Annotated in this window: 43 protein-coding genes and 3 pseudogenes (1 of these 46 running past the window's edge); 25 read left to right on the top strand and 21 right to left on the bottom strand. The window is 60.2% G+C overall.

Going from position 1 to position 57,671, the window contains the following annotated elements; translation table 11 throughout:
- Positions 1-500: the final stretch of an acetaldehyde dehydrogenase ExaC gene (gene exaC, locus ED655_RS12660; RefSeq protein ID WP_122050520.1), read on the top strand. It extends 1,006 nt beyond the left edge of the window; the window shows 500 of its 1,506 coding nt (coding positions 1,007-1,506); its start codon lies off the left edge, out of view; its stop codon occupies positions 498-500.
- A gap of 67 nt (positions 501-567) precedes the next feature.
- Here the strand turns inward: exaC and ED655_RS12655 are convergent, their stop codons facing one another.
- On the bottom strand, positions 568-2,067 hold the full coding sequence (locus tag ED655_RS12655) for a S10 family peptidase (protein WP_122050462.1): 1,500 nt from the start codon (positions 2,065-2,067) through the stop codon (positions 568-570).
- A gap of 466 nt (positions 2,068-2,533) precedes the next feature.
- Between ED655_RS12655 and ED655_RS12650 the strand changes: the two genes are divergently transcribed.
- Positions 2,534-4,981: an SIR2 family protein gene (locus ED655_RS12650; RefSeq protein ID WP_122050461.1), complete on the top strand. Its 2,448-nt coding sequence runs from the start codon at positions 2,534-2,536 to the stop codon at positions 4,979-4,981.
- A gap of 296 nt (positions 4,982-5,277) precedes the next feature.
- On the opposite strand, the gene ED655_RS12645 is transcribed toward ED655_RS12650, so the two are convergent.
- The 4 genes from ED655_RS12645 to ED655_RS12630 all read right to left on the bottom strand — a co-directional run bounded on the left by ED655_RS12645 (position 5,278) and on the right by ED655_RS12630 (position 11,089).
- Entirely contained in the window at positions 5,278-6,681 is a 1,404-nt protein-coding gene (locus ED655_RS12645; protein ID WP_122050460.1) for a class II fumarate hydratase, read from the bottom strand.
- 1 nt (position 6,682) lies between these two features.
- Positions 6,683-8,335 (bottom strand): NAD-dependent malic enzyme, encoded by a 1,653-nt coding sequence (locus ED655_RS12640; RefSeq protein WP_122050519.1) that lies wholly within the window; start codon positions 8,333-8,335, stop codon positions 6,683-6,685.
- A 220-nt stretch (positions 8,336-8,555) separates the two neighbouring features.
- Entirely contained in the window at positions 8,556-9,662 is a 1,107-nt protein-coding gene (locus tag ED655_RS12635; protein ID WP_122050459.1) for a P1 family peptidase, read from the bottom strand.
- Positions 9,663-9,955: 293 nt separating this feature from the next.
- Complete coding sequence (locus ED655_RS12630) at positions 9,956-11,089, bottom strand: type III PLP-dependent enzyme (RefSeq protein ID WP_023979557.1); 1,134 nt, start codon at positions 11,087-11,089, stop codon at positions 9,956-9,958.
- 622 nt (positions 11,090-11,711) lie between these two features.
- Here ED655_RS12630 and ED655_RS12625 point away from each other — a divergent pair.
- Entirely contained in the window at positions 11,712-12,680 is a 969-nt protein-coding gene (locus ED655_RS12625) for a YihY/virulence factor BrkB family protein (RefSeq protein ID WP_122050518.1), read from the top strand.
- 131 nt (positions 12,681-12,811) lie between these two features.
- On the opposite strand, the gene ED655_RS12620 is transcribed toward ED655_RS12625, so the two are convergent.
- Positions 12,812-13,456, bottom strand: a complete 645-nt coding sequence (locus ED655_RS12620; RefSeq protein WP_122050458.1) for a septal ring lytic transglycosylase RlpA family protein — start codon at positions 13,454-13,456, stop codon at positions 12,812-12,814.
- A 325-nt stretch (positions 13,457-13,781) separates the two neighbouring features.
- Between ED655_RS12620 and aroQ the strand changes: the two genes are divergently transcribed.
- The 4 genes from aroQ to ED655_RS12600 are packed head-to-tail and all read left to right on the top strand — an operon-like array spanning position 13,782 to position 16,653.
- Positions 13,782-14,237 carry a type II 3-dehydroquinate dehydratase gene (aroQ, locus tag ED655_RS12615; RefSeq protein WP_023979560.1) on the top strand — a complete coding sequence of 152 codons (456 nt, stop codon included), beginning with the start codon at positions 13,782-13,784 and terminating at the stop codon, positions 14,235-14,237.
- Positions 14,234-14,689 carry an acetyl-CoA carboxylase biotin carboxyl carrier protein gene (locus tag ED655_RS12610; RefSeq protein WP_122050457.1) on the top strand — a complete coding sequence of 152 codons (456 nt, stop codon included), beginning with the start codon at positions 14,234-14,236 and terminating at the stop codon, positions 14,687-14,689. Before aroQ ends, ED655_RS12610 begins: the two co-directional genes overlap by 4 nt.
- Positions 14,690-14,715: 26 nt before the next feature.
- The gene (gene accC / locus ED655_RS12605) at positions 14,716-16,062 is read left to right on the top strand and encodes an acetyl-CoA carboxylase biotin carboxylase subunit (RefSeq protein ID WP_062165080.1); all 1,347 of its coding nucleotides are present in this window, start codon (positions 14,716-14,718) and stop codon (positions 16,060-16,062) included.
- Between the two features lie 21 nt (positions 16,063-16,083).
- Positions 16,084-16,653 (top strand): NIPSNAP family protein, encoded by a 570-nt coding sequence (locus tag ED655_RS12600; protein WP_122050456.1) that lies wholly within the window; start codon positions 16,084-16,086, stop codon positions 16,651-16,653.
- A gap of 351 nt (positions 16,654-17,004) precedes the next feature.
- Here ED655_RS12600 and ED655_RS12595 read toward each other — a convergent pair whose 3' ends face one another.
- The 3 genes from ED655_RS12595 to ccmA all read right to left on the bottom strand — a co-directional run bounded on the left by ED655_RS12595 (position 17,005) and on the right by ccmA (position 21,834).
- Positions 17,005-20,310, bottom strand: a complete 3,306-nt coding sequence (locus tag ED655_RS12595) for a S41 family peptidase (protein WP_122050455.1) — start codon at positions 20,308-20,310, stop codon at positions 17,005-17,007.
- A 172-nt stretch (positions 20,311-20,482) separates the two neighbouring features.
- On the bottom strand, positions 20,483-21,154 hold the full coding sequence (gene ccmB, locus ED655_RS12590; protein WP_122050454.1) for a heme exporter protein CcmB: 672 nt from the start codon (positions 21,152-21,154) through the stop codon (positions 20,483-20,485).
- A complete protein-coding gene (ccmA, locus tag ED655_RS12585; protein WP_122050453.1) occupies positions 21,145-21,834 on the bottom strand; it encodes a heme ABC exporter ATP-binding protein CcmA in 690 nt (229 codons plus the stop codon). The genes ccmB and ccmA overlap by 10 nt, the downstream gene beginning before the upstream one ends.
- Positions 21,835-21,950: 116 nt before the next feature.
- Here ccmA and acnA point away from each other — a divergent pair, with 116 nt between their 5' ends.
- The 3 genes from acnA (at position 21,951) to ED655_RS12570 (ending at position 26,975) form a co-directional block, all read left to right on the top strand.
- A complete protein-coding gene (gene acnA, locus ED655_RS12580; RefSeq protein ID WP_122050452.1) occupies positions 21,951-24,644 on the top strand; it encodes an aconitate hydratase AcnA in 2,694 nt (897 codons plus the stop codon).
- A gap of 70 nt (positions 24,645-24,714) precedes the next feature.
- Complete coding sequence (locus ED655_RS12575; RefSeq protein ID WP_122050451.1) at positions 24,715-25,407, top strand: amino acid ABC transporter ATP-binding protein; 693 nt, start codon at positions 24,715-24,717, stop codon at positions 25,405-25,407.
- Between the two features lie 50 nt (positions 25,408-25,457).
- Positions 25,458-26,975, top strand: coding sequence for an ABC transporter substrate-binding protein/permease (locus ED655_RS12570; RefSeq protein WP_408735679.1), 1,518 nt, complete (start codon positions 25,458-25,460; stop codon positions 26,973-26,975).
- Between the two features lie 525 nt (positions 26,976-27,500).
- On the opposite strand, the gene ED655_RS12565 is transcribed toward ED655_RS12570, so the two are convergent.
- Genes ED655_RS12565 through ED655_RS12555 form a run of 3 tightly spaced genes read right to left on the bottom strand, consistent with a single transcriptional unit; the run spans position 27,501 to position 30,391 of the window.
- Positions 27,501-28,466 (bottom strand): hypothetical protein, encoded by a 966-nt coding sequence (locus ED655_RS12565; protein ID WP_122050450.1) that lies wholly within the window; start codon positions 28,464-28,466, stop codon positions 27,501-27,503.
- 21 nt (positions 28,467-28,487) lie between these two features.
- Positions 28,488-29,756: an AAA family ATPase gene (locus ED655_RS12560; RefSeq protein WP_122050449.1), complete on the bottom strand. Its 1,269-nt coding sequence runs from the start codon at positions 29,754-29,756 to the stop codon at positions 28,488-28,490.
- Positions 29,753-30,391 (bottom strand): hypothetical protein, encoded by a 639-nt coding sequence (locus tag ED655_RS12555; protein ID WP_122050448.1) that lies wholly within the window; start codon positions 30,389-30,391, stop codon positions 29,753-29,755. Before ED655_RS12555 ends, ED655_RS12560 begins: the two co-directional genes overlap by 4 nt.
- A gap of 198 nt (positions 30,392-30,589) precedes the next feature.
- Here ED655_RS12555 and rimP point away from each other — a divergent pair, with 198 nt between their 5' ends.
- The 11 genes and pseudogenes from rimP to ED655_RS12505 all read left to right on the top strand — a co-directional run bounded on the left by rimP (position 30,590) and on the right by ED655_RS12505 (position 43,941).
- Entirely contained in the window at positions 30,590-31,216 is a 627-nt protein-coding gene (gene rimP, locus ED655_RS12550) for a ribosome maturation factor RimP (RefSeq protein ID WP_122039726.1), read from the top strand.
- An 83-nt stretch (positions 31,217-31,299) separates the two neighbouring features.
- Positions 31,300-32,844: a transcription termination factor NusA gene (gene nusA / locus ED655_RS12545; protein ID WP_122050447.1), complete on the top strand. Its 1,545-nt coding sequence runs from the start codon at positions 31,300-31,302 to the stop codon at positions 32,842-32,844.
- A gap of 37 nt (positions 32,845-32,881) precedes the next feature.
- Entirely contained in the window at positions 32,882-33,526 is a 645-nt protein-coding gene (locus ED655_RS12540) for an RNA-binding protein (protein WP_408735678.1), read from the top strand.
- A pseudogene (locus tag ED655_RS16135) lies at positions 33,523-33,961 on the top strand (translation initiation factor IF-2 associated domain-containing protein); the annotation flags it as partial. The gene ED655_RS12540 and the pseudogene ED655_RS16135, both read left to right, overlap by 4 nt.
- Positions 33,962-34,167: 206 nt before the next feature.
- Positions 34,168-36,330 (top strand): annotated as a pseudogene (gene infB, locus ED655_RS12535) (translation initiation factor IF-2); the annotation flags it as partial.
- Positions 36,327-36,752 (top strand): 30S ribosome-binding factor RbfA, encoded by a 426-nt coding sequence (rbfA, locus tag ED655_RS12530; RefSeq protein WP_122039729.1) that lies wholly within the window; start codon positions 36,327-36,329, stop codon positions 36,750-36,752. The pseudogene infB and the gene rbfA, both read left to right, overlap by 4 nt.
- A 15-nt stretch (positions 36,753-36,767) precedes the next feature.
- The gene (gene truB / locus ED655_RS12525) at positions 36,768-37,721 is read left to right on the top strand and encodes a tRNA pseudouridine(55) synthase TruB (protein WP_122050444.1); all 954 of its coding nucleotides are present in this window, start codon (positions 36,768-36,770) and stop codon (positions 37,719-37,721) included.
- Positions 37,705-37,974, top strand: a complete 270-nt coding sequence (gene rpsO, locus ED655_RS12520; RefSeq protein WP_023979579.1) for a 30S ribosomal protein S15 — start codon at positions 37,705-37,707, stop codon at positions 37,972-37,974. Before truB ends, rpsO begins: the two co-directional genes overlap by 17 nt.
- Positions 37,975-38,222: 248 nt before the next feature.
- Positions 38,223-40,376, top strand: a complete 2,154-nt coding sequence (gene pnp, locus ED655_RS12515) for a polyribonucleotide nucleotidyltransferase (RefSeq protein WP_062165066.1) — start codon at positions 38,223-38,225, stop codon at positions 40,374-40,376.
- 60 nt (positions 40,377-40,436) lie between these two features.
- Complete coding sequence (locus tag ED655_RS12510; RefSeq protein ID WP_122050443.1) at positions 40,437-41,867, top strand: NAD(P)H-dependent flavin oxidoreductase; 1,431 nt, start codon at positions 40,437-40,439, stop codon at positions 41,865-41,867.
- 31 nt (positions 41,868-41,898) lie between these two features.
- Entirely contained in the window at positions 41,899-43,941 is a 2,043-nt protein-coding gene (locus tag ED655_RS12505) for an FUSC family protein (RefSeq protein ID WP_162993512.1), read from the top strand.
- Between the two features lie 39 nt (positions 43,942-43,980).
- Here ED655_RS12505 and ED655_RS12500 read toward each other — a convergent pair whose 3' ends face one another.
- The 5 genes from ED655_RS12500 to ED655_RS12480 form a co-directional block, all read right to left on the bottom strand.
- Positions 43,981-44,403, bottom strand: coding sequence for a DUF1489 family protein (locus ED655_RS12500; protein ID WP_122050441.1), 423 nt, complete (start codon positions 44,401-44,403; stop codon positions 43,981-43,983).
- Between the two features lie 3 nt (positions 44,404-44,406).
- Complete coding sequence (locus ED655_RS12495; RefSeq protein ID WP_122050440.1) at positions 44,407-45,492, bottom strand: nucleoside hydrolase; 1,086 nt, start codon at positions 45,490-45,492, stop codon at positions 44,407-44,409.
- Between the two features lie 159 nt (positions 45,493-45,651).
- Positions 45,652-46,809, bottom strand: coding sequence for a radical SAM family heme chaperone HemW (gene hemW / locus ED655_RS12490; protein ID WP_122050439.1), 1,158 nt, complete (start codon positions 46,807-46,809; stop codon positions 45,652-45,654).
- Positions 46,806-48,794 carry a potassium transporter Kup gene (locus ED655_RS12485; protein ID WP_122050438.1) on the bottom strand — a complete coding sequence of 663 codons (1,989 nt, stop codon included), beginning with the start codon at positions 48,792-48,794 and terminating at the stop codon, positions 46,806-46,808. The genes hemW and ED655_RS12485 overlap by 4 nt, the downstream gene beginning before the upstream one ends.
- A 140-nt stretch (positions 48,795-48,934) precedes the next feature.
- Positions 48,935-49,618 (bottom strand): YggS family pyridoxal phosphate-dependent enzyme, encoded by a 684-nt coding sequence (locus ED655_RS12480; protein WP_122050437.1) that lies wholly within the window; start codon positions 49,616-49,618, stop codon positions 48,935-48,937.
- A gap of 72 nt (positions 49,619-49,690) precedes the next feature.
- On the opposite strand from ED655_RS12480, the gene ED655_RS12475 reads away from it, so the two are divergent.
- The 4 genes from ED655_RS12475 to ED655_RS12460 all read left to right on the top strand — a co-directional run bounded on the left by ED655_RS12475 (position 49,691) and on the right by ED655_RS12460 (position 54,731).
- Positions 49,691-50,953 carry an RsmB/NOP family class I SAM-dependent RNA methyltransferase gene (locus tag ED655_RS12475; protein ID WP_122050436.1) on the top strand — a complete coding sequence of 421 codons (1,263 nt, stop codon included), beginning with the start codon at positions 49,691-49,693 and terminating at the stop codon, positions 50,951-50,953.
- Positions 50,954-51,042: 89 nt separating this feature from the next.
- Entirely contained in the window at positions 51,043-51,717 is a 675-nt protein-coding gene (rpe, locus tag ED655_RS12470; RefSeq protein WP_122050435.1) for a ribulose-phosphate 3-epimerase, read from the top strand.
- Between the two features lie 27 nt (positions 51,718-51,744).
- Positions 51,745-53,577 carry a heparinase II/III family protein gene (locus tag ED655_RS12465; protein WP_122050434.1) on the top strand — a complete coding sequence of 611 codons (1,833 nt, stop codon included), beginning with the start codon at positions 51,745-51,747 and terminating at the stop codon, positions 53,575-53,577.
- Between the two features lie 47 nt (positions 53,578-53,624).
- Positions 53,625-54,731 (top strand): glycosyltransferase family 4 protein, encoded by a 1,107-nt coding sequence (locus ED655_RS12460; RefSeq protein ID WP_122050516.1) that lies wholly within the window; start codon positions 53,625-53,627, stop codon positions 54,729-54,731.
- Here ED655_RS12460 and ED655_RS12455 read toward each other — a convergent pair whose 3' ends face one another.
- From ED655_RS12455 to ED655_RS12435, 4 genes and pseudogenes are all read right to left on the bottom strand, one after another.
- Complete coding sequence (locus tag ED655_RS12455) at positions 54,732-55,346, bottom strand: response regulator transcription factor (protein WP_122050433.1); 615 nt, start codon at positions 55,344-55,346, stop codon at positions 54,732-54,734. It abuts the gene before it with no gap.
- A gap of 71 nt (positions 55,347-55,417) precedes the next feature.
- A complete protein-coding gene (locus ED655_RS12450) occupies positions 55,418-56,437 on the bottom strand; it encodes a sensor histidine kinase (RefSeq protein WP_122050432.1) in 1,020 nt (339 codons plus the stop codon).
- A 40-nt stretch (positions 56,438-56,477) separates the two neighbouring features.
- Positions 56,478-57,041: a hypothetical protein gene (locus tag ED655_RS12445; RefSeq protein ID WP_122050431.1), complete on the bottom strand. Its 564-nt coding sequence runs from the start codon at positions 57,039-57,041 to the stop codon at positions 56,478-56,480.
- Positions 57,042-57,476: 435 nt separating this feature from the next.
- Positions 57,477-57,671, bottom strand: a pseudogene (locus ED655_RS12435) (IS6 family transposase); the annotation flags it as partial.

Raw genomic sequence — 57,671 nt, 5'->3', positions numbered from 1 at the left:
GGGCCCAGAACTCGCAGATGCAGCAGGACAAGATCCTGTCCTATATCGCTATCGGCAAGGAAGAAGGGGCCGAGCTTCTGACGGGCGGCAAGGCGGCAAAACTTGGCGGAACGCTGGATGACGGCTTTTACATCGAGCCGACTGTGTTCCGTGGCAATAACAAGATGCGTATTTTCCAGGAGGAGATCTTCGGCCCTGTTCTGGCAGTAACGACCTTCAAGACCGAGGAAGAAGCCCTGGCCATTGCCAATGACACTGAGTTCGGTCTGGGTGCGGGTGTATGGAGCCGCGACGCGAATACCTGCTACCGCATGGGGCGTGGGCTACAGGCCGGGCGCGTATGGGTGAATTGCTACCACGCCTATCCCGCCCACGCGGCCTTCGGTGGCTACAAGAAATCCGGTATTGGTCGCGAAACGCACAAGATGCTGCTCGACCACTACCAGCAAACCAAGAACCTGCTGGTGAGCTATAGCGAGACGAAGCTTGGTTTCTTCTGAGACGGGAGGGGAGAGGGCCGTTGCCCCTCTCCGTGGCACGGGGCGATCAACCCCGTGCCTGACCGTTTTACTTGGACGTGTCGTTATAAAATGCCGAGACGTCACGCGTGAGCGCGGCGCGGCTGGCAGGGCGGGTGTAGAGCATATGCCCGCCTTCATAGAGATGCAGCGCGATACGTTCGGCCCCGACTGGGATGTGGTCCTTGGTCCAGCGCGTAGTGCCGAACGGGCAGGCCATGTCGAAATAGCCATTGGCGATGAAGATATGCAGGCTGGGGTCGAGCGCCAGCATCTTGCGCAGGATGCCGACCTGATCGGTCAGTTGTGAGCCGGAGCTGGTGAATTTCCAGGCGCCGTTCACTTCCATGCTCAGCAAATCATAGGTGAGGTCGGTCTTGTAGCCGAGCTCATTGGCCAGATAGCCGCTATAGGCATTGCCATAAGCGCGACCGAAGCCGGACAGCGTCATTTCCGGGCTCTGGCCGTTTTCGATGCCATCGGCATACGGGTCAGGGATCGACTGGGTGAAGTCGTAAATGCCGTACAGGCGGCCATCGCGGCTGCGCACGTCATGCGCAAACGGGTTGGGCTCGCCCATTTCCTTGGTAATGACATCCACCGGCAGGCCGGTGCGGGCGGCTAGATCGGTATAGAATTTCTTCGCGTCATCGCCTTTGGGCGGGGCATTGGCGATGGTGGTCAGATACGGCCCGAGCGCATAGTGATAGGCCTCATCCACCGCCTGCGGCGTCAGCTTGCCGGTTTGCGACAGATGCGAGGCGATGAACGTCGGCAGCGCCATGGCCGAGGCCATCGGGTTGTTCGTGTTGTCCAGAAACTGCATCTGGATAGCGGGCGAGATCATCACGATGCCATTGACGATGAGGTTCTGCTGCTGCTGCAACGCATCAGCTACTTGTGCCGAGCGGATGCCGCCATAGCTCTCGCCCACCAGATAATGCGGCGAGGCCTGACGCCCGTTTTCACCCACCCAGAGCGCAATGGCCTTGGCGAAAGCCTCACCATCCTTGGTGACGCTGTAGAACTGCTCGGCAGCCTTTTTCGGGTCGGTCGGCTGCGAATAACCCGTACCCACGGCATCGATGAACACCATGTCGGTGGCGGGCAGCCAGCTATCCGGGTTGTCGGCCAGATGGGCGCGCGCGCCATCTTCCGGATGATCCGCCGGGAACTGCAGCACGCGCGGGCCAGCCGCACCGAGATTCAGATAGGCCGTGCCTGCGCCGGGGCCGCCATTGAAGAAGAACGACACCGGGCGCGTGTGGGCATTCGCCCCGTCCTTCGTATAGGCCACGTAGAAGACCTTGGCGGAGGGCTTGCCCTCCTTGTCACGCAGCGTGACCGTGCCCGCATGGGCAGTATAGGCAATGCTCTGCCCGCCTGCGGTCAGATGATGCTTGGTGATGGAATCCGCAGGCAGCAGCGCCGCCAATCCCTCCTTCGGCGCCTCGCTCTTGGCAGGCTCAGCTGCGTGGGCGGCGGGGAGGAGGGGCAGGGCGAAGCAGGCCGAAGCCAGCAACGCCGCAACAAGAGTCTTGCGCGACATGCAAAGTCCTTTCGAGTTTGGAACAGTATAACAATCTCGGAAGGGGGTGCAATGCGGGGAGGAGAGGATTAGGGCGCTGCCCCGAAGCCCGCCAAAGGGCCGTCATCCTTTGGAAATCCGTTACGGAGTGTTGGTTCCCGAGTGGCAGCTTTAGCCAGCATCTTAGGTATAGCTGCTTGGTAAAGCTCTCCGGACAGCAGGTATAAGCGCCACAATCTCTTGGTTGCCGAGTGGCGCAATAAGAATGAAGATATTTTCCGGATGTGTGGCCGCAAAAAAAACGGATATTAACATGCAGAAATGTTGGGATCCGACCTCTGATAAGGTCCTTTTCCTTGGGCCACTCACGCATATTGAAGCCATCTGGACTAACTCGCCCAAAGTGTCCCGACGTTTCTGTGAGACAGTGTAGATAAGAAAATGTAGTGTTCTTCGGAAACAACATTAAGCTCAGGGGTGGCGATTCGTGGAACGGAATACGTTGGATGAGTTGGCGCGGCGTCTGGACCTAGCTCGCAAGGGAGGTGGTATTCTGTTTTGCGGCGCCGGGTTTTCCGCGGATTGTCTAAATTTCAAGCCTGATGAAACGCTCGGCGCGGGTGCACAACTACTAGACATCTTTAACACTGCACTTAATCAGATCCCCCCATATAAAAACCTACAAAACGCTGCCGATGCACTTCATGGGAAGATTGCCGACAATGGCATGATGACGCTCCTGAAAGAACAATTCACGGTTTCGAACTCGACCGGCGATATGACCGATCTGTTGCGCTATCCCTGGCAAGTCGTCTACACGACAAATTACGATAATGCGCTCGAGATTGCGGCGCAGGCTGCACGCAGACAGGTCGATTCCCTCAACAACACCGATGACCCCAAAACGGCTACAGCAAATCTCGAGATTATCCATCTGCACGGCTATGTGTCGAAATGGGACATACATAACTTTCGCGAAAGCTGCGTACTTGGTGCCGAAAGTTACTCGAAGCTCACCCATGTAAAGAGCTGGCTTGAACGCTTCCGACGTGACATCGACCAAGCCCAAATAGTGGTTTTTGTCGGGTTCAATGCTGGCGATTTCCACCTCAACCAGGCGATCAACGATCTGACGGGTTTACGCGCCAAAGCCTTTTTCATCAATCGCCCGACCGCCAACGCCGACCCTGATATTGCAGCAGCTCAAATGCGGCTTGGCACCCCACTCTTCATTGGGAGGAGCGGGTTTGCCACCATCATCAAGCAGCTTTTAGCCAAGGAAGCACCGAGAGAGCCACACCTTGCCAGCTTCGTGAAGTATACACCGCCGAATCCCGCCACAACGGTTCCTACACAAGCAGAGATCGAGGACTTGTTTCTCTATGGTAAGATCGAGCCGTCACAACTTGCGCGGGACGCCTCCAACGATGTATCAGAGTACCACATACAACGCAGCGCCGTCCAACATACGCTTGACGCAATCGCAGGTGATATCCGCATCATACTCTATGATGGTTACGCTTGTGATGGCAAATCTATAGTTACAACCGATGTTGCTTATCACCTCTCGGGCGCGAGGCCTGTCTACTTACTGCGGCAGGCTTATGAGAATATACTTAACGAAGTTGCAGAAATTCTGAGCTATGTACCGAACGCCGCACTGATCATTGAGAACTGCTTTGATCTGCCGAGGGAACGGCTCGTGAGCATCGCACGTCAGTTTGATGGCCAGGGCGGCGTTCTGATATTAACAAGCCGGGCAGTTGCGCTAGATGCTAGCTCTGATAGCCTCAGGTCTCTCCTCAATTTCCGGAGTTTTCAAAAAATTACTCTGGCCACACTCTCTCAGGGTGAAGCGCGTGATCTGAGCGAACTGGTCGATCAAATCGCTGGATGGCGTGATTTTCATAAGCTTGATCAAGATGCACGGCTTCGTTTCATTAACGATACATGTCAGGCAAGCCTACCGCATTTTCTTTTGAAGTTACTTCGCTCGGATTACGTTGCTGGACGTTATCGGGAGGAGTTCAGTAAGCTATCTCTCAATAAAGATGAACGAGATGCGGTTATTGCTGCGCTGTATATAACTAATATTGGGGAAAATGTACCGCTCACTTTTCTGTCTAACATGATGGAAATAGACTATGGCGCGCTGATTGACAGGATAAATGTGAGGGCCGGTGATGGCGCTTTTCGCCTTCTCCGCCGAAACGCCGGAATTGTAGAAACCATACCCTCAATCGGGGCTCAGAATATTCTTCAGAATCTGTTCGACGACAAAGAAATAGTTGACACCATAGTATTTGTTCTTAAAAATCTTGCCTCAGTCAACCGAAATCATTTCGAGCAGCGTATGTTCGAGCAACTGATGCGTTTTTCTATTCTTTCTAAGGTCGTCGCTGATAGCGATGCGATTGAAAATTTCTTCGAACATAACAAGCAAAAATTGCAAATCCGACGAAGGCCACTTTTCTGGCTTCAGTGGCACATGGCCAAATGCGAGGTCGGCTCCTTTAATGACGCAGAAAAGTTTCTCAACCAGGGATATACGGAAGCCTCTGAAATCGAGCGCCGCACCAAGGGGACTTACGACCGTCGTCAACTCAACGACCGGCGCGCAAAATTCCTAATGATGCGAGCGGCACAAACCACTCGTGCAACAGCCGACCTGTTTAGAGATTTCAGAGAAGCAATTCTTCTTAATGATAAGGTTCTGCGCCAAAACGACCCGCAGCACTATCCTTTTGAAACTCTAGCAGAGATCGTGCGAACGTATAATCTGGTAAGTGTCCGCTTAGACAGTGGGCATAAAATCCAGATCAAAAGCTGGTTAGAGCCACTCGTGAACTATGGCCGTGAGCGAATTGGCGTGCTGCTACCCGGATATCAAAAGGGCAGGGCTCAATCGGCGATTAATAAGGCTGTCATACAATAGTGAGAGATCGAATAAAATATGGAGAAAGCATTTCGTCTGATTCTTCGAATAGAGACCGTTATAGATCATTTTCACTTGGTTGAATTCATGCGTTCGAACGGAATCTGCTCTCGAGTGATCTGAGATTTCCGTTGAGGGGTTCTTCTAAATAATTGCCACAACATGATAAGAACGCCCGCCTGGTCCAAGGCGGAGGGGATGCTTTCCCCCAAGCGGATGCAACGATATACTGCATTTATCGGGATGAAAGGGGCTTCTGCCCCTTTCCGGGGGGCGGGGCAGAGCCCCGCTTTCCTTTACTTTCCCTTTAAATTCGGTGCCAGCATGGTGCGCGGGTCAACCAGTCGGTCGAAATCGGCTTCGCTGACGGCGTTTAGGGCCAGGGCAGCCTCTTTCAGCGTGCAATCATGGTCCATGGCGTGATGCGCGACTTTTGAGGCCGTGTCGTAGCCGATGGTGGGGGCGAGGGCCGTCACCAGCATGACGGACTCCGCCACATAGCGCTCAATGCGGGCGAGATTCGGCTTGGTGCCTTCAATCAGGAAGGTGCGGAAATTCTCGCTGCCGTCATGCAGCAGGGTGATGCTCTGCATGATGTTCTGGATGATGAGTGGCTTATAGACGTTCATTTCCAGCAGGCCACCGGCGCCACCGAACCCAACCGCCACGTCATTGGCCATCACCTGCACGGCCAGCATGGCCAGCGCTTCGACCTGGGTCGGGTTAACCTTGCCGGGCATGATGGACGAGCCGGGCTCGTTCTCGGGCAGATGCAGCTCGGCAAAACCGGCGCGCGGGCCGCAGGAGAGCAGGCGGATATCGTTCGCGATTTTATAAAGCGCGCCTGCCGTGGTGCGCAGCGCGCCAGAGAAATGCACGAGTGCATCATGCGCGCCTTGCAGGGCGAATTTGTTTTCGCCGCTGATAAAGGCGGCATCGCTCAGGCGGGCAATTTCGGCGCAGGCACGACCGGCAAAGGGGGCATCGGTGTTGATGCCGGTGCCAAGTGCTGTGCCGCCAAGGGCGAGGGGGTAGAGACCCTTTTCGGCTTCCTGAAGGCGGGCGATGTTCTCGCGCAACATTCCGGCATAGCCGTGGAATTCCTGACCCAGCGTGACCGGCACGGCATCCTGCATATGGGTGCGGCCAATCTTGACGATGTCCTTCCATTCCTCGGCCTTGGCCTCGATGGATTCCGCCAGACGGGTCAGGGCCGGGATCAACCTGCGACGGCTGCCCAGCACGACGGCCACATGCATGGCGGTGGGGAAGTTGTCGTTGGAGGACTGCGACATGTTGACGTGGTCATTGGGATGAACCGGGCGCTTGCTGCCCAGAGCCTCGCCGGAAAGCTGGCAGGCGCGGTTCGAGATGACCTCGTTGATGTTCATGTTGAACTGGGTGCCAGAGCCGGTCATCCAGACATGAAGCGGGAACATGTCGGCGTGCTGACCGGTCAGGATTTCATCGCAGACTGTGGTGATCAGATTGTACTGCGTCTCACCCAGACGGCCGCTCTGATGGTTGGCGCTCGCACAGGCGCGCTTGACGATGGCATAGGCCTCGATCATCTCGCGCGGCATCAACTCGCGGCCGATGCTGAAATAATGAAGCGAGCGCTGCGTTTGCGCCCCCCAGAGCTTGTCGGCCTGGATTTCGATTTCGCCGAGGCCGTCGCTTTCAATGCGTGTATCGGTCATGTCAGATCTTCTCATAAGCACAATATTCGGGCGTCCAGACCAGAGACTGGATGCGTTCAAGCAATTCGTCATCGCTGAAAGAGGGGCAAACGCCATCTTCACGCGCCTGACGGGCGGCGGCTTCGGCCACGGCCAGAGCCACCTTGCGCAGCTGCGTGACGGGCGGCAGCAGATTGCCATCGGGGTTGCTGCGCAGCGGTGAAAGCGAAGCAAGCCCGCGGGCTGCGGCCATGAACATGGAATCCGTCACGCGGGTCGCGCCGGTGGCCAGCAGGCAGAGCCCGAGACCGGGGAAGATATAGGCGTTGTTGGTCTGGTCCACGCGATGGGTGCGGCCATGCAGGTCGAGCGGCGGAAAGGGGCTGCCCGTGCTGACCAGTGCGCGCTCATCCGACCAGGCCATGATGTCCTCGGGGGTCGCTTCGGAATGGGAGGTCGGGTTGGATAGGGGGAAGATGATCGGGCGTTTGCAGGTCTTGCTCATCTCGCGCACGATGGTCTCGGTAAACAGCCCCTTCACGCCGGACACGCCAATCAGGATGCTGGCCTTGCACTCGCGCATGACACTTTCGAAATCGGTGGGGCGGTCTTTCCAGTCCTTGCGGGCAAAAAGCGCCTGACCGTCGGTCAGCCCTTCGCGCCCGTCCAGCAACAGCCCGTCCTGATCGAGCATGTAGAAGCGGGCCAGCGCGTTTTCCTCGCTCGCGCCCTCGTCGAGCATGACCTGAAGCAGCAGCTTGGCAATGCCCACACCCGCCGAGCCCGCGCCCAGCATGACGATGGTCTCGTCCTTGAGCTTGCCGTCATGGGCCGCATTGGCGCTTAGAATGGCGGCAGTGGTGACGGCCGCCGTGCCCTGGATGTCATCATTGAAGGTGCAGAGCCGGTCGCGATAGCGCTCAAGAATGGGGGCCGCATTGGCGCCGCTGAAATCTTCCCAGTGCAGGGCCACATGGGGCCAGCGTGTCTGCACGGCGGTCACGAAACGCTCGATGAAGGCGTCATATTCTGCGCCGCGTACGCGCTCGTGACGCCAGCCGATATAGGCCGGGTTCTGCAGCAGATCCTGATTATTGGTGCCGGTATCGAGCACGATCGGCAGAGTCTGGTCAGGCGAGATACCCGCGCAGGTGGTGTAGAGCGACAGCTTGCCAATGGGGATACCCATGCCGCCTGCGCCCTGATCGCCCAGGCCAAGGATACGCTCACCGTCTGTGACGACAATCACACGCACATCGTCATAGGCCGGGTTGTCGAGGATATCTTCCATCGACTCGCGCTCGGGGTAGCTCAGGAACAGGCCGCGCGGACGACGCCAGATCTCGGAGAAACGCTGACAGGCTTCACCTACGGTGGGGGTATAGACCAGCGGCAGCATGGCATCGATCTTGCGGGTCAGCAGCGCGTAGAACAGCGTTTCGTTCGTATCCTGCAATTCGCGCAGATGCACATGGCGTGCAAAAGGCGAGGGCAGGGCATCGAGGAATTTCAGCGCCGCCTCAACCTGCTGGTCCAGCGTCTGGACGGCTTTGGGCAGGAGGCCATGCAGCTCGAAAGCGTCACGCTCCTCGCTGGAAAAGGCGAGGCCCTTGTTGAGGAAGGGATGGTTGAGCAGATCCTGCCCCGAGAGCGCAACAGACAGCGTTCTGGTCATGGGCTTGTCTCCGGAAAAAATGGTCGGGGCGGTTTCGCCAGAAATCGCGGGCAGGAAGAAAAACATATGCTGAGTCATGTGGCGAGCCCTGATAGAGCTAACGTGATCGCAGCGTTATTATCCCGGCATTGTTTTCCTGCCCCGCCCTCTGTGTTGTCGGTCCAATAGGGTGGCTGTTGCGCCGGGGTGGAATTACCGGTGCGTGATTAAGGGTGCGTGATTACTGGCGCGACGGTATGTCCGACCACAGGTCGACTTTCATGCCCGGTGGGCGCGTTGCGGTGTAAACCCCTCTCGCGACGGCGCGGGCCAGCACATCGGCGGCGATACTGCCCAGACGAGCCACCATCAGAGCCCGCCCTTCGTCCTTTATCGTGCGGCGCTGCGTTGAGAGTGCGAAGATCGTATCGCCATCGAAAGGCGAGTGGACGGGGTGAATGGCCCGGGCGAGCCCATCCTGTGCCATCATGGCAATGCGCTTGAGGTCGTCCTGGTCGAGGGTCGCATCCGTGGCGATGCTGGCCAGAGTCGTGTTGGCACGTGGGGCGGGGTCGAGTTTCGTGCCGGTCCAGTCATCGGGGGCGACGTTGGCGGAGGAGATTCCAAGGCCGCCAAACTCCTGCCCCTGCTCGAAAGGGGCGGCCCAGAACTGACGCTGGTGCGGAGGTGTCACGGCACCAAGGCTGTTGACGGCAACAAGGGCTGCAACTGTGATTCCATCGGCCGTGACCCAGGAGGCTGAACCAATACCCCCCTTGAGCCGGCCCGATGTCGCACCGTATCCCGCGCCAATTGTGCCAAGTTTGAGGTTGGGCTGCGCATCGCGCACGGCCTGCATACCGAGGGCCCGATAGGGTGGGGTTTCGCCCCAGTTCTTGTCTCCGCCATTATCAAGGTCATACAGGATGGCCGCTGGAACGATGGGTGAGACGGGCACACCCGCAACACGGCGCATGGCAAAGCCACGCCCCTGCGCGCCGAGCCATGCGGCCACCCCATCGGCAGCGGCCAGGCCGTAAACCGACCCGCCCGAGAGGGTGAGGGCATCGATGCGATGGACGAGATTCCAGCCATTCAGCGCGTCGGTTTCACGCGTGCCGGGACCGCCGCCGCGCACATCGACAGCACAGGGTACGGGCTGGTCCGGCAGAATGACGGTCACACCAGTGCGGCGCACGCTGTCCTGCGCCTGCCCGATCTTGAGGCCCGCAACATCGGCGAGTGTGTTGGATTGCCCCACATGGCCGTGTGACGCAGCGCGGGTCTTGCGTGTGCTCGCAAGCGCTGTCGCTGCCAGGCTGGCAAGGCAGAAAGCACGGCGTTTCATGGCGGGGGTCCTTCGGGCACATGCGGGTTCGGGCGGGCCAAACTAGAGCGATTACGCGCAAGGGAGCAATGAAGGACCTGCACTGGCCCGCAGTGAGTTAGCCAGCACCACAAGGCGGTGCGGCTTCCGGAGGAAACATCATCCAGCCTAAAAGAAAAAAGCGCCTTCGGTCCCGTAGGGGAGCGAGAGGCGCTTTCTCCGTTTCGCAACAGACCGGGTCCTGAAGGCTTCAGACAGGAAGCTGGTGGTGGTCAGCGTTCATGACCGCCGCCAGCCAAGGCCTGATTAAGCGCTCAGATGTAATGCTCGCTCAGCGGGGCAAAGCCGTTGAAGCCGGTGGAGCAGTAGGTGGTGACATAAGCGCCGGTGGTCAGCAGCTCGATACGGTCCCCCGAGTTCAGGGCGTGTGGCAGCTGAACGCGGTTCTTCTCATACATGATATCGACGCCATCGCAGCTCGGGCCGGCAACGACCGTCTCACCCGTGGGCAGACCGTCATGCGGGGTGCGGAAACGATAGCGGATGGCCTCGCCTTCGGTCTCGGCCAGACCGCCGAAACGACCGATATCGAGATAGACCCAGCGCGGATCGCTCTCCTTGCCACCACGACGGCTGACAAGCACGACTTCGGTCGAGACGACCCCGGCTTCAGCTACCATGAAGCGGCCGGGTTCAATCAGCATCTGCGGCAGGGCGTTGCCGAAATGCTCGGTCATGGCGCGACCAATGGCCAGACCGAACTGTTCGATCTCGGGAATGTCGTCGCGGTAACGCACGGGGAAGCCGCCACCGAGATTGACCATCTTGAGGTCGATGCCAGCCGCCGAGAGATCGGTGAACAGCATGGCAACCTTGGCAATCGCCGCCTCATAGGCAGCCGTGCTGGTCTGCTGGCTACCCACATGGAAGGATAGGCCATAGGGCTCGAGGCCGAGCTCGACCGACTTCAGCAGCAGATCCCTGGCGTGGTTGACCGTGGTGCCGAACTTGCGCGACAGCGGCCAGTCAGCGCCTTCATTTTCGACGGCAAGGCGGCAGAAAACGCGCGAGCCGGGGGCGTGTTCAGCCAGCTTCGCCAGCTCTTCCTCGCTGTCGAAAACGAACAGGTCGACGCCAAGACCGAACGCCTCGCGAATGGACGAGACCTTCTTGACGGTGTTGCCAAACGAAATCTGGCTGGGCTGTGCGCCAGCGGTAAGGCACTGGTGGATTTCACCAATGGAGGCCGCGTCGAAAGAGGAGCCCAGACGCACGAGGCGCTCAAGGATCGGGGCAGCCGGGTTGGCTTTGACGGCGTAATAGATCTGCGCAAGCGGCAGGGCATCACGCAGGGCATGATAGCGTGCCTCGACATGATCGACATCGACCACGAGGCAGGGGGTTGCCGGCTGCTGCTCGGCAAGATAGCGGACGATTTTCGGAGTCATGAGTCACTCCTCCCGAAATCCGCCCGGAACTGCACGGGCGGAATTGTTGCGAAACGGTCGAACGGACCGGCGATCAGGACGAGGCTGAGTGCTCATGAAAGTGAGCAGGATCAGCCCGATTGCCAGAACGCTTGACGTCGTTGCGTAACCTACAGAGGGCCAGTGGCACGTGCGTTGCTGCGTGCGGCGCATATGGGACCAAAGCCCCCCTGTTGCAACTAAAAAATGGGCCGGACTTGTATTTTTCACATGGGGGCCGCAGTTGTCGCGTTTCAACGTCGGTGGGCCTGCAACGTTTCTCGTGCCGGGGCGTCATTCCGACAGTAAATCTGTGCCGTGCGTCGGGTGACATATGCTGTGTTCATCAGGCGGAACGGGGCCGCATTGATAGAAGGAAGTATTAGTGGACGAGTCACCGACCCAGAAAACTCAGTTGTCGCGAGCTGCTGCAGAATCGGGCGGTGCCCTTGGGGAAGCACGTCCGACCGAGCTTGATACGACTGCAACGCACATTGCAGTCTCGGCCGGGCCCGCAGAGAATGCCTCGGCTGCGCAGGATGACGTTTCGGATGAGGCGCTTGGCCGCGAAGCACCTGGCACGGGTGCGCGTAGCCCTATCCATATGCCGCTGGGTGGATGGAAGCTGGTCATGCGCCAGACATTCAGCAATCTGGGTTCCAGCCAGACCAGTCTCTCGGCCGCAGGTTGCGCCTTCTACGCCACGCTCTCCCTGTTTCCGGCGATCTCGTCCCTGATTTCGGTCTATGGGCTGATCTTTGATCTGCAGACGGTCGAGCCGCAATTGAATGTGTTGCGCAATCTGCTTCCGCCGACCGCGTTTGACCTGATTGCTTCGCAGATTCACACACTTATCGCCCAGCCCCATTCGTCACTGACTGTCGGTCTGATATTTTCCACGGCCATAGCGTTATGGTCCGCATCAGCCAGCACCAAATCTGTGCTGTCGGCGCTCAATCTTGCCTATGATGTTCTGGAGACACGCGGTTTTTTCAGGTTTCAGTTTCTGGCCCTGGGCGTGACGTTTGGCGCCGTTGTCGGCGCGTGCATGACGCTCGCACTCATGGTGGCTTTCCCGGCGCTGATTGATTACCTGCCCGATCTGCTCAACCGGTTTGGTTTGCGCAACCTCCCGCCGGAAATCCTGTATCTCACTGATTATCTGATGAGCTACAGCACGCGTTATATCGTGCATTTTGGCGCACCGGCCCTGATGCTCCTGTTTGTCTTCATCGCCGTATCGCTGCTGTTCCGGTATGGGCCCTGCCGCGACAAGCCTGACTGGCGCTGGATTGTTCCTGGCTCGCTGATCGCCACTTTCCTGTGGGTACTGACGTCTCTGGCCTTCTCTTATTATGTCAGTCATTTTGCGAGTTATGGCTCGACCTATGGCCCCCTTGGTGCGGTGGCTGCCATCATGATGTGGTTCTTCGTGGGCACCTATGTCGTGTTGTTCGGGGCGGAGCTCAACGCAGGGCTTGAGGACCGGATGAAAGGTTTCAACCCCAAAGTCCCTGGCATCACCCGTGTACAGGAAGAAACGGAACCTGCAACGGCGCAAACCGAAGCCTGAGTGCAAGGCTCTGGTTCTGGCGGTACGAAAAAAGGCGTCAGGGATTCCTGACGCCTTCGCTGTTTCGATCTGTCGCCCTGCGGTGTAGAGCCGGCAGAGACCGGCCAGTTTTTCCCGGGGGTGATACGGACTTATTTGTGGTGGTGCCGAACGTGGTGCGGTGTGGCTGCCTTGGCTTCATGATGCGTCATGACAGGCGTTACGGCGTCCAGTGCCTGTGCATTGGTGTCGTCAGCTTCGGCTTCGGCGACTTCGATAGGTTCATCTTCCTTGATTGGAGATCCGGCAGGGATCGGTGCAATCTTCACATGTGCCGTGCCACTGCCCAGCATGCCAATTTCTGCGGCCGCTGCATGAGAGAGGTCGATGATGCGGCTATTGAAAGGGCCCCGATCATTGACCGTGACGATGACTGATCGCCCTGTATCCTCATTCTGTACAAGAACCTTTGACCCCATGGGCAGGGTCGGATGGGCTGCGGTCAGGGCATGACTGTCAAGGCGCTCACCGCTGCTGGTGCGGTGGCCGGCCAGACGTCGACCATACCAGCTTGCAACCCCGTGTTCCGACCAGGCCAGAACATTATGGCTCGCTAAGGCAATACGATGGGCGCGCTTGGCGAGGGCCAGGCGTACCGAGGAAGCCCAGGGCGCGTGATCCGGGGTGCCTTGGATAAGTTGTTCGGGCTGTGCATTTGCGGCGGCATGGGCTGCATGTTTCGGTGCGAGCACTGTGCAAAGCAGAGCGATACCGCCGATTCGGGCGCGGAGACGCATCTTGCAGCGTTCCGTGGAACTGAAAGCGAGTTTTCTGCTTTTGATTGATGTCACGACAGCGTACAGCCTTTTGCCCAGTTACTCCGAACGAACGATTGCCCCGACAAGCCGAGGCGGCGAACGACGTGTGTATCACAGACCGGCTCGATCACGAAATCCTGAGGCGGGGCAGGGCTCCTGTACCGCATCATCACCGTGAAACAGGTGCCTGTCTGTCTCCTTTGTGGCAAGTGAGCCTATAAACAGGGCAGGAATGAGGCGTAAACCGGCTCGGCGGTACGCTAAGGCTTTTATGCCCCATGCGAAAGTGCTACGGGCTCCTTTCATGATTCGCCCGATGATTGCCGTGCTCAACGGCCCCAACCTCAACATGCTTGGTATGCGCCAGCCGGAAATCTACGGTCATGCGACGCTGGACGACCTTGAACAGGTTTGTATCCAGGCAGCCGAGCAACTCGACGTCGCCATCGATTTTCGTCAGACGAATATCGAGGGTGAACTGGTTTCCTGGATCCAGGAATGCCGGGGAAGGGCGCGTGGCATCGTGATCAATCCAGCGGCCTATGGCCATACCTCCATCGCTCTGCTCGATGCGCTGCTGGCCACCGGTCTGCCGACGGTGGAGGTTCATATCTCCAATATCCATCGCCGCGATGCCTTTCGTCACCACACCTATACCTCCCAGGCCGCAATTGGCGTAATCTGCGGGTTTGGTGTGCGTGGCTATGCCATGGCATTGCGTGCACTCTATGACATGATTGAAGACGAGGACGAACGATGAGCCGTATGCTCGTGGACGCGGATGCCATCCGGGCATTGGCTGATATTCTGACCGAAACCGGACTGACCGAGATCGAGGTCGCGGAAAAGGACAGCCGCATTCGTGTGGCCCGCAATGCCGGTGGTCAGGTTGTGCACGCTATGGGCGCGGCCCCTGTTGCCGCAGCACCGGTTGCAGCGCCTGCTCCGGCTGCTGCGCCGGTCGATGCCGCAAGCCACCCCGGTGCCGTCAACAGCCCGATGGTCGGTATTGCCTATCTGGCGCCCGATCCATCGGCACCGCCCTTCGTGCAGGAAGGTCAGGCCGTGACAGCCGGTCAGACCCTGATGCTGATCGAGGCCATGAAGACCTTCAATCAGATCAAGGCGCCGCGTGGCGGCACATTGAAGCGTATCCTGGTTTCCAGCGGTGACCCGGTTGAATTCGGCGAAGCGCTCGCCATCATAGAATAAGCATTACTGACTGAGTCTGGGGCCTGATGTTTTCCAAGATCCTGATCGCCAATCGCGGCGAAATCGCGCTTCGCATCCTGCGCGCCTGCCGTGAACTGGGCATTGCAACGGTTGCCGTGCATTCCACGGCCGATGCCGATGCCATGCATGTCCGACTGGCGGATGAGGCGGTCTGCATCGGCCCGCCTTCGTCGCGCGAATCCTATCTGAACGTAGCGGCCATCCTCTCCGCAGCGACCATCACCGGGGCAGAAGCCATTCATCCGGGGTATGGCTTCCTGTCCGAGAATGCCGATTTTGCCGAGACGGTCGAGGAGCATGGCTTCGTGTTCATCGGCCCGACCGCCCATCATATCCGTACGATGGGTGACAAGATCATGGCCAAGACCACTATGCGTGAGCTTGGTGTGCCGCTTGTGCCTGGCTCTGATGGTGCCTTGCGCGATCTGGCAGCAGCGCGGGAAGTTGCCGCAAAGGTCGGCTATCCTGTGCTGATCAAGGCCGCCGCCGGTGGCGGTGGTCGCGGCATGAAGGTCGCTCAGACCGAGGATGAGATCGAGGAAGCCTGGTCGGTTGCTCGTACCGAGGCACGCGCAGCGTTTGGTAATGACGAGGTCTATCTCGAGAAATATCTCGACAAGCCGCGTCATATCGAGCTGCAGATCATGGCCGACACGCATGGCAATGTCGTGCATTTCGGCGAGCGTGACTGCTCGCTGCAGCGTCGCCACCAGAAGCTCCTGGAAGAGGCTGGCTCACCCGTTCTGACCGCCGAAGAGCGTGACGCGATTGGCGCCACCGCAACGTCAGCGTTGAAGAAGATGGGCTATCGCAATGCCGGTACGCTCGAATTCCTGTATCAGGACGGCCAGTTCTGCTTCATCGAGATGAATACGCGTCTGCAGGTCGAGCATCCGGTGACCGAGATGGTCTGCGATGTCGATCTGGTACGTGAGCAGATCCGTGTCGCGGCTGGCGAAGCCCTCGGTTACGAGCAGTCGGACATCACGTTCAGCGGTCATGCCATCGAGTGCCGCATCAATGCTGAAGACCCCGAGACGTTCATGCCTAACCCGGGCACGATCAAGGTGTTCCATGCACCAGGCGGGCTGGGTGTGCGCATCGATAGCGCCATCTATGCGGGTTATCGCGTGCCCCCTTACTACGACAGCATGATTGCCAAGCTCATTGTCCATGCGCCGACCCGTGCGGAAGCCATTGCCCGCATGATGCGTGCGCTGGATGAATGTGTGGTCGATGGCGTAAAAACGGTCATTCCGCTGCATCGCAAGATTCTGGCGGACCCGCAGTTCCAGAAGGGTGACTACACGATTCACTGGCTGGAAAAATTCGTCGACTCACTCAAGAAGTAAGAAGCGCAAGGAAAAGCCCCGATGTCGGTATGTGTTGAAACCTTTGTTCTCACCTGCCGCTCGGGCAGCGTTCCTCAGGTTGTCGCCGCGCTTGAGGCGCCACTTGTGGGGCGTGCCGGTTTCCTTGGATGCTGGACAACCGAACTGGGCATCCTGAATCAGGTTGTCGTCATGTTCGAGAAGCTGCCGGACGACATCGTGTGGCCCGGCTCTGATCACGGCGTGCAGGGCATTGTGCAGCAGGAATGGACGCTCCACGCTGGAACGTCCCCGCAGCCCGGCACGCATGGCGGTGCCTATGAATGGCGTCTCTATGATATCCTGGACGGGTGCGAGGCGCAGGTCGTCGGTCTGATGGAGGCCTCGACCCCCGCGCGGGCCGAAATCTCCCCCGCCTATGCCGTCATGACCGCCTCCCAGGGCGCATCACGCCTCCTTCACATCTGGCCCTATGCCGATCTCGCTGACCGTGCTGCCAAGCGGAAGCTGGCGGTGGAAAGTGGTGCATGGCCGCCAAAAAATATCCTGCCCCTGCTCGGCACCATGCAAAGCAGCATCCTGACGCCAGTGGCTTTCTCGCCGAGCCGTTAGCGGTAACGCCGTTGGGGCTTAACGCCCAGCGCGTCGGATGACCGAAGCGCGGGAAGGGATGTCGTTCCATCCTGGGCAGGGACCAACGGTGACGGGTCCGTTCGGCTGAGTGGCCAGATTGTTGCGCCAGCAAATCTCTCGAATCGCAGGGTACTTGCCAAGGGTACAGACCGGGTGTCGGTCAAATGCGCCCATTCCTTCGATCCGGCTTGTCCGGTCTCCTCTAGCACCGGGGGCGATATCGCTCTGCGAAAACATATCGCCCGACCGCCGGGATCAGGCTGTCTGCATGACCGGCGTCGGCAGGCCAGTATCCTGTCCCCCGCTCGAAGGTGGGAGACAGGATCGCAGTCAGTGCGGCAAAGCTTCCGCGGCGCCCGAGAAGCCCTCAGCCGCCATTGGGGTAATGGGCTGCTTTTGCAGCAGCCCGTTCAGGGTTTCCAACGCCTTGTCGAGTTGCTGGTCCTGACCGTTGAAGGTCGCGACCGGCATGTTCTCGACGGCAATGTCGGGCTCCACGCCGTGGTTCTCGACAAGCCAATGGCCCTTCATGTCGAAATAGGGATGCTGTGCAGTCCGGGGCAGGCCGTTATCGGCCAGACGGTCGGAGTCTGAAAGCCATACGCCCGCTCCGGCTGTGCGCATGCCAATCAACGGCCCGATGCCGAGCGCCTTCACGCCTTGCGAGAAGGTCTCGCCATCCGAGTAGGTGAATTCATCGCACAGAACAACGATATGCCCCCTGAAGGCCTGTTGCATGTTGCCTTGCGATGCCTTGCCGTGGTCGGACCAGAACATCCAGACCTTGCGTAACAGCTGCGAAAGCACCCAGGAATCGATATTGCCACCCAGATTGCGACGAACATCGATAATCAGCCCGTCCTTATCGGTCTGGGCATAGAAATCGCGCGTGAACGCTGCAATATCATCCGGGCCCATGGCGCGCAGGTGCAGGTAGCCTATCCGCCCGTGGCTGTCCTTTTCGACACGCGTGGCGCGCTCGCTTTCCCAGGCACGCAGACGCAGACTCATCTCCTGCTTGGCGGACACAGGCGTGACGATGGTCTGGAACTGCCTGTCCTTGCGTTTGAGCGTCAGAAGCACCTGCTTGCCCGCCTGATTGGCGAGCAACGAAGACAGATCCGGCAGGTCGGCCAGGCTTTGACCGTTGAGGGAGACAATCAGATCACCCGGCTGCGCATCGACATCCGGTGCCGCCAGCGGCGCGCGATCCTGCGGAAGATCCGGGTTGCCCGTGTAGATGCGATCAATCAGAAAGCCGCCCGGCTGGCGTGTCAGATGGGCACCAAGGCCGGCAATCAGGGTTTCATTGTCGCGGGTTGTGGTTTCGGCAGGGCGAAGCTGCGAGTGAAGCGCATTGAGTTCACCCATCATCTGGCCGAGCAGATCGTCCAGATCCGAGCGGTCACCTATGCGGGCCAGAAGCGGCCGGTAGCGTTCGCGAATACTGTTCCAGTCCACGCCATGCAGTGCAGGGTCATAAAAATGGTCACGATGCAGACGCCACGCATCGGTGAACATGTCCTGCCATTCCGCACCGGGGTCGATGCGCAGTCGCAGGCCGTCGAGACTGACCTGTGACTCCGGCCCTCCAGCATCACCCAGCGTCGCGCCTGCCGGGACAAGCTGGATCTTGGGTCGCTGCTTTTCCTTGCCGGAGACCAGCATGAGTGTCTTGCCGTCCGGTGTCAGGCTGAAATCCCTGAGATCTGCTGCAAAGACCTTGGGCTTGATCTCGTCACGGGTCACCTTGACGGAATACAGCGTCATTCCGTCGTTCTTGGCTGTCAGGTCGTCCGGCTTTCTTGCCAGCAGGTAGAGATAGTCAGGTGCGATCTCGATCTGGCTGTAATCCGCCGCCGGGACGGGCAGTTGATACAGGCGTGCGGCCAGACCGTCGGGGTCGAAAACCGGGGTCTTGGCGTTCGACGGCGCGGCTGGCTTCTCGGGGGGCTTGGTCGGGGCTGCCGGTTCGAGTTCATTGTGCGGTGCAAAGGGGAAACGCGCGCTCTTGTGCAGGGCCAGCGCGAAAATTCCCGTACGAGGCCCGAACACGGGTGCGGGGTTGCGATCCCCCCAGGGGCTGCCATTGCTCAGCTTGAAAAGCCTGTCGGACAGGAACCACAGGAAGTGACCATCCGGGCTGAAGCGCGGCGCATAGGAATCGTAGTCCGGCGTCGTGGCCCAGAGCGTGACCCCTGTTTCGAGAGGATAAAGTGCGATCTGGCGCCGGACATTATCCCCCCGCGCCCGTGTAAAGGCCAGCGCCCGGCCATCATGGGACCAGACCACCGACTCATAATCGCTCTGCCCGTCGAGACGAGCATCGTCGATGAGTTTGTCGGTGCGTGTCGCAACGTCCAGAACATACAGATGCCCGGCAAGATCGGTATGAGCGATATGGGTGCCATCGGGCGACACCCAGAGCCCGGTAGGCTCGCTCTTGCTGGCATGGGTCAGGGCCGTGCCTTCTGCTCCTCCCGTGGCCGGAAATGCCCAGAGCTCGGATTCCCCGCCCTTGTCACTGAATGCATAAAGCGTCTTGCTGTCAGGGGAGAGGCTGGCATGACGCAACCGTGTGCTCGCTGCGGTTGCCAGCGTGATGCGTCTTTGCGGCCCCGCGCTGGCGAGCGCCACGTGACCACGCAGGGTCAGGGCGACCTGCTTGCCGTTGGGCGCGAGATCGATATCGGTCAGATAGGGGAAAGGATTATCAAGCCACTGAGGCCGCCGCGCCGCATTGTCACTGATAACATCAACGGGAATGAGCGTCTCGGCGCCGGTATCGAGGTCGAAGTGATAGAGATCGGCTCCGCGCTGATAAACCACATCGTGGCCGCTCAGGCTGGCCTGTCTGATGCCGAAATCATCATGTTGCGTGAGCGGATGGCCATCCGTGCCATCCAGCGCATAGCTCCAGAGATTGTCGCGGCCGCTCTGGTCGCTGATGACGATCAGCCGGTCTTTCCAGAGCATCGGGCGGCGCAGATTGACGTTTTGCGGCCCCAGACGTTCGGCTTCACCGCCGCCCTTGAGGCGATAGCGCCAAAGTTGCGCCACAGCCCCGCCGCGATACAGCCTGAGGTGATCATGGGAGACGGCCGTGCCGAAACGGACAAAATAAAGCCATTGTCCGTCAGCGCTCAGGGCAGCGTCATTGGCATCGGCCAGAGGGTAGGTGCGCTTCGTGCCGCTTACGGGAAGGATCGCGCTTACCACGCGGCTCAGTCCCGGGCCCGTCGCGGGAGCAGAACTGTAAAGAATACCCGCCTTTCTGTCCCAGCCAATGGGCATGACATTCTGGTTCTCGAAGGTGACGCGCCTGGCCGTCCCCCCTTCGACCGGCATGGCATAGATTTCCTGCGGGCCGTCATAATTGGCCAGAAAGGCGACCTGCTTGCCATCCGGTGAGAGAATGGGATGCGGATCCGTGCCGATTGGTGCGGTCAGGCGCGTTGCGTTGCCGCCCTGCAAAGGGGCGCTCCACACCGATTGCTCGTCATCGAAAACAAGGGTCGTGCCTGACAGCGCGGGATCACGCAGATAGCCGGGCGCAGCCTGAGCCGGAGGCGAGGCAAGGCCAAGCAGGGTCAGGCTGGCAATAGCGGTACTGGCGAGAAGGGAGGAGAGACGCATGAACACCTTCTGGAGCAACGAAATTCTGTGATGCGGGAGCGTGGCGCGGAAGCCTCACCTCGACGGGGTTGCAAATAGAAACTGTGAAGTGTCCCCAAACGCAAGCCTTATGGCCTGTATCCGGGTGCAGAGAAGGAACGGTACGGCGCAGGAAACGGCATCGGGAGGGGCCTCAGCTGGTAGCGGCGCGTAATCCGCTCCCCGCCGCCAGGGGGCACAAAGGCAGTGCCAGCGCCAGAAAGGCGCCAAGTATGCTCAGCTCCACCCTGTTGCTCTGACCATTGGCCGCCGCATCGGCGGCGGCTGCGCCAAAGATCAGCACAGGTGAGGCGAGGGGCAGGGTCAGAAGCGGCAGCAGGATGCTGCCACGGCGCGCGCCCAGCACGAGCCCCGCCGCCATTCCCCCCAGAAGCGAAAGCAGCGCCGTGCCCGGCACGAGCCCGGCAAGCAGTGGCAGGATATCGCCCGGCGTGCCCCCCAGCATGAGTGTAAGAGGGCCGGCCGCAACGAGCAGGGGCACGCCGGTTGTCAGCCAGTGCGCGATGATCTTGGCAAGCGCCACCAGCGAAGGGGGCAGGCCCAGAAGCAGGAGGTGATCGAGGCCGCCATCATCAAGTTCGGCACCAAAAAGCCGGTCGAGCGGCAACAGGCTGGCCAGCAGCGCGCAGACCCAGATAATGCCTGGGGCCATGCGGTGAAGCAGAACCGGCGATGGTCCAAGCGCCAGCGGAAAGAGGCTGGCACAGAGCACGAAGAAAAGAACAGCCGCGAGCGTGTCGGCCCCAAAGCGCACGGCAAGAGACAGGTCGCGCCGGATGAGGGAGAGGAAAGCGCTCACCAGCATGGGTCACTCCCCTGAAAAGCCGTGGGAGTGAGAGCGAGGGTCATGGCATCGGTCAGGGGCAGGGGAACATGGGTTGTGGCGATGATCATGCCACCCTGGGCACGATGCCGGGCCATCACATGCCCGAGTGTTTCGACGGCATGTGCATCCAGCCCGAGGCTCGGTTCATCCAGCAACCAGAGGGGCGCATGGCGCAGAAGGAGGCGGGCGAAAGCGCCGCGTCTTTTCTGGCCTGCCGAAAGAAGGCGCGTCGGCAGATCAGCCAGCGTTGTCAGGCCAAGGAGGTCGAGAGCCTGATCCAGCGCTGCACCCTCGTCCCCTTTTGTTGTTCGTGTCCCAAATAACCCGGCCTCAAGGCTCAGGTTCTGACGCAGGGTAAGGGCAGGCTTGAGCGCATCCTGATGGCCGAGATACGCGATATCCAGAGCCTGTGTCGGATCGAGCCTGTCGGCTGACCTTGTCTCGCCATTCCAGGTGACCTGACCACCCTGTGCGGGGCAGAGTCCGGCCAGAAAACGGAGCAGGGTCGATTTGCCCGCACCGTTCGGACCCGTGAGCAGGATAGCCTCACCTGGCGCGAGCGACAGGCTGAGTCCATCCAGCACCAGACGATCGCCGCGTATCACGGTTACGTCATGCAAACTGAGCCAGGGCGCTGGAGGCGAGGGAAAACCTGACATTGTGCGGAAATAACATCTTCCTGAGAGAGTTTTATTCGACTCTGTGCGAATAAGGGTCGAGACTGTATAGAAGGCTCAGCCCTTGAGGGCCAGTTGACAAGGCAGGAGGACAAGCCATGAGAACCGTTGGACGGGATTCCCTGGGCGTGATGCGGGATCTGGAGGTTGATGGCCGAAAGTACCACATCTTCTCCCTGCCAGAGGCGGCGGCCAAGCTGGGCAATCTGTCCCGCCTGCCGGTCAGCCTCAAGGTTCTTCTCGAGAACGTTCTGCGTTTCGAGGACGGGCTGAGCTATCGCACTGAAGATGCGCAGGCCATTGTCGACTGGACGGCAAAGGGCCATTCGGATCAGGAAGTGCCCTTCAAACCGGCGCGTATCCTCATGCAGGATTTCACCGGCGTTCCGGCCGTGGTCGATCTCGCTGCCATGCGCGACGGCATCATTGCCCTTGATGGCGACCCGGAGAAGGTGAACCCGCTGGTGCCGGTCGATCTCGTGATCGATCACTCGGTCATGGTGGATGTCGCGGGCAGCGCCGATGCGCTGGAACGCAATGTCGAGATCGAGTTCGAGCGCAATGGCGAGCGTTATGCCTTCCTGCGCTGGGGCCAAGGCGCATTCGAGAACTTCCGCGTTGTGCCGCCTGGTGCGGGCATCTGCCATCAGGTCAATCTCGAATATCTGGCGCAGGCCGTCTGGACCGGAAAGGTCGATGGCAAGGACTACGCCTATCCCGATACGCTTTATGGTACGGACAGCCACACCACCATGGTGAATGGTATGGGCGTGCTCGGCTGGGGTGTGGGCGGCATCGAGGCCGAGGCTGCCATGCTCGGCCAGCCTATTGCCATGCTGATCCCGGATGTGATTGGCGTGCGTCTTGAGGGCGTTCTGCCTGAGGGCGCGACCGCGACCGATCTCGTGCTGACGATCACCGAAATGCTGCGCGCCGAGGGCGTGGTTGGTAAGTTCGTTGAGTTCTTCGGTCCTGCCCTTGATCATCTGCCCGTGGCTGATCGCTCGACCATCGCCAATATGGCGCCCGAATATGGCGCAACCTGCGGGTTCTTCCCGGTCGATGCGCTGACGCTGGATTATCTGCACCAGACAGGACGCGACGAGCATCGCATCCGTCTCACCGAGGCCTATCTGCGCGCCCAGGGCATGTTCCGCGATGCCGATACGCCTGAGCCTGTGTTCTCGAAGGTTCTGTCGCTCGATCTTTCGACCATCATCCCCTCACTGGCTGGCCCGAAGCGTCCGCAGGATCGCGTTGCGCTGACCAATGCGACGGCGGCTTTCGAGGAAGCTTTGACCACCACGCTGGGCGTAAAGCCTGACGACGTGCGCAAGCGCGCCATCGTGGCCGGGTCGGATTACGATATCGGTCATGGCGATGTGGTGATTGCCGCTATCACGTCCTGCACCAATACCTCCAATCCGGCGGTTCTGGTGGCGGCGGGTCTGGTGGCACGCAAGGCCCGTGCGCTCGGTCTCAAGCCCAAGCCCTGGGTCAAGACCTCGCTGGCACCCGGCTCGCAGGTGGTGACGGATTATCTCGACAAGGCCGGGCTCAGCGCCGATCTCGACGCGCTCGGCTTCGAGACGGTCGGTTATGGCTGTACCACCTGTATCGGCAATTCAGGTCCCATCGCCCAGCCGATCGTGGATGCGATCGAAGGCAATGGTCTGGTGGCGACGTCGGTGCTTTCGGGTAACCGTAACTTCGAAGGGCGCATCTCGCCCAACGTGCGCGCCAACTACCTCGCCAGCCCGCCGCTTGTTGTGGCCTATGCCCTACTTGGCACCCTGCGCAAGGACATCACGAAAGAGCCTCTCGGCATTTCGAAAGATGGCAAGGAAATCTTCCTGCGCGATATCTGGCCGAGCAATGAAGAGATCGCAGCGCTCATCAAGTCCTCCGTCACGCGTGAGAGCTTTGTCGAGCGTTATGGCAGCATCTCGAAGGGCACGAAGCAGTGGCAGGCTCTGGCCGTAGCCAGCGACGCCCGTACCTTCGCGTGGTCGGACAGCTCGACCTATATCCAGAAGCCGCCCTATTTCGAAGGGCTGACCAAGGAACCGGGCGAGACGCATGACATCGAAAATGCGCGTATTCTTGCACTGCTGGGCGACAACATCACGACCGACCACATCTCACCGGCAGGCGCCATCAAGCCGTCTTCCCCGGCGGGCAAGTTCCTGAGCGAGCATCAGGTGGCGGTTGCGGATTACAATTCCTACGGGTCGCGCCGTGGCAATGACCGCGTGATGGTGCGTGGCACCTTTGCCAATATCCGTATCCGCAACGAGATGCTTCCGGGCGTCGAGGGCGGCATGTCGAAATACCTGCCTGATGGCACGGTGGCGTCGATCTATGACGTGGCGCATCGCTATCAGCAGGATGGCACGCCTCTGGTCGTGATTGGCGGGCGTGAATACGGCATGGGCTCCTCGCGTGACTGGGCTGCCAAGGGCACGAATCTGCTGGGCATCAAGGCCGTGATTGCAGAGAGCTTCGAGCGTATCCATCGTTCCAATCTCGTGGGCATGGGCGTTCTGCCTCTGACGTTCCGTGAGGGCACGACGCGCAAGACGCTGGGGCTGGATGGCACTGAAACGATCTCACTGGGTGGGCTCGAGTCCATTACCCCGCGTATGACCGTACCCATGACCATCACCCGCGCCAGCGGCGAGACCGAGCAGGTCGAACTTCTTTGCCGCATCGATACGCTTGATGAAGTCGCCTATTACAGGCATGGAGGGATTCTCCCTTATGTGCTGCGCGGGATGACCGAAACTGACTGATCACGCCGAGACCGTTCTCGACGCCAGAAACATCACCAAGAGCTTTGGGCGACATGTCGTGCTGCACGACATGTCGCTTCGCGTTAGGCGTGGTGACCTGATTTCCATCATCGGGCCTTCGGGCTGCGGGAAATCGACCTTTCTCCGCTGTCTCAATTTTCTTGAGATACCCGATTCCGGAACGATCCGGATACGGGATATCGAAATCGACACGGTCGCCGGTCAGGGTTGGAACCGCGCCCAGGAGCGTCGTGCCCATAAGCTGCGTGCCCATGTCGGCATGGTTTTCCAGTCGTTCAACCTGTTTCCCCATCGCACGGTTCTGGACAATGTCATGCTGGCGCCACGGGCGGTTAAAGGCATGGCAACTGGCGATATCGCGCCGCTGGCGCGTGGTCTGCTGGCGAAGGTCGGGCTCGATGGTCTGGCTGACCGTTATCCCTCGACACTGTCTGGCGGTCAGCAGCAGCGTGCGGCCATTGCCCGCGCCCTGGCCATGAAACCGGCCATCATGCTCTATGACGAGCCGACCTCTGCGCTGGACCCCGAACTGGCAGAAGAAGTTTTGCAGGTCATGCGCAAACTGGACGAGGAGGGCATGACCCAGATCGTCGTGACGCACGATATGCGCTTTGCCCGTGCGGCGTCGAACCGCGTGCTGTATGTCGAGGGGGGCCGCATCATCGAAAGCGGCGATCCTGAAGAAGTCTTTGCGGCTCCCGAAGATGCCAGAACGCGCCGCTTCCTGAGGTCACTGCTGTGATGGCCCGCATCGTGTCAGGGCGGGTTCTAGCCGGCGCTCTGATGGGGGTGATGCTTCTGATCGGTGGCCGTTCTGTCCATGCCCAGACATCTTCACTCCCGCCAGTGATAAGCAATACGGCTTCATCGTCGGTTCTGAACTGGGCCTCGGATGGTGAGGCCAATGTTCCCTATGTCTTTCACGACCCGGCGGACACGGATCGTCTTGAGGGATTCGAGTTCGACATGGTGCAGGAGATCGCCCGGCGCCTGAAGCGTACACCGCATTTCGTGCAGAACGATTGGGACGGCCTGATACCCGGCCTCCAGCGCGGCATGTATGACATGGTGGTCGACGGCATCGAGATGACGCCCGACCATGTGAAGGCGGCGCTCTTCTCACGGCCTTACTATGTGACCGGCGATCGCATCGTCGTGCGTCGCGACCGTCAGGACCTCGCCAGTTTCGCGGCCCTCAAGGGGCATGTGGTCGGAACGATCAAGGAGACGCTGGCCGAACGGCTGTTGCAGAACGAGCCGAGCATTACCACACGTTCTTACGAAGAGGAGACCTATGCCTTTTCGGACCTGCGCAACGGGCGTCTGGATGCGCTGCTGCTCGACGGACCCATCGCGCTTTTCTATGCCGGGGTGACCGATGATCTGGTGATCGTTGGCGAGCCGGTGGGGCAGACCCGCTATGGCATTGCCTTCAAGCCGGGCAATGTCGCGCTTCACGATTCTGTCGATCGTGTGTTGGGCGACATGATGAGCGACGGGACGCTTCAGACCATTCTGCGGCGCTGGAATCTTTGGGCGCCAGAGATGGCAGCCATGACCGGCGACCATACGGTGCGTGAGGTGCCTCCTGTCGCATGGCTGCGCTATCGTGACGCCATGCGCAGTCAGCTTGGCTGGGTGGGGCTGTTCCATCGTTATCTCGGATTTTTGCCCATTATCGGAAAGGCGGCCGTGCTGACCCTTGTGGTGTCGGCTCTTTCCATGATCCTTGCCGTCAGTCTGGGGCTCGTGCTTGCCTTGTGTCGCCACTACGGCGCACGCCCCCTGCAATGGCTGAGCGGACTTTACATCGAGGTTGTGCGCGGCACGCCCCTGCTTATTCAGGTGCTCTTCATCTTCTATGGTCTGCCGGGCATAGGCATCAAACTGTCGCCTTTCTTCGCGGGCGTTCTGGCCTTGGGCCTGAACTATGCGGCCTATGAAGCCGAAAATTATCGGGCTGGCCTCTCCTCTGTGCCACGCGGGCAAATGGAGGCGGCAATTGCGCTCAACATGACGCGCGCCAAGGCTGTTCGGCTGGTGATCGTGCCGCAGGCTTTCCGCACGGTCCTGCCGGTCATGACCAACGACTTCATTGCCCTGCTCAAGGATTCTTCGCTGGTGAGTGTGATCACACTGACCGAGCTGACAAAGACCTATATCCGGCTTTCATCGACCTATTACGACTATATCGGTACAGGGCTTCTGATCGGTGCGGCCTATCTGCTGCTCGGACTGCCTTTCGTCCGTTTTGCCCGCCATGTGGAACGCCGACTGGGGCAGAGCCTCACACGCTCGGGACACCACTGAGAAGTCTGTTACAAAACTTCTGAGTCCGATGCAGAGCCAAGCGCGTCCTTCGCAGCAGGATCGTGAGCAGTGGGCATGAGGATGGCGAGAAGCCGCAAGATATTGGTGACGATGTTCTGACGCAGCAGGCGCTGTGTGAGCAAAGTGCTGCGGCTTGCAGCGCGTGAGCCAGCCTGCCTTCACAGCCTGTCGATACGCTGAGCGAGCAGGAGGGACGCAGCCAGTGCCTAGAACATGTCGAAAAAGGACGGGCCGTTTCCCCTTCGACCTATTCGCGAAGGCCTTTCACGCTCATGAGATAGTGCGGTTCATCGGGATGGCGATCATGTATCACGCCAGATCAAGTCGTACGAGGCATTGAGTACAACGAGCGGAGTGAGTGTTCGCTGAAGCCGCTTCCGCCCCGCCAACGCATACGATCATGATGGTGATGTCAGGGGTCGTTCAGAGGGGAGGGAAGCGCCCACAGGAGCGCGCTTCCCGGCCGTTCGGCCCATCATAAACCGGCCCATGCGCCCATCCCGCCTAAGGGGCAGCAGGGTCTTTGGCCAGCGCAGCGTCAGGAACTGTACCGCTATAGTCAGTGGTCATGCCATGACGCATGACTGGGACCCATTCTGCAAACCAGCTATCGACGTGTCGTACAAATTCGAGCGCGTCCGGTGCCCGGTTGATGAGACGTTTGTCCCAATAGGGGAGCGGGGCCCGCAGAACCACTGTGCCGGGGCGGGTCGGCGAGAGAAGGAGCGTTACGTTGGTGGAGCCCTTCGTGCTCTCACCGGCGCCGCTACTGTTGAGCCAGCTCGCAACAACGAACAGGGACGACATGGGAAAGCCCAACGTCGTCAGGCGTTTGAAGGCGAGCTGGATCAGTGGATCTGTGGATAAGATGCCGCTTGGCCCCAGATAGGCCGCCGTAAGATAAGCACATTCAGTCTTGCCATCAGGATGATCAGCCAGGATGGTGGAATGGTAGTTCCTGTCATCGTGACAGTGATTATAGGCATCCTCGATGATCTCGCGTGGCAGTTCCTGATTGGTCGTATTGGCAATCAGGACCCCTGTGACGATACCGCGATCGGTTCGCACGAGAACGTTGAGCGACATCATGCCGTTCAGCCCGTATTGGCCGCTCAGCACTGGGTGCCACACCCCGGCAGGCAAAGGCAGGCTATGGCCGCCAAACGGGATGGCGCCCGTAATGGCCGTCGCAATATCAGGTGTCACGAAGCGCTCGGGGTCGTTCAGGTCGGGACCTGCGCTGCCAGTGCTGTTGCCGCGCGTCTCGTCTGTTCCAGGGGGGGCATCAGGGTCTGACGGCGTCTTGCTGCCAAAAGAGGGCAGGTGACGGGTCAGAGCGTGCAGCCACCCGGTATGTTGCGAGACGAACGGTGTAGGAAAGATCAGGCCCAGCACCAGAAACAGGAATGTCGTGTAGAGAAAAAAGCGCCACGCAGGGGCACGGCGCCACAGGCGCGACGATGCAGACATCAGGAAATCAGACCAGAGATATCAAGGCGTAAGACGGGCATTGAGGGCTTGTTTCTCTTCAGCGATTTCAGCCACCACGCCGTTATCTGTCATGACCAGACGCACAAGCTTGGCGCCGTTCTGACGGGCGAGGATGAGACTTTCACTAACCATATCCTCAATCGATCTGACAAGATCACGTGCCGAGGCACCCGTTCCGAGCTTCTGCTGCCTTTGAAGCAACTGGAACAGAAGATGGGCGTCGATGCCGCCCGCTTCCACGTTAAGGCCGTATCCCTTGATCATGGCCTCGATTTCGAGAGCCGCGACACGGGCCAGATCGAGGCCGTGGAGACGACGGAAGACGAATATGCGGTCGAGGCGATTGAGAACCTCGGGGGCAAAGCCGGCCTTGCGCAGGGCTTCGGTGGACTCGGCACGCATCCGCTCGGCGTCGTCATGCAACCTGTCAGCGATCTCCGTGAGCTCTTCAGTCGCAATGTTCGACGTCAGCATGAAGATCGCACGCGTTGTCGAGATCTGTGCCCCTGTGGAGGCCTCGGTCACATGACCATCATTCCAGGCAGTGAGAAACTTCTTGAAGACGTCCGGATGGGCTTTCTCGATTTCATCGAGCAGCACGACCGCATCGGGTTTTTCCTGCAACCCCCCGGTGAGTTTGCCGAAGCTGTCTGACCCGACATAGCCCTTCGGGGAGCCAAACAGCTGCGTGGCTGCATGGGGGCTGGACATCTGGGTCATGTCAAAATGCAGTAGGGGGCGCTCCATCTGGCGCGCGATCTGCTTGGCAAGATAGGTCTTGCCTGTTCCGGGAGGGCCGGCCATCAGGAAGATACCGACCGGTTTGTTGCGCACATGCAGGGCAAGGCGCCGGCGAAGCTGCTGGGCAATATCCTCGCAAACCTGGTCTTGTCCGATAACACGGGCGCGCAGCGCTGCGGCAAGCTCCTCGGCGTCAATCGTTGTCTCGCGCTGTTCCTGCGCCATGAGGGCTTCAAGCATGTCGCGGTTGGTCAGTCTCGCCAGTGAGTCCATAAGAATACCTCTCCTTCTGCGAAGGCCTTTTCGGATCAGCTTTTCGGAATGTGTTTCAAAGAGAAGGCCGCTCAGTACCGCGATCGCCGAAATCCCGGCCAGAGGAAGGTAGGCCTCGCGCGCCCAGGAGAAAAAGCGCACGAACATACCCCCTGAGAGATGCAGGGCTACGGCAGCCTGAATGCTCGCCAGAAGCAGGAAGATAACCATCATGACAGGCATGAGACGGTTCAGGGCAGGAAGCAGGGCTTTCATTGCGCGATGACGTCCAGGGTAACCAGCTCCGAGGAGCTCAGTGTGGGGAGGTTATACATCCCGTAGACAGTCAACACGCTGGCGGCAAGCGTGTTGCCCGCAAGCATATGGATGGGTGAAATCGTCACTTCGCCGGCATGGTAAATCGGAATGGTGACGGCCTTGAGCGCAGGGCTCAGAGTGACGATCTGGGAGAACCCTCCCGTGTCGATCCTGACACTTGTTCCTGCCTTGCCGTCGATTTCAGCGATAGGCATCTGAACGAGCGAAATGTCCCGTCTCTTGTAAGCTGCAAGAATACGCGCCTGATCCTGGGCACTGTAGTTCGAATGGGCCAGTGCGAGCGCCGCTCGGCCTTCTGGAATCATGGGCAGGTCGGCCCCCATATGCGACGCCGTAGCAGGGGTTTGTGTTCCAGTGGGCGCCGCTGCAGATTCGGCAGTCGTCTGGTTCGTGCCCGAGTGACCAGAATGGGAAGGGTCAGCACCGAACTGATGCACCACCGCAAGGCCTGACAGAGCGAGCGCAGCGACAATAATGCAACCGCCAAGGCGCGAGATTCCTCGTCCCTTATGCGCAGCATCATCAGGGCGCATTTCCATCAATTGCGGGGCGGGATGCTCTTCATTGCTCATGTCCCGTAACGATGGCAGGGCCCGTCATTCCCTCGCAACCGTTACGGTAGTCCAATAATGTAAGCGTATGTAACGTTCGTGACTCGTCCGTTTCCTTCCGCGAGTCTTGCATCAACGGCCATCTTGGCCTAAATAGACCGTATTCCTTTCATCTTTCGTCTTATCGGGGGGTGGCCTTGACGGGCCGCCTTTTTTGTCTTGGCCAATGAAATTCCCAGCCTGAACGGTCTTGAAGCGCGTATCGCGCAGCAGATCGAGCCGACACTGACCGATCTCGGTTACGAGCTCGTGCGCCTGAGCGTGCTGGGCCGCGAGACGCCGACCATCCAGATCATGGCTGATCGCGCCGATGGGTCCCTTATCGGAATCGAGGATTGTGAGCAGATCAGCCACGCTGTCGGCGCCGTGCTGGATGTGGATGATCCGATCCCTGGCGCATGGACGCTTGAGGTTTCCTCTGCCGGAATCGATCGCCCGCTGACGCGCCTGAAGGACTGGGACCGTTTTGCGGGTCATCTGGTCAAGGCTGAGCTCGATCTGCCGCTCAATGGCCGCAAGCGTTTTTCGGGTATCATCACCGGAACGCGCGACGGTGCAGCCGTGATTCGTCTGGATGATGGCGAGGAAGCCGTTCTGCCCATCGACACGATCCGCAAGGCCCGTCTTGTGCTGACCGATGCGCTGATCGAGGCAAGTGCCGCGATGCTGGGCATTGCATCGGAGGATGAAGGGGCAGAAGAAGAGGAAGCACCGCGTCGCAAGACGCCGAAGCTTAATCCTGCCAAGCCGGGCAAGGGATCGCGGCCCGGACGAAAGACACACTGAAGTTAGCGTTACTGGGTTTTCCGCCTTTCCCGTTTCTGATGGTCCGCGCCGCACCGGCGCGCCGCATTTGAGGATTTCGTCTGATGGACACCTCCGTTACCCGTCCTGAGCTGCTTCTGGTGGCAGACGCTGTTTCGCGTGAAAAGAACATCGATCGTGAAGAAGTGCTGGAGGCGATGGAGCAGGCCATCCAGAAGGCCGGGCGCGCCAAGTACGGCCACGAAAAGGATATCCGCGCGACGATCGATCGCCGCTCCGGTGAGGTTCGTCTGTCACGCTGGACCGAAGTGGTCGAGACCGTGGAAAACGAGGACACCCAGATTCCTCTTGCTATTGCGGTGAAGTTCCAGCCTGAGATCAAGCTGGGCGAGCATCTGGTCGACCCGCTGCCGCCCATCGATTTCGGCCGTATCGCTGCCCAGACCGCCAAGCAGGTTATCGTGCAGCGTGTTCGCGAATATGAGCGCAAGAAGCAGTATAACGAGTTCAAGGATCGCGTGGGCGAGATCGTCAACGGCACGGTCAAGCGCACGGAATACGGCAACCTTATGGTCGAGATCGGTCATACGGAAGCGCTGCTCCGTCGTGACGAACTGATCCCCCGCGAGTCGTTCCGCAATTCCGATCGCGTGCGCGCCTACATCTATGACGTGCGTGACGAAACGCGTGGCCCGCAGATCTTCCTGAGCCGCACCCATCCTGCTTTCCTTGCCAAGCTGTTTGCGCAGGAAGTGCCGGAAATCTATGACGGCATCATCGAGATCAAGGCCGTGGCCCGTGATCCGGGATCGCGCGCCAAGATGGCCGTTGTCTCCAAGGATGCATCCATCGACCCGGTTGGTGCCTGCGTTGGTATGCGCGGCTCACGCGTTCAGGCTGTGGTGGCCGAGCTGCAGGGCGAGAAGATCGACATCATCCCCTGGAGCCCTCAGGCCGCAACCTTTGTGGTGAATGCTCTGGCTCCCGCAGAAGTGACCAAGGTGGTCATGGATGAGGAAGCCGGTCGCGTGGAAGTTGTCGTGCCGAACGAGCAGCTTTCGCTTGCCATCGGTCGTCGTGGTCAGAACGTGCGTCTGGCAAGCCAGCTTACACGCTGGGACATCGACATTCTGACCGAGGCTGAAGAATCCGAGCGTCGTCAGGAAGAATTCCGCAAGCGTACCCAGCTCTTCGTCGATGCGCTCGATGTCGATGACGTGATTGCTGGCCTGCTGGTGACCGAAGGTTTCCACACCATCGAAGAGCTGGCTTATGCCGATCCGGATGAGCTGCATGCCATCGAAGGCTTCGATGAGAGTGTGGCTGAAGAGTTGATGCGCCGTGCCGAGGAATTCCTTGTGCAGAAGGAGCAGGAGCTGGACGACAAGCGTCGGGGTCTTGGCGTTGAGGATTCGATTGCCGAGCTTGGCGTGTTTACCAACGCCAAGCTGGTGACGCTGGGTGAGAAGGGTGTGAAATCACTCGATGATCTGGCCGATCTTGCGGGCGATGAGCTTGTCGAAATGCTCGGCAGTGACAATATAGATGAAGACGCTGCCAATGAGATCATCATGGCAGCCCGTGCCCACTGGTTTGATGGTGAGCAGGCAGAAGCGGCCCCCGAGGAAGGGGAGGCTTCCGACGTCTGAGATCCAGCAAACGCAGGCACCGAGTCCCGACTCCGATATCGAGCTTGACCCGATCGAACTTGATGACGAGAAGGGGCCGCAGCGGCGCTGCATCGTGTCCCGCGAGAGCGGGAACCCTGAAGTCATGCTGCGTTTTGTCATCGCGCCCGATGGGACGGTCGTTCCCGATCTGGCGGCCAAGCTGCCGGGGCGGGGAATCTGGTTGAGTGCCAGACGGGATGTGCTAGAAACCGCGCGGACGCGTCACCTGTTCTCTCGGGCAGCGCGTCAGCCGGTAAAGGTGCCTGAAGATATTGCGCAGGTACTGGTTTCAGGAATAGAAGCGCGGCTGGTGCAGGGCCTTGGGCTCGCGCGTCGGGCCGGGCAGGCTCTCTGTGGGTTTGTTAAGTGTCGCGAATGGATTGCTGCCGGAAAAGCCGGCTTGGTGATCCAGGGATCGGGCGGAAGCCCGGATGAGTTGCGGCGTCTGATATCGGGAAACAGCAAGCTTCCGGTACTGACGTTACCGGCCCAGATGCTCGCGACGGCATTCGGGCGGGAACATGCGGTCTATGTTGTGATAGCGCCCGGTGCGCTGGCACAGCGTCTGATGGCTGAGCATGAACGATTTTTGGGGCTGACCGATGGGTTGGTTCCTGAGCCGCGCAACGGGCGGCTCGGACGGGAACAGGCAGGTATATGAGCGAAGGCAACGAACGGAACCAGGGCACTCAGGCTCAGGGCGGTCAGACAGATGGCCAGAATGTCCAGGATCAGGGCGCCCAGGCTCAGGGTGACCAGGGTAAGGGACGTCTGTCCCTGCGTCCGGGCGGGCGCACGGAAGTCGGGCGGACAGTGGACGCGGGCTCTGTGCGTCAGAGCTTCAGTCACGGCCGCTCCAAGGTGGTGCAGGTTGAGGTGCGCAAGAAGCGCGAGACCAATGAACGCAAGGACGGTCGCGGTGCCGCCGGTGGCCGTGGTGGCCGTGCCGGTGCAGGACGCGCACTGACTCCCGCGGAACTCGCCATCCGACAGCGCGTGCTCGAAGAGCAGCGCAAGGAAGCAGCACGCGAGGCGGCGCGTCTCGAAGAAGAGAAGATCCGTATCCTCTCCGCAGCCGAAGAGGCCAAGCGAGAGGAAGAGGCACGTGCCGAGGCAGCAGCCCGCGAGGTCGAAGCCCAGCGTGAAGCTGAAGAGCATGGCCGCCAGATGGCAGCTGCCGCTGAAGATCAGGCCAAGCAGGAAGCCCTTGAGGAGCAGCGCAAGGCGCGCGCCGCCGAGCGCGAGCGCGAGGAAGCCGCACGCCGTGCGCCGCTTGAGGCAACGGAGACGGCCCGCCGTACCGGTGGCGTGCAGCTTGCCGCCCCTATGGAGCGCCTGCGCCCGCTGGCCGAGCGCGCCGTCATGGCCCCGCGTCCTGTAACGCCCAAGCCCGCTCCTGCGGCGGCCGGTGCTGCAGCCGCAGCACCTCGCAATGAAACACTGCATCTGCGTCGCGGTGGCGCTGGTGGCGAAACCGAGGACGATCGTCGCGCTGGTCCGCGCCGTGCCCCGGCCGCGCCGCCGCGCCGTGGTGCGCCAGCTGCGCCCAAGAAGAGCGGTGATTCGCGTCGTTCGGGCCGTATCGACGTTCGTGCAGCCATTGAAGGTGATGACGACAAGACGCGTTCGCTCGCTTCGGTTCGTCGTCAGCGTGACCGCGAGCGCCGTCAGGCTGAGCTTGAGCGTCTCCGCGCCGATCAGGTCCGCGTGGTGCGTGACGTGATCCTGCCGGAATCCATTACGGTGGCCGAGCTCGCCAACCGTATGGCGCTGCGTCAGGCCGAAGTCGTCAAGGCGCTCATGAAGATGGGTGTGATGGCCACGGCCACGCAGCTGATCGACGCCGATACGGCCGAACTGGTCATCAGCGAATTCGGCCATCGTGTCCGTCGCGTTGCCGAGAGCGACGTGGAACTGGGCATCGAAGGTGTGGAAGATCGCGAGGAAGACCTCGTGACACGCGCTCCGGTCGTGACCGTCATGGGCCATGTCGACCACGGCAAGACCTCGCTGCTCGATGCGCTGCGCACAACCGACGTCGCCGCGGGCGAGGCCGGTGGCATTACCCAGCATATCGGCGCCTATCAGGTGACAGTGCCCAGCGGCGCGAAAATCACCTTCGTTGACACCCCGGGCCATGAGGCCTTCACCTCGATGCGCGCCCGTGGTGCTTCGGTCACCGACGTGGTTGTGCTGGTTGTGGCCGCAGATGACGGTGTGATGCCGCAGACGATCGAGGCCATCAAGCATGCCAAGGCTGCTGATGCGCCGATCATTGTGGCGATCAACAAGATGGACAAGCCGGGTGCAAATCCTGACCGCGTGCGTCAGGCCCTGCTGAGCCACGAAATCGTGGTGGAAGCTCTCGGCGGTGACGTGCAGGATGTCGAGGTTTCGGCGCTCAAGCGTACGGGTCTGGACAAGCTGGAAGAGGCCATTCTGCTCCAGGCAGAAGTACTCGACCTGAAGGCGAATCCGAACCGCGTGGCTGAAGGCTCGGTCATCGAAAGCCGTCTGGATCGCGGTCGCGGTCCGGTGGCAACGGTTCTGGTGCAGAAGGGCACACTCAATCGCTCCGACATCGTCGTGGCGGGTGCCGAGTGGGGTCGTGTTCGTGCCATGCTGGATGACAAGGGACGCCAGCTCAAGGAAGCCGGTCCGTCCATGCCGGTCGAACTTCTGGGTATCACGGGTGTTCCCGGTGCCGGCGAGCCCTTCGTGGTCGTCGAGAACGAGAACCGTGCCCGCGAGATCTGCGAGTTCCGTCAGCGCAAGCAGAAGGACAAGATGGCAGCCGGTCGTGCCGCAGCCCGCGGTACGCTTGACCAGATGCTGGCCCGTATCCAGGCGGGTGAGCAGAAGGAAGTGGCTCTGCTCATCAAGGCAGACGTGCAGGGCTCTGCCGAGGCTATCGAGGCTTCGGTGCTCAAGCTCGAGCATGAAGAAGTTCGTATCCGCGTGCTGAACGCCTCTGTCGGTCAGATCACCGAGAGCGACATCCAGCTGGCCAAGGCATCGAATGCCATCATCGTGGCCTTCAATGTCCGCGCCACCACGCAGGCTCGTGAAATGGCCCAGCGTGAGGATGTGGATATCCGCTACTACTCGATCATCTATCAGGTGACCGACGATGTGGAGCAGCTGGTCAAGGGCAAGGTTGCGCCCAAGCATCGCGAGAAGTTCCTCGGTTACGCCGAGATCCGTCAGGTCTTCAACATCACGAAGGTCGGCAAGGTCGCGGGTTGCTATGTCACCGAGGGCGTGGTCAAGCGTGGCTGTGGCGTGCGTCTGCTGCGTGACAACGTGGTGATCCATGAAGGCGAACTGAGCCAGCTCAAGCGCTTCAAGGATGACGTCAAGGAAGTGGCTCGCAACTATGAGTGCGGTCTCTCCTTCGCTGGCTACAACGACCTGCGCGAAGGCGACATGGTTGAGTGCTACGAGATGGAAGTGATCCCTGCATGAGGGGTTCGCGTTCCAAGGTGCCGGGCTTTTCAGGGCCCGGCGACGCCGGTGGCCCTTCACAGCGTCAGCTGAGAATGTCCGAAGAGGTCCGTCGTGTTCTTTCGGATCTCTTCGCCCGCACCGAGTTCCGTGATCCGGAACTTTCGGGCGTGCATGTGACGGTCACTGAAGTGCGTATCTCCCCCGATTTTCGCCACGCCACGGCTTTTGTCAGCCGTCTGGGGCGTAGCGATATCGAGGAAGTGCTGCCTGCGCTCAAGCGCGTGGCGCCGTTCCTGCGTACAGGACTTTCCAAGACCCTGCGCTCGCGCATCGTGCCGGAAATTCATTTCCAGCCCGATACCGCGCTCGAACATGCGATGGAAATGGATGCGCTGATGCGCACACCGGAAGTCCGTCGCGATCTTGATTCCGAAGACTGAGTGGAGCGACCCGTCATGGGACGCAAAAAAGGGCAGGATATCGACGGCTGGCTGGTCGTCGACAAGAGCCTGAAAGTCGGTTCGACCGATGTGGTGAACAAGGCACGCCGCCTGTTCGATGCCAAAAAGGCTGGACATGGCGGCACGCTGGACCCCTTGGCGACGGGCATTCTGCCGGTTGCTTTTGGTCAGGCTACCAAGACGATCCCCTATATCATGGATGCCACCAAGCGTTATCGCTTCACGCTGTTCCTTGGTGAGTCGCGCACAACCGATGACCGCGAGGGCGAGGTCGTGCTGACAAGCGAGCATCGCCCCAGTGATGCCGAACTGCGCGCGGCTCTTCCCGCGCTCATCGGTGATATCATGCAGGTGCCGCCGGTCTATTCGGCGCTCAAGGTGGATGGCGAGCGATCCTATGACCTCGCACGGGCCGGGCGACCGCCCGATCTGCCGCCCAGGCCTGCGCGCGTTGACTCCATCACGCTTATCGACCGTCCTGATCGTGACCATGCCGTGTTCGAGGTTCAGTCGGGCAAGGGCGTGTATATGCGCAGCCTTGCACGTGACATCGCTCTGGCCTGCGGGACAGTCGGGCATATTGCCGTATTGCGCAGGACCAAATGCGGCCCGTTTGACGAGACCCATGCGATAACACTGGACAAGCTGGTTCAAAATGACGACAAGGCCGATGCACTTTCAGCGCTTCTGCGCCCGGTCTCGACCGCGCTGGCCGACATCCCGGCTCTGGCCGTGACCGACGCAGAAGCACAGGCCTTGCGCTTTGGACAGAGTCTTTCTCTGGCCGATTGCGCCGCTCTGATGCTGACACCGCAGGAGGGTGACGTCCTGCAGGCCCAGGAGGGGGGGTGTCTTGTCGGTTTGTGCCGTGTCCAGGAGGGCCGTCTCAAGCCGATACGGATATTCGAGTCGTTTAAATACGGAGACAGAGATGTCGATTACAGCTGAACGCCGCACGGCGCTGATCGAAGAATTCAAGACCAACCCGACCGACACCGGGTCGCCGGAAGTGCAGGTTGCACTGCTGAGCGAGCGTATCGTCAACCTGACGGGCCATCTGCAGACGCACAAGAAGGACTTCCACTCACGTCGTGGTCTTCTGATGCTCGTTGGCCAGCGTCGTGGCCTGCTTGACTATCTCAAGCGCAAGGATCAGGGCCGCTACCAGACCCTTATCGAGCGTCTCGGCCTGCGCCGCTAATATGCTCGGGCGGAGGGTCATGCCTCCGCCGCCTCCCGTCGTCATTCCGGCGGCGGGATACCAGGCTTCGTCACTGAACGTTGAAGCTGGAGACAGAACCGGCCTTCGGCGTTTCAGGCCACATGGTGACATGCCGGTCCGATCCCGGCCTTTCTTGCCATGCCGTCCGAAACGCTGCCAGCCAGTCAGGGCCCGTTCCCTTCAGATCACCGCAACCGGTGCCAAAGCCCCCTAATCAGGACAGAATGATGTTCAACTACTTCCGCAAGGAAATCGACTGGGCCGGACGCCCGCTCGTTCTGGAAACCGGCAAGATTGCCCGTCAGGCTGATGGTGCGGTTGTCGCCACCTATGGCGATACGGTTGTGCTCTGCACCGCCGTTGGCGCCAAGTCGGTCAAGCCGGGCCAGGACTTCTTCCCGATGACCGTCAACTATCAGGAAAAGGCCTATGCAGCTGGCCGTATTCCTGGTGGCTTCTTCAAGCGTGAGGGCCGTCCGTCCGAGAGCGAGACCCTGATCTCGCGTCTGATCGACCGTCCGATCCGCCCGCTCTTCCCTGAGAACTTCCGCAATGAAGTGCAGGTCACGGCGACCGTTCTCAGCCATGACATGGAAAATGACCCCGCCCTGGTTGCGCTGATCGGCTGCTCGGCCGCGCTCACCCTTTCGGGTATTCCCTTCTATGGTCCGGTTGGCGTGGCGCGCGTGGCCCGCATCAATGACCAGCTTGTCATCAACCCGACCATTGCGGAGATGAAGGAGAGCGCGCTCGATCTCGTCGTCGCCGGGACGAGCGAAGGCGTGCTGATGGTTGAATCCGAAGCTTCCGAGCTTTCGGAAGAGATCATGCTCGAAGCCGTGACCGCTGGCCATGCAGCCTTCCAGCCCGTGATCGATGCGATCATCGATCTGGCCGAGCACGCCGCCAAGCAGCCCTGGGACCTCGAAGGCCCCACCAAGGAGCAGATCGCCCTGCGCAAGCGCGTGGAGAAGATCGGCACCAAGCTGATGGCCGATGCCTATAAGGAAAAGGCCAAGCAGGCACGCTACGAGAAGATCGCGACAGCCAAGGCGCGCATCATCGAAGGCCTGACCGAGGAAGGTCTGGACGTCGATATGGCCAAGCCGATGCTCAAGGAGCTTGAGGCCCAGGTCGTTCGCGGCGCCATCCTGAAGACCGGCATCCGTATCGATGGTCGCGACACCAAGACGGTGCGCCCGATCGTGTCCGAAGTCGGCATCCTGCCGCGCGCCCATGGCTCCTCGCTCTTCACGCGCGGTGAGACGCAGGCTCTGGTCGTTGCCACGCTGGGCACCACCCAGGACGAGCAGATCATCGACGCCCTTGAAGGCGAGTACCGCTCGAACTTCATGCTGCACTACAACTTCCCGCCCTATTCGGTTGGTGAGTGCGGTCGCATGGGAAGCCCGGGTCGTCGCGAGATCGGCCATGGCAAGCTGGCATGGCGTGCCCTGCATCCGCTCCTGCCTGGCAAGGACCGCTTCCCCTACACGGTGCGTATCGTTTCCGAAATCACCGAGAGCAACGGGTCGTCCTCGATGGCCACCGTTTGCGGTTCCTCGCTGGCGCTGATGGATGCCGGCGTGCCCTTGCCGCGCCCCGTTGCCGGTATCGCCATGGGCCTGATCAAGGAAGATCGTGGCTACGCCGTGCTGTCCGACATCCTGGGTGACGAAGATCACCTTGGTGACATGGACTTCAAGGTGGCCGGTACCGAATCCGGTATCACTGCGCTGCAGATGGATATCAAGATCACCTCGATCACGCCTGAAATCATGAAGGTGGCGCTCGAGCAGGCCCGTGACGGTCGTATCCACATCCTCGGCGAGATGGCCAAGGCGATCGATGAAGGTCGTGAGGGGGTCTCGCGCAATGCGCCGAAGATCACCACCATGAACATCGCCAAGGAGAAGATCCGCGATGTGATCGGTTCGGGTGGCAAGGTCATTCGTGAGATCGTCGAGTTCTCGGGTGCCAAGGTTGATATCAACGACGAAGGTGTCATCACCATCGCTGCCTCGAATGACGAGCAGGCCCAGAAGGCCATCTCGCGCATCGAAGGTATCGTGGCTGAGCCGGAAATCGGCCGTATCTACGATGGCAAGGTCGTCAAGACCGCCGATTTCGGTGCCTTCGTGAACTTCCTCGGGCCGCGCGACGGTCTGGTGCATATCTCCGAGCTGACCGATGGTCGCGTTGCCAAGACCACCGATGTCGTGAAGCAGGGCGATGCCGTGAAGGTGAAGGTTGTCGGTTTTGACGACCGCGGCAAGGTCAAGCTGTCGATGCGCGTTGTCGATCAGCAGACCGGCGCCGATATCTCGGAGAGCGTCGGTGCAAAGGCTGCTCGTCCGACCAGGCAGCGTGACGCTGACTGATCTCCCGTTTCAGGAGGAGGGCCATGAATGGGCCTCCTCCCTCGGAGTACAACACAGATTATGATGTCGATTGATACCGTCCGCATGGCTGGCCGGGAGGTTCTCCCCCTCGTTGAGGGTGGCAAGGGCGTCTCGGTTTCGACCGGTATATCAGCAGGCCACTGGGCTGCTGCTGGTGGCGTGGGCACTGTCTCTGCCGTCAATGCCGACAGCTATGATGCAGATGGCAACCGTATCCTCCAGATCTATTCGGGCCGTACGCGCCGTGAGCGTCATGAGGAACTGATCCGCTACGCGATCGAGGGCGGTATCACCCAGGTTCGCATTGCCCGCGAAATTGCAGGCAGCAAGGGCATGATCAACGCCAATCTCCTGTGGGAGATGGGCGGTGCCGAGCAGGTGATCGAGGGCATCCTCGAGGGTGCCCCCGGGATGATCGACGGGCTGACCTGCGGCGCAGGCATGCCGTATCGTCTGTCGGAAATTGCCGCACGTCACAAGGTGCATTATTATCCGATCGTCTCCTCGGCGCGCGCTTTCAACGCGCTGTGGAAGCGTTCGTATAGCAAGACATCCGAATTGCTGGGCGGCGTGGTTTATGAGGATCCCTGGCGGGCGGGCGGCCATAACGGGCTGTCGAACACCGAGAACCCGCTCAAGCCGGAAGACCCCTATCCTCGCGTTGCCGCGCTGCGCAAGTCCATGAACCAGTTCGGTCTCGAGACCGTGCCGATCATCATGGCCGGCGGTGTCTGGTGGCTCGAGGAATGGGCGCACTGGTTCAATAATCCCGAGATCGGCCCGATCGTATTCCAGTTCGGCACACGCCCGTTGCTGACACAGGAGAGCCCTATCCCTGATGCATGGAAGCGCCGCCTGCGCCGCCTGCATGAAGGCGATGTGTATCTCAATCGCTTCTCACCCACGGGCTTTTACTCATCGGCTGTGAACAACAGCTTCATGCAAAACCTGCGTGGGCGTTCCGAACGTCAGGTGGCCTATAGCAGCGAACCTGTGGGCGAGCATGATACCGCTCACGGGATCGGCGCGCGCAAGCGCGAGGTCTGGATGACTGCAACGGATCGCGAGCATGTTCTGGCGTGGGAAGCTGCGGGCTATACCGAGGCCATGCGTACGCCGGATTCGACACTCGTTTTCGTCACGCCTGAGGAAAGCCGCGTGATCGTGGCCGATCAGGTGGCCTGCATGGGCTGTCTTTCGGAATGTCGCTTCTCCAACTGGAGCCAGCGCGGCCCGAACTATACCAACGGGGCGAAGTCCGATCCGCGTTCCTTCTGCATCCAGAAGAGCCTGCAGGACATTGCTCATGCCGATGACAGCATGGGGATCGAGGCCGCCGACCTGTTGGTCGATCATAACCTGATGTTTGGTGGGACGAACGCATGGCGTTTCGGTTCCGATCCGTTCTATGCTGATGGCTTCACGCCGACAGTCGGTCAGCTTGTCGAACAGATCATGACGGGGCGCTGAGCCCCCTCAAACAGCGGAGGTGCGAAACGGCATGATGAAGGGCAAGACCCGGCTTTCTGCCTCTCGCCCTCTGGCTGCCTTTCTCACAACCTCCACAAACCATCTCGCGCGTTATGCCATCACGCTCACGCCCGAGCAGTTGAGCCTGTACGAAGGCGCGCGGGCGGGCCTTGTCACGGCGCTCGCCCTGACCCCCTCGCTCTTCTTCGATCAACCTGTTCTCGCCTGGATTGCCTTTGCCTGCTTCTGGGCCTGTCTGATTGATCCGGGCGGCCCCAATCGCGAGCGCTTTCAGGTTCTGGGCGGGTTCACGCTGGCTGGCACCCTTCTTGTGTTCGGGGTTTCCAGCCTGAGCCTGTTTGGTCCCTGGGCCACTGTGCCGCTTGTGGCGCTCATCGGGCTGGGTTGCGGTCTGGCGCGTATGTTCTCTCCGGCGGTCATGCAGCTTTGGGCGCTGGCCGGATGTGCCGCCGTTGCAGCCACCGGTTTTCCCTCGCCTCCGCGTCAGGCAGCGGAGATTGCGGGTCTGTTCTTCGCGGGGGGTGCCCTGGCGACGCTGTTCTGCCTGGTGCTTTGGCGGCAGCAGCCTTATGCCCCGGCGCGCCGCAGCCTGTCGGCAACGTTCTATATTCTCGATCTGATGGCGCGCGAGTTGTCAGCCGGCCGCCTGCGCGAGGCCGTGCATCGTCAGGCGGCGCGAAACGCGATCGAGCGTGCCAGAACCTTGCTGCTGATGCTCGATGCGCGTCATGGCAATATGCGCCTGCGTCGGCGCATGGAAGCGACACTCATGGCAGCCGAGCGCGTCTTTACCGCGTTGCTGGCGCTGGAGCATCTTTCGCAGAATGGGCCCTTATCGCCTGAGCTGCGCGTCCTCCTTGGCCGGCTCGGCATGGCCTGCCACGAGTGCATGCGACAGGTCGCGCGGCCTGAGCCCGATTTTCGTATTCTCGGGCAGCTTGCACAGCGCCTCGACAGGGAGTCGCGCAACGGTGGTGTGGTCAACGCCATGCCTGTCATCGCCTGCGCCGCGGCTTTCCAGCAAATGATCGCCGCGTTTTCGCGCCGCCATCGTGAGGAGAGTGAGGGGCAATCCGGGCGTGGTCGCGCTTTGACTCCTTTGATATGGCGCCACTCGCTTCGTCTTTCTCTGGCGCTCACCCTGACCCAGATCGTCTGTCTGTATGGCGGCGAAGGGTTTTCCTACTGGGCGCTGATCGCGGCACTGCTGGTCATGCAGCCAGCTGGCAACCTGACCATTGTGCGCAGCATGGAGCGTGTTGTGGGCAGTATCGGGGGCAGTCTGCTCGCGGCGCTTTGCGCTCTGGTGCTGCCGGGTAAAATCCCCCTCCTGATCGCAGCGGTTTTTCTCTCTCTCGCAGCGATTGCGACCCGGGCTGTCAATTACACCATGCTGGTATTTTTCCTGACCGGACTGGTGGTCGTTATTGCCGAGGCGCTGATGCCGGGGGGCGGCATCGTGTGGGCGCGCGTGCTGGACAATCTGATCGGCAGCGGGATCGCTCTGCTTTGCGTCCTGCTGCTCTGGCCCCAGCGCGGCGATTCCGACCGGGAGACGCTGGTCCGGCGTGCGATACTGGCCCATTGCCGTTATGCCAGCCTTGTTCTTTCGGGCGATACGGATCAGGGCCAGACCGACAAGGCGCAGCGTGAGGCCGGGATGACAACCATTGCTGCCGAGTTCTCTCGTGGGGGACTGCCTTTGTTCGGCGGGCTGGTGACGCAACTGCGCGATGGGGAGTCACGGGATGTGCAGGCCGTCCTGCGGGCGCTGCGTCGCCTGAGCGGCGAACTGACCCTCTATCGCTTCGATATGCAGAACGGGCTGCGAAGCCCTGACCTGCAGGAGGCGGAACGCTTCGAGCGGTGGGCGCAGGCGATCGCGTCGGAGGGAAAGTCCCGCGGTGCGAAGATCGCGCCGCAAGATGCCGAAAGGACGGGCCCTCTCGCCATGCAGGAAGTTCTGACCTGGCTCAATGACGAGACGGCTCTGATGCGGCTGGGGCAGAAGGCCGGGCTTCAGAGCAGGCTGGAAGGAGATGCCGCGCTATGATGCCGCCCTCGCCTGCCCGAAAATCAGAGCAGTGAGAAATCAGATCAGGCAGAGTTCGGACAGGCTGCGTCTGAGCGCCGGGGGGAGGTTCTCGATCCCCGTCGCTGCGGGTGACGAGCCCAGATCGATGGGCGCGTCCTCGGGCTTCAGATAACGCCAGCCCTGAAATGGCCGCATGGCGCGCGGCTGAACCGGAATGATCTCGTCAGTAACGAGGATATGAGTGCCCAGCTGACCATCAGGGCGCGTAAAGGCGCGGAACCCTACAATCGGCTGACGGCAGAGCACCAGCCCGCCCATCACCCTGAAAAGCGAGCCCTGCCCACTGATCTCCTCGGCCTGTTTGGGCATTGTGCGTGTGCGTATGACACCGCACCCCTCAACACGCTCGCCGCGCTGCATCCAGGCGGCGAGTTCATCGAAGGTCGTGCAACCGACGACCAGTTTGATCATGTGCAGCAAGGATCAGTGCTTTCCCATGAAGCCCTGAGCCCAGCCGGCATAGAGCTTCTTGAAGCGATCGACATCGATGGCCTGCACGATGCTGACCTTTCGAACGCCCATTGCCTTTGGTGCCAGGGCATCGGGCCAGACATAGGCGTGGCCATAGCCAATGCCCTTGCCGATCTCGACATCCATATAGGCGTCCTGCTTTCTGGTAACGAGGGAGGGATCGGCCACGATGGCGCTCGTGACTTCATCCCACATGGCCAGCGGGACATAGTAGCGCACGAGATAATCGGTGGCGGCCGAGCGATGATCCTTCGCAATGGCCTCGACCTCAGCCTTGCTGAGCACCACGTCATTGGAGACATTGGCGACAGAGGTGATATGGGCCCAGGGCGCGGTCAGGGTGATATGGGCGGCCTCGGGATCGAAAATCAGATTGAAATCCGATCCGTTATCGGCATTGCCGGTGACAGACATCATCGCCAGGTCAAGATAGCCGCCCATAAAGACAAGCTGCTTCGCCGTGCTCGCAAAGCTCGGATCCAGACGAATGGCCAAAGCCAGATTGGTCATCGGGCCAGCTTCGATGATCGTCACCTCATGGGGGTGAGCATGGACCTGCTGGATCATGAACAGCGCAGCAGGGATGCCCTGAGGCTGAAGCTCGGGTTTACCATCGGGGGTCGGGGCAACAGCGGGCTGCGTGTCAGGGGTCTTGTCCATAGACCCCATGCCACCCCAGGCGCCTTTCCAGGGCAGGCTGCCATATTGCTGCTCGCGCAGGCGGGTGAGCGCCACTGTGTTGATCAGGGGCTGGGTTGCCCCGTCATAAACCGGCACATCACGATGCCCCGAAATTTCCAGGAAGCGGCGGATACGCGCGCTTTCGGCATTTTCCCAGTCATCGCCCGCGACGACCGTCAGGCCAAGAACCTTCAGTTTCGGGTTGTTCAGCAGGGGAATAACGGATTGAATGTTCGAGCCGCCCGGCCCCAGATAGTCATTGTCGGCAATCACAAGCTCCGGACCGTTCCGGGTTTCGGCGGAGGCTGTGCCGATGGTGAGGGCGGCAAGCGCCAGACTGGCAAGGAAACAACGCATAGGCTGGTTTGACTCCGGAAAAGCGGGACGGTCCCCTGTGTCTCATACTGTGAGCAATAAAGTCTTAAGGGAAGGGGTGATGAACGTCATCTCGTGGCGTGCAGGGTGTTCATGCAGCCTGAACGATCACAAGGCTGAAGGGCGGTGATTTGCGGGTGATCAGAGGACCAGAGCACCCAGCAGGGCTTCGAGCCTCACACGACCTTCGTCCGTGGCAATGAGCCGGTTGTCCTGAAGGCTGAGATAATTTTCTTCCTGTGCCGCCTCGAAAATCATCGGGTCCACACACTCGGCCAGTTGGCGTCCTGTACGCGTTGCGAACCAGTCCAGATCAATCCCTTCGCGCAGGCGCAACCCCATCAGGAGCGCCTCACGTCCGCGTTCCTCGGATGACAGGGGCGTTTCCTCGGTCGACCCGCTTCCTCGCTGTTCGACACGGTCTGCCCAGATTTCCGGAGCGCGATGCCGTCTTGTTGCCAGAAGTGTGCTGTCGAGCGTCAGCCTGCCATGTGCGCCCGGCCCGATGCCGATATAATCCTGATAACGCCAGTAAGTGAGGTTGTGACGGCTCTCGGCACCGGGGCGGGCATAATTCGAAATTTCGTAATCCCGCATTCCGAAGAGACCTGCGATCTCGGCAGTCTTTTCATAAAGGCGAGCGGCTTCATCTCCCTCGGGCAGGGTGAACCGCCCCTGTCGATAGAGTGCCTCGAATTTCGTGCCCTGTTCGATGGTGAGCTGATAGAGGGACAGGTGATCGGAGGCGAGGGCAAGCGCCTCGCGCAGCTCTGTCTCCCAGGCGCTCAGGCTCTGGCCGGGGCGGGCATAGATCAGGTCGAAGGAAAGCCGCGGGAAGAGGGCGCGCGCTGTCTCCAACGCCTGCACGGCCTGTCCGGCCGAATGTTCACGGCCCAGAAAGCGCAGGGAGTCCTCGTTCAGGCTCTGGATGCCAAGCGATATCCGATTGACCCCCGCCTGAGCAAAGCCGGCAAGTTTCTCGCGCTCCACACTGGTTGGATTGGCTTCGAGGGTGATTTCCAGATCAGGCGCGGCGTCGAAATGGTGCAGGGCATCCTGAATGATCAGGGCGACAGTTTCAGGGTGCATGAGCGACGGTGTGCCGCCACCGAAAAAGATCGAGCGCAGGCTGCGCCGCCCCGTGCGGGCAGCATCATGGGCGAGCTCCTGACGCAGCGCCGCTGTGAAGCGATCATGCGGGATGACGTCGCGCACATGCGAGTTGAAGTCGCAATAGGGGCATTTGGCCAGACAGAAGGGCCAGTGCACATAGAGCGAGAGCGGCGGTGCTGCGCTCAGATTGCGATCCTCACACCAAGCTCGACCACACGATCAGGTGGAATACGGAAGAATTCGGTGCTGGGTACGGCATTGCGTACCATCAGCAGGAACAGCCACATGCGCCAGATCGAGAGCTTGGGCAGGGTGGAGCGCACGACGAGCTCACGCGAGACGAAATACGAGGCCTGAATGGCATCGAACTCAACCCCGGCCGCATTCAGTTCCTCAAGCGCCTTGGGGAGATTGGGCATTTCCATGAAGCCGTAACGCACGATCACACGATGAATATTCGGCGCCAGCTCCTGCACCATCGCACGATGGCCGCGCTCTGCTTCGGGCTGATCGAGGTTCTGCACCGTCACGAACAGGACGTGGTCGTGCAGCACCTTGTTATGCTTGAGATTATGCAGGAGGCAGGTGGGAACGGTATCGGGATTGGCTGTCAGGAACACGGCCATGCCGGGCACCCTGACGGTGCGTGATTGCGGCAGTCGCGCCAGAAAGGACGCCATGGGCAGTGAATCTGCCATCTGGCGGGTGCGGATCAGGCTGCGACCGCGCGCCCATGTGGTCATGAGAATAGTGGCCGAAACGCCGATGGCCAGAGGCACCCAGCCGCCATCGGGGATCTTCAGCACATTCGCCGCGAAGAAGGTGCCATCGCTGAGCAGGAAAAACCCGAAGACAAGACCTGCCAGAGGAGCGCTCCAGTTGAACACGCGACGGAACACCACCATGGCCAGAACGGCCGTGCACATGAAGGTGCCTGTCACGGCAATGCCGTAAGCCGCTGCCAGAGCCGAGGAAGAACGGAAAGAGAGAACGAGCAGGATCGACCCCAGGGCAAGCACCCAGTTGAACACGGGAAGATAGATCTGCGCTTCTTCCTCCGCGTTGGTGTGGGTGATGCGCATACGGGGCAGATAGCCCAGCTGGATAAGCTGACGGCATAGCGAGAAGCCGCCGGAAATGCCGGCCTGGCTGGCAATCACGGTTGCCATGGTGGCAAGGAGCAGAAGTGGAATCTGGGCCCAGCCGGGGGCCAGATGGTAAAACGGATTTTGCAGCGCTGCCGGGTTGCGCAGAAGCAGGGCACCCTGACCCAGATAATTCAGCGTCAGGGACGGCAGGACGAAAAACAGCCACGCATAGCGGATGGGTGTCCGACCGAAATGCCCCATATCGGCATAAAGCGCCTCGGCACCTGTCACGGAAAGAACGACAGAGCCCAGGGCGATGAAGGCCAGCCATCCGTGATAGAGCACGAACTGCGCGGCGTAATAAGGCGACAGCGCCATCAGGATATGGGGCGTCTGGGCGATGGAATGGATGCCCATGACGGCCAGCGTCAGAAACCAGACCATCATGATCGGACCAAAGGCACGACCGATCTTGCCGGTGCCAAGTGCCTGCGCGCTGAATAGGGCAATCAGGATGATGATCGCCACCGGTATGATGATGTGGGAGGCTGATGGCACCGAGACCTCGATACCTTCAATGGCCGAGAGAACCGAAACCGCTGGGGTGATGATGCCATCACCAAAGAAGAGGCAGGCCCCGCCAATACCTACAATGCCGAAGAACCAGCGATATCTGGGCGATTTGCAAACGCGCTGTGCCAGAGACATCAGCGCGATGATGCCGCCTTCGCCATCATGGTCGGCGCGCATGACAAGCATGACGTATTTGATGGTAACGACCAGCATGAGCGCCCAGAAGATGAGGCTCTCAATGCCCATGATCTCCCAGCTTTCCGCCGGATGACGGATCGAGCCGACGATCTGGACAGAGGCCTGAAAGGCGTAGAGCGGGCTGGTGCCGATATCACCATAAACCACCCCCAGAACGCCCAGAAGACCGGCCAGACCGACAGGGGCTTTCTTGTGCAGGCCGTCATTCGCGCCGAACTCGCGGATGGAGCCCTGCCCGTCGGTTGCGTTTCTGACAACGGACCCTGGTTCTGCGGTGGTGGAACCTGGCTGTCCGGCAGGCCTGTCTGTCATTTCTGTTCCATCTCATGGCAAGCGCGAGGCAAGCACGGGGGCAAATACGTTGCGTGATACACATAGATGTGAGCGATCACTGACATAAAGCCTGCCATACGATCATTCGTCCTGTCGCCGCAAGCATGGCGTAGCCGAAATCAGATTGTGGGACGGCTGCCGAAGATGGCGGTCCCAACGCGCACGAGTGTTGCGCCGTGAGCGATGGCGGTTTCGAAATCGGCTGACATGCCCATGGAGCACTCTGCGAGACCATGAGCCTGCGCCAGCTGCGCAAGGTATGCAAAATGGGGTGCTGGTTCTTCATCCTCGGGGGGGATGCACATCAGTCCCTTCACAACGTTGCCAAAACGCGACCTGCACAGCGTGATGAATGCATCGGCCTCCTCACGCGAGATACCCGATTTCTGAGGCTCATCACCTGTGTTGACTTGAACGAACAGGTCAGGCAGGCGGCCAAGTCGGTCACCTGCCCGGGCGATGGCATTGGCCAGACCAGGTCGATCGAGGGATTCAATGCAATCGGCCACGCGACATGCGTCCAGCGCCTTGTTGGTTTGCAGGCCACCGATGATGTGAAGGCGCAAATCAGGCCAGGTTTCGCGCAGGGCGGGGAACTTCTCCCTGGCTTCCTGAACGCGGTTTTCGCCGAACAGGCGTTGCCCGGCTCCAAGAGCCTGCTCGATGGCGGCAGCCGGATGAAATTTGCTGACGGCAACGAGCTGAACACTGTCCCTCGGGCGCTGGGCTGTCAGGCAAGCGGCATTGATACGCGCACGAATCCGGTCGAGACGGGAGGAGAGCGTGTCGTTTGTCATGGCCATATCCGCAAGTTATTGCTGTTAAGATGCACGAAGGGGTAGCGCGGCGCTTCGCGAAATGCCATTGGCAAGGCAATGTCCAAAGCACCTTCTCAGATTCCCGCCGATCCGACCCGCGATCTGGCTTTCGATATTGTCTGCGGTGTCGTCGAGCATCGACGTATGCTGGAGACGACGCTCGACCGCAGCCCGCTGACCGATCCGAGGGATCGTGCAAGCGCTCACCGGCTTGCGGCCACCGTGCTGCGGCATATGGGCAGCATGACCGAATTGCTGCAACCGCTCCTTCGTCGCGAGCCGCCTGCGCCCGTGCGCTGTGCGTTGCTGATGGGCGTGGCCCAGCTGCGTCATCTCGAGACCCCTCCTCATGCTGCCGTGGGTACGATCGTCTCCCTGCTGCGTCGTCGTGGGCTGGCGCCTTTCGCCGGGCTTGCCAATGCCGTGCTGCGTCGTGTGGCGCGCGATGGTGACGAGCTGGCCGAGGGCCTTGATGCCGATCGGCTTGATGTTCCGGCCTGGCTCTGGACGGCCTGGGGGCACCGGGCTCGCGATATCGCGGCCGGGCTGCATCGCGAGGCGCCGATCGACCTGACCCTGAAACCGGGCGCTATGGCGCCGGAAGGCGGGGAAATGATGCCTAATGGCAGTGTTCGTTTCGCACCGGGGACGCGGGTGACGGAGCTTGAAGGCTTCGAGGAAGGCGCGTTCTGGGTTCAGGATGCGGCTGCCACCATGCCAGCGCGACTGCTGAATATCTCGCCGGGACAGAGCGTTGTCGATCTTTGCGCGGCACCGGGTGGCAAGACAGCCCAGCTGGCTGTGGCCGGGGCCAAGGTCTATGCAGTCGAACGCGAGGAAACCCGCGCCAGGCGCCTCAAGCAGAATCTCGAGCGCCTAAGGCTCGATGCCGAAGTGGTTGTCGCCGATGCCCTGCAATGGCAGCCAGAAGAGAAAGTGGACGCGGTTCTGCTCGATGCGCCGTGCTCTGCGACGGGAACATTGCGCCGTCATCCGGACGTCCTGTGGGTGAAACGCCCGCGTGATGTGCTGGCGCTTGCGAAGGATCAGGATCGCCTGATCGATGCCGCTGGTGCCATGCTCAAGCCGGGCGGCATCCTGCTTTACGCTGTTTGCTCCCTTCAGGATGAGGAAGGTCCTCAGCGCGTGGCAGCAGCGGTCAAACGCGGCTGGGTGCTTGAGCCTTTTACGGCTGAAGAGCTCGCGACCATGCCCGAGGCACTCACAAAACAGGGAACATTCCGCACGCATCCCGGCATGTGGGCCGAGCAGGGCGGTATGGATGGCTTTTTCGCTGCAAGGCTGCGCAAGACGGCCTGAGATGGACCGGTCAGAGAGCGTCGCCCTTTCGGGCGGCGCCAGTTGAGTGGCCTGCTACGGAACGATCGACACAGAGAGAAGGTAGAACGATGCCCCAGTTGAAAACGCCCCTGATTGCACCGAGCATTCTCAGCGCCGATTTTGCGCGTATGGGCGAGGAAGTTGAAGCCGTGGTGCGCGATGGGGCCGACTGGCTGCATCTGGATGTGATGGACGGGCATTTCGTGCCCAACATGACATTCGGCCCTGGCATGGTGGCAGCACTGCGCAATCGTACCGACAGGCCCTTTGACGTGCATCTGATGATCGAACCGGCCGATGCCTTCATTGAGGCCTTCGCCAAGGCCGGTGCGGACCATATTCATGTCCATGTGGAAAATAACCCGCACGTGCATCGCACGCTTCAGCATATTCGCGCCCTCGGCAAGAAGCCCGGCATTGCCATCTGCCCCGGCACGCCGCCCGAAGCGCTCGAATATCTGCTCGATCTCGTCGACATCATTCTGGTCATGACTGTCAATCCTGGTTTCGGGGGGCAGAAGTTCCTGGAAAGCCAGGTCCCCAAGATTCGCAAGCTGCGCCAGATGGCTGACGCCACGGGACGGGATATTCGTATCGGCGTCGATGGCGGCATTGACTTGGCCACCGCGCCGCTTGCGACGGGTGCCGGTGCGGATATGATGGTCGCGGGGACTTCCATCTACGGTCAGGATGATTATGCTGCTGCAATCAATTCTTTGAGACAGGCGGGAAGCCTGTCCTGACATCCTGACCAAAAGGAGCTGATCGGTATGCTCGGACGCTGGGCGCGTGAGGCTCGTCTTTCATTTGCCCGACTGCCATCGAGCGTGCCGGGTCTTGCGCGTGCACCTGACAGGCCTGTGCACGCCATTCGCGATATCTGGCCCGGCAATGCCGATCATGGTGCCCTGCTTGTCAGTGGCACTGCACGTTTTGAAGGACGCCTTATCCCGCTGCGGGTCAATGACTGGGAATATGCCGATCTTGCCCCCGCGACCCGCGACTGGCTACAGGGGTTTACTTGGCTGCGTGATCTGCGTGCCCTCGGCAGCGATGAGGCGCGTCTTTATGCTCGTTCCATCGTCAGTAGCTGGCTCGACCAGCCGCCTATCGACCCTCTCGTCCTCAACGCGCCGGCAACAGGCGCGCGTCTGGCATCCTGGCTGGGTCATTTCGATTTCTTTGCCGCGTCGGCCAGTGAGGCGTTCAGACAGAGATTGATGGACCGGCTCCTGGTTGAAGGGCGCCTGGTCTCTATCATGTTGCCACTTGAGGCGCAGGAATGGCGGAATTTCACGGCCCTCAAGGGATTGCTGACCGTTGCAGCCGCCATACCGTCGCAAACTGGATTTCTCCAGCGTTTTCATCGCTATCTTGATCAGGAAATCACTCGCCAGATTCTTCCCGATGGTACCTTGCGCGAGCGCAGCCCCCTGGCCCAGATGGAGGCGACACGCGAACTGGCCGAGATAAGCGTTTTCATGCGTATGGCCCAGATGACGCCTTCAGAATCCGTTCAGAACGCCCTTGCGCGTCTGTGCCCGGTTTTGCGGGCCCTGCGGCATGGCGATGGGCGGCTGGCTCTGTTTCACGGAAGCAAGGAGGGGGATGATCGTCAGATTGACAGGATCATCCAGTATGGGGCGCGTCAGAGATTGCTGGCCTCCGCCATGCCTGACGGGGCGTTCTGGCGTATCAGCGCGGGCAAGGCGTTGCTTTTCATCGACGGTGGGGCGACGCCTGCGCCCGGATATGACAGGAATGCACATGCGGCGCCGCTCGCTATCGAGTTCTCCTATGCGCGGCAGCGGCTTTTCGTGAACTGTGGCGGGGCAATTACAGGTGTGTGGAAGCGGGCCCTGCGCCAGACGGCGGCCCATTCCTCTCTTGTTGTAGAAAACACCTCGTGCTGCGACATTGCCACGGATGGCACGATTACGCGTCGGCCCGCTCATGTCACATTCAACCATCAGAGCCAGGATGGCTCACACTGGATCGATGCACAGCATGATGGCTGGTATCCAGGTTTCGGCATTCACTGGCGCAGACGCCTTTATCTCGGCCCAACGGGTGAGGATCTGAGGGGTGAAGAGTGTGTGGAAGGCGAGCGCAGTGTGGCTTTTGCCTTGCGTTTTCATCTGCATCCAACCGTAAACGCCGAACTGGCACCTGATGGCGACGAGGTGTTGATGCATGCTGGAGGTATGATCTGGCGCTTTCGACAGGAAGGCGGTGGATTATCTCTGGAGAAGAGTGTCTATGCCGGTGGGGAGAAGCCGGTCTCCAGTCTCCAGATTGTGGTTCGCCCTGTGACATCGAGCACCGAAGACGAGGCAGTACCCGGGAAGGCTTCAGAGGATCGCGGTGTAGCCGATGCGGAGGCCCCGGTAAGCGCGGCAAGTGAAGATGTCCGTTCTTCTGAGGAGACCGCAAATCCTTCAGCGGAGGAGAGCGCAGGCTCGACAGTTTCAGGTTCAGCGCACGGACCAGAGAGCGCGGCTCTGGTCGGTGATGTGTCTCAACCTTCGGCTCCTGCGCAACTTTCCGAACAAAGAACGGTGCGCCAGGTCGTACACTGGGTGATGGAGCGCGTGCCAGAATGAGAAAACGCCGCTCATCCGGGAATCCCCAGCCCGGCAGTCGCGAGAAACTGCGTATTCTCGAAATCACCAATGTTGATTTCGCCATGAGGCAGTTTATCCACCCCCTCATGCGTGCCTTGCGCGATGCCGGCCACGACGTTGAAGGAGGCTGTGCCGAGGGAGAACACCTGTCGTCCGTCCGGGCTGACGGCTTTGTCGTGCATCCGCTGCCGATGGCGCGGTCCTATTCGCCGTTTGCGCAATGGCGCGCGCTCAAAGCCATCATCCGCCTCATCAGGCGCACCCGGCCAGACCTTGTGCATGGTCATATGCCAATCAGCGGTTTTCTGGCCCGTATGGCGGCCTGGTGGTGCGACGTACCTGTCATTGCCTATACCTGCCACGGCTACCTGTTCAATCAGCCCGGATCGTGGAGACGACGAGGGTTGTCTTTTGCCCTTGAGTGGCTGGCGGGGCAGGTAACTGACCGCTATATGACAGTCTCACAGGCCGAGGCACGCGATGCCCGCCGTCTGCGTATTCATCCCTGGCCAAAGGGCGTTGGTAATGGCCGTGATCCGCAGCTTTATCGTCCTGATGAGTCGGTGAGGCGGGAATGTCGTCAGGCGCTTGATCTTGATGATACGCAGATAGTGGTCATCGCGGTGTCTCGCATCGTGCGCCACAAGGGATATCCTGAATTGCTGCGCGCGATGGCCGCCGTGCCTGATGCCGTTCTCCTCATCGTGGGAGAGCGTCTCGCCTCCGATCACGGCGATAGCATGGCAGCCGAATTTGCGGAGGCTGCAAAAGTTCTGGGTAACCGGTTGCGCCTTCTTGGCTACCGGAGCGATACGTCCCGCCTGCTGGCCGCAGCCGATATCTTTGCCCTGCCCAGCCACTTCGAGGGGCTGCCCATGTCTGTGATCGAGGCCATGCTGAGTGGTCTGCCGGTAGTGGCAACCGATATACGTGGGCCGAATGAGCAGGTGGTGCACGGCGAGACCGGCTTTCTGGTGCCTCCCGGTCTGGCAGCACCCCTTGCCGATGCACTTGTTCAGCTGGTGAAAAACCCTGCGTTACGGACGATCATGGGGCAGGCTGGTCGGGCGCGCGCTGTGCAGCTTTATGATGAGAAGAAAGTTCTGGCCCGCGTGGTGGCATTGCTGAGCTGATCAGAGCCAGCCATTCTGCCTCGCGATGCGGCTTGCCTCGATACGGTTGCGAGCGCCGATTTTCTGGATGATGTCGGAAAAGCAGTTGCGCAGTGTGCCGGGCGTAAGCTCGAAGAATGTTGCGATCTGCTCGCTGGAGCGACCGGACTCAACCAGACGCAGGATTGCGCGATCGCGCGAGTTCAGCGGGTCATGGGCGGCATCCCAGACCTGTTGCGCAAGGGCTGGATCAATGGCGCGCCCTCCACGTCCAACATTACGCAAAGCACCGGCGAGTTCACTCAAGGGGGCATCCTTGAGAAGATAACCACGCACTCCGGCGTTGAGCGCCCGCTTCATATAGCCCGCCCGTGAGAATGTGGTGACGATGACAACAACACTCCTGGCTTTTTCGGCCTGGAGGGTTTCCGCCAGTTCAATGCCGCTCATTCCCGGCATTTCGATATCGGTCAGAAGAATGTCAGGTCGTTCGGCTCGTGTCAGCGCGAGCGCTTCAGGGCCATTGGCGGCTTTGCCCACGATTTCGAAATCGGGTTCCATCGACAGAAGCGCCTCAAAAGCGTCGCGCAACATGGCCTGGTCTTCAGCCAGGACGAGGCGCAGCTTTTGCCTCATTGCAGATCTCCAAGGGTGATGATGAGTGTCAGGCCATCGGGTCGGTGGGTGAAGACAAGCTTGCCATCGATCTAGGAAAGCCGCCTGCGCATCCCGGTTATACCATTCCCTTCACGAAATGATAACAAAATATTGCCGGATGTGGGGTGAGCCTTTCGGTCGGCGACAACAAGCTGCGTTGCCCCTGAGGCGAGCTGTCTGAATTCGATATGACAAGACCCGGCATGGGCGTGGCGCAGGATGTTTGTCAGGGCCTCGCGCAAGGTGAGTGCAAGCACAGCTTCTGCATGTGCAGGCATCAATTCCGGCCCGCCCCTGATTTCCGTCGTTATCCCGGCGTCACGCAGCGCCCTCACGCCCGATGCGAGTTCGTCGCCAAGCGATGCGATGCGCATATCCGAGACGACCAGGCGTGTTTCCGCCAGGGCGTCACGTGCCTTCTGACCAATCTCGTTGAGCTCGTTCTCTGCGTCATTGGGAGCATGAGGCAGGTGGCGGCGTGCCAGATCGGTCTTGAGAGCAATCAGTGTCAGGGACTGGCCAAGAGTGTCGTGCAGGTCTCTGGCCAGGCGCTCGCGCTCGGCCACCAATGTGAGCGAACGTATCTCCTCCTGTGCTGCAGCCAAGGCTTCGTTTCTTTGGTGGAGTTCCATCGAGAGGGTCATGGTGGCAAAGGTGCCGATGGCGACAATGATGGTGATCAGGCAGCCGATGAGATCCTGATAGGCAAACCAGGCCAATGCCGCGCATACGGTCAGAAGGGCGATCATCAGGCACAGGCCGAGCCGTCGGTTGTGGATTGCACCACATGTTGCGACGGCCGAGATGAAAAACACGCCCCAATAACCTTGGAACGGGATAAGCAATATTCCGATCACCGCATAGGTTACGGCACGAAACGCGATTGGCATGGCGAGCCTGCCCGGCATGAAAGGCAGGACAAGAAAAACGGTGGCACCGGCAATGAATGCGGCAATGCCAGCAAGAGTGGTCCCCTGAGCGAGCCAGGGGAGCGGGTAGAGAAGCAGATAAATGCCCGAGATGCTGCGGCGAAACACGATACGGGAGCGGGGGCCGAGGGTGGTAGGCATGACGGGGCCTTGGTCTGACGCGGGGAGGGAAGGTATGGAATCAGGCAATGGTACGGATTGGGGCCTCGGCGCCAGAAGAGCTGATCTGCCTGCTGCGCATAAGCCGACATAACGCACCCACCCAGCAGGCACTGGCTGTGCCGAGCCCGGCGACGACACTGTGAAGCGGTTGATTCAGGAAGAGAGAGGCCGCAGTCACAAAGAGAATGCCAACACCCGTATAGATATGCACAGGCTCATGCATGGCACGTCCCAGAGGCAGGTAGGAGGCGCCGATAACGAGGCCTGCGACAACAAGCATCAGGTCAGGCCGATGGACGGCCGACAGAACCATACCTGCCGCAACGAGAAGAACGACTCGCGCCCGACGCGTGCGGCGAGCCAGTTGATGATCGTGAACGATCTCGGGGTCATGATGTGTGATGTCTCTTCTGAGGAACCCCCAAGCCAGCGGCAGGGAGATTGAGACTGTGATGATCAGTCCATGAGACGGGGCAATTCCAAGGGCGGCAAGACCTCTCATACTCCAGAGCGCGGCAAACAGCAGTCCGGTGAGATCGGTCAGGGCGTAACGCCAAGGTCTTTGAGCGGGAGTGGTGGGCATGATGCATTCTCTCACTGTCGGGATATCGAACCTGAGGATCGCAAGGCTCTGACCTGTGCGACAGTGTGCAGCGTCATGCGGGAGAGATGACCTGAGATGACAACGGCTTCATGTTGGTCGGGAGGGGTCAACTCCCAACAATCGGGCGGTGCGAGTGGTGGGCCTGTCGGAGGCGATGATATCCGATTTCATGCAATAATATGTGGATACACAAGTAAAAAAATAACATAATATAAATATAGATGTTATTTATCATATAATTCTTCCTCGGAGTCCAGAAATGACGTCTAGAATTTTCTTCGATAGTGATGATATCGTCGTTCATTTCAACGAAGGTCGTTCCGATTGCGTTCTTGTAACGTTCATGGGCATTGGGCATGAGGGCTCTGTTGCAAACCTTCGGGACCGCCGAGCGGCATCGCACTTATTTTGGGATCAGGCCGCATCGGCGAAATGCTGATTGAGCATGTCCATGGCCTCGGTCATGGCCGTGGGGCCAATACCAAATGATCTTTCGATCAGACGCACCTCTCCCTTGATCCCTGGCTGCAGGCACCACGGCCGGGCCTGCCCTTTGCGTAGGGCGCGCATGACCTCGAAGCCCTTGATCGTGGCGTAGGCTGTGGCCAT

This window comes from Asaia bogorensis, from assembly GCF_900465345.1.
Taxonomy (GTDB): domain Bacteria; phylum Pseudomonadota; class Alphaproteobacteria; order Acetobacterales; family Acetobacteraceae; genus Asaia; species Asaia bogorensis_A.
The sequence above is the reverse complement of the archived record's forward strand: the minus strand, read 5'-3'. Positions and strand labels throughout refer to the sequence as shown.

Coding starts and splice junctions, on each gene's coding strand:
- acnA (WP_122050452.1), top strand. CDS start 21,951: ATGAGAACCGTTGGACGGGATTCCCTGGGCGTGATGCGGGATCTGGAG.
- ED655_RS12445 (WP_122050431.1), bottom strand. CDS start 57,041: ATGCCCACCACTCCCGCTCAAAGACCTTGGCGTTACGCCCTGACCGAT.
- truB (WP_122050444.1), top strand. CDS start 36,768: ATGGGACGCAAAAAAGGGCAGGATATCGACGGCTGGCTGGTCGTCGAC.
- ED655_RS12475 (WP_122050436.1), top strand. CDS start 49,691: ATGTCCAAAGCACCTTCTCAGATTCCCGCCGATCCGACCCGCGATCTG.
- ED655_RS12635 (WP_122050459.1), bottom strand. CDS start 9,662: ATGAAACGCCGTGCTTTCTGCCTTGCCAGCCTGGCAGCGACAGCGCTT.
- ED655_RS12600 (WP_122050456.1), top strand. CDS start 16,084: ATGTCGGTATGTGTTGAAACCTTTGTTCTCACCTGCCGCTCGGGCAGC.
- ED655_RS12620 (WP_122050458.1), bottom strand. CDS start 13,456: ATGCGTCTCCGCGCCCGAATCGGCGGTATCGCTCTGCTTTGCACAGTG.
- ED655_RS12450 (WP_122050432.1), bottom strand. CDS start 56,437: ATGCCTACCACCCTCGGCCCCCGCTCCCGTATCGTGTTTCGCCGCAGC.
- ED655_RS12655 (WP_122050462.1), bottom strand. CDS start 2,067: ATGTCGCGCAAGACTCTTGTTGCGGCGTTGCTGGCTTCGGCCTGCTTC.
- nusA (WP_122050447.1), top strand. CDS start 31,300: ATGGACACCTCCGTTACCCGTCCTGAGCTGCTTCTGGTGGCAGACGCT.
- ED655_RS12570 (WP_408735679.1), top strand. CDS start 25,458: ATGCTTCTGATCGGTGGCCGTTCTGTCCATGCCCAGACATCTTCACTC.
- ED655_RS12485 (WP_122050438.1), bottom strand. CDS start 48,794: ATGACAGACAGGCCTGCCGGACAGCCAGGTTCCACCACCGCAGAACCA.
- ED655_RS12510 (WP_122050443.1), top strand. CDS start 40,437: ATGATGTCGATTGATACCGTCCGCATGGCTGGCCGGGAGGTTCTCCCC.
- pnp (WP_062165066.1), top strand. CDS start 38,223: ATGTTCAACTACTTCCGCAAGGAAATCGACTGGGCCGGACGCCCGCTC.
- ED655_RS12610 (WP_122050457.1), top strand. CDS start 14,234: ATGAGCCGTATGCTCGTGGACGCGGATGCCATCCGGGCATTGGCTGAT.
- ED655_RS12505 (WP_162993512.1), top strand. CDS start 41,899: ATGATGAAGGGCAAGACCCGGCTTTCTGCCTCTCGCCCTCTGGCTGCC.
- rbfA (WP_122039729.1), top strand. CDS start 36,327: ATGAGGGGTTCGCGTTCCAAGGTGCCGGGCTTTTCAGGGCCCGGCGAC.
- rpsO (WP_023979579.1), top strand. CDS start 37,705: ATGTCGATTACAGCTGAACGCCGCACGGCGCTGATCGAAGAATTCAAG.
- ED655_RS12495 (WP_122050440.1), bottom strand. CDS start 45,492: ATGCGTTGTTTCCTTGCCAGTCTGGCGCTTGCCGCCCTCACCATCGGC.
- ED655_RS12465 (WP_122050434.1), top strand. CDS start 51,745: ATGCTCGGACGCTGGGCGCGTGAGGCTCGTCTTTCATTTGCCCGACTG.
- ED655_RS12595 (WP_122050455.1), bottom strand. CDS start 20,310: ATGCGTCTCTCCTCCCTTCTCGCCAGTACCGCTATTGCCAGCCTGACC.
- ED655_RS12560 (WP_122050449.1), bottom strand. CDS start 29,756: ATGAAAGCCCTGCTTCCTGCCCTGAACCGTCTCATGCCTGTCATGATG.
- ED655_RS12480 (WP_122050437.1), bottom strand. CDS start 49,618: ATGGCCATGACAAACGACACGCTCTCCTCCCGTCTCGACCGGATTCGT.
- ED655_RS12640 (WP_122050519.1), bottom strand. CDS start 8,335: ATGACCAGAACGCTGTCTGTTGCGCTCTCGGGGCAGGATCTGCTCAAC.
- rpe (WP_122050435.1), top strand. CDS start 51,043: ATGCCCCAGTTGAAAACGCCCCTGATTGCACCGAGCATTCTCAGCGCC.
- ED655_RS12630 (WP_023979557.1), bottom strand. CDS start 11,089: ATGACTCCGAAAATCGTCCGCTATCTTGCCGAGCAGCAGCCGGCAACC.
- ccmB (WP_122050454.1), bottom strand. CDS start 21,154: ATGCTGGTGAGCGCTTTCCTCTCCCTCATCCGGCGCGACCTGTCTCTT.
- ED655_RS12555 (WP_122050448.1), bottom strand. CDS start 30,391: ATGAGCAATGAAGAGCATCCCGCCCCGCAATTGATGGAAATGCGCCCT.
- ED655_RS12455 (WP_122050433.1), bottom strand. CDS start 55,346: ATGAGGCAAAAGCTGCGCCTCGTCCTGGCTGAAGACCAGGCCATGTTG.
- aroQ (WP_023979560.1), top strand. CDS start 13,782: ATGATTCGCCCGATGATTGCCGTGCTCAACGGCCCCAACCTCAACATG.
- ED655_RS12625 (WP_122050518.1), top strand. CDS start 11,712: ATGCCGCTGGGTGGATGGAAGCTGGTCATGCGCCAGACATTCAGCAAT.
- ED655_RS12645 (WP_122050460.1), bottom strand. CDS start 6,681: ATGACCGATACACGCATTGAAAGCGACGGCCTCGGCGAAATCGAAATC.
- accC (WP_062165080.1), top strand. CDS start 14,716: ATGTTTTCCAAGATCCTGATCGCCAATCGCGGCGAAATCGCGCTTCGC.
- ED655_RS12575 (WP_122050451.1), top strand. CDS start 24,715: ATGTCGCTTCGCGTTAGGCGTGGTGACCTGATTTCCATCATCGGGCCT.
- ccmA (WP_122050453.1), bottom strand. CDS start 21,834: ATGTCAGGTTTTCCCTCGCCTCCAGCGCCCTGGCTCAGTTTGCATGAC.
- ED655_RS12565 (WP_122050450.1), bottom strand. CDS start 28,466: ATGTCTGCATCGTCGCGCCTGTGGCGCCGTGCCCCTGCGTGGCGCTTT.